The 57443-nt window shown below is 69.2% G+C and carries 52 protein-coding genes and 1 other annotated feature (1 of these 53 running past the window's edge); of the genes, 31 read left to right on the top strand and 21 right to left on the bottom strand.

Annotation, left to right across the window (positions count from 1 at the left end; translation table 11 throughout):
- The 4 genes in view from QM582_RS18395 to QM582_RS18380 are tightly spaced (at most 39 nt apart) and all read left to right on the top strand, a layout consistent with a single transcriptional unit that may run on beyond the window.
- Positions 1–1234, top strand: the 3' portion of a protein-coding gene (locus QM582_RS18395) for an ABC transporter substrate-binding protein (RefSeq protein WP_415086869.1). The gene continues 53 nt to the left of window position 1, outside the view; only the last 1234 of its 1287 coding nucleotides appear in the window; its start codon lies beyond the left edge, outside the window; the stop codon is at positions 1232–1234.
- Positions 1235–1273: 39 nt separating this feature from the next.
- A complete protein-coding gene (locus QM582_RS18390; protein WP_415086867.1) occupies positions 1274–2155 on the top strand; it encodes a carbohydrate ABC transporter permease in 882 nt (293 codons plus the stop codon).
- Position 2156: 1 nt separating this feature from the next.
- Positions 2157–3092 carry a carbohydrate ABC transporter permease gene (locus QM582_RS18385; RefSeq protein ID WP_415086865.1) on the top strand — a complete coding sequence of 312 codons (936 nt, stop codon included), beginning with the start codon at positions 2157–2159 and terminating at the stop codon, positions 3090–3092.
- Positions 3093–3102: 10 nt separating this feature from the next.
- Positions 3103–6450, top strand: coding sequence for a glycoside hydrolase domain-containing protein (locus tag QM582_RS18380; RefSeq protein WP_415086863.1), 3348 nt, complete (start codon positions 3103–3105; stop codon positions 6448–6450).
- Positions 6451–6537: 87 nt separating this feature from the next.
- Here QM582_RS18380 and QM582_RS18375 read toward each other — a convergent pair whose 3' ends face one another.
- On the bottom strand, positions 6538–7458 hold the full coding sequence (locus QM582_RS18375; RefSeq protein ID WP_415086861.1) for an ROK family protein: 921 nt from the start codon (positions 7456–7458) through the stop codon (positions 6538–6540).
- A gap of 43 nt (positions 7459–7501) precedes the next feature.
- Between QM582_RS18375 and manA the strand changes: the two genes are divergently transcribed.
- The 3 genes from manA to QM582_RS18360 all read left to right on the top strand — a co-directional run bounded on the left by manA (position 7502) and on the right by QM582_RS18360 (position 10208).
- Positions 7502–8707 carry a mannose-6-phosphate isomerase, class I gene (gene manA, locus QM582_RS18370; protein ID WP_415086859.1) on the top strand — a complete coding sequence of 402 codons (1206 nt, stop codon included), beginning with the start codon at positions 7502–7504 and terminating at the stop codon, positions 8705–8707.
- 36 nt (positions 8708–8743) lie between these two features.
- Positions 8744–9604 (top strand): EamA family transporter, encoded by an 861-nt coding sequence (locus tag QM582_RS18365; RefSeq protein ID WP_415086857.1) that lies wholly within the window; start codon positions 8744–8746, stop codon positions 9602–9604.
- An 82-nt stretch (positions 9605–9686) separates the two neighbouring features.
- Positions 9687–10208 carry a VOC family protein gene (locus QM582_RS18360; RefSeq protein ID WP_415086855.1) on the top strand — a complete coding sequence of 174 codons (522 nt, stop codon included), beginning with the start codon at positions 9687–9689 and terminating at the stop codon, positions 10206–10208.
- Between the two features lie 11 nt (positions 10209–10219).
- Here QM582_RS18360 and QM582_RS18355 read toward each other — a convergent pair whose 3' ends face one another.
- On the bottom strand, positions 10220–11146 hold the full coding sequence (locus tag QM582_RS18355; RefSeq protein ID WP_415086854.1) for a mechanosensitive ion channel family protein: 927 nt from the start codon (positions 11144–11146) through the stop codon (positions 10220–10222).
- Between QM582_RS18355 and QM582_RS18350 the strand changes: the two genes are divergently transcribed.
- Complete coding sequence (locus QM582_RS18350) at positions 11145–11882, top strand: SDR family NAD(P)-dependent oxidoreductase (RefSeq protein WP_415086853.1); 738 nt, start codon at positions 11145–11147, stop codon at positions 11880–11882. The two genes, QM582_RS18355 and QM582_RS18350, sit on opposite strands and share 2 nt — an antisense overlap.
- Before the next feature lie 195 nt (positions 11883–12077).
- Here QM582_RS18350 and QM582_RS18345 read toward each other — a convergent pair whose 3' ends face one another.
- The 6 genes from QM582_RS18345 to QM582_RS18320 all read right to left on the bottom strand — a co-directional run bounded on the left by QM582_RS18345 (position 12078) and on the right by QM582_RS18320 (position 18667).
- Complete coding sequence (locus QM582_RS18345) at positions 12078–12785, bottom strand: ABC transporter ATP-binding protein (protein WP_415086851.1); 708 nt, start codon at positions 12783–12785, stop codon at positions 12078–12080.
- A complete protein-coding gene (locus tag QM582_RS18340; protein WP_415086875.1) occupies positions 12778–13569 on the bottom strand; it encodes an ABC transporter ATP-binding protein in 792 nt (263 codons plus the stop codon). Before QM582_RS18340 ends, QM582_RS18345 begins: the two co-directional genes overlap by 8 nt.
- Before the next feature lie 65 nt (positions 13570–13634).
- On the bottom strand, positions 13635–15371 hold the full coding sequence (locus QM582_RS18335; RefSeq protein WP_415086849.1) for a branched-chain amino acid ABC transporter permease: 1737 nt from the start codon (positions 15369–15371) through the stop codon (positions 13635–13637).
- Positions 15368–16318: a branched-chain amino acid ABC transporter permease gene (locus QM582_RS18330; protein WP_415086847.1), complete on the bottom strand. Its 951-nt coding sequence runs from the start codon at positions 16316–16318 to the stop codon at positions 15368–15370. The genes QM582_RS18335 and QM582_RS18330 overlap by 4 nt, the downstream gene beginning before the upstream one ends.
- Positions 16319–16387: 69 nt before the next feature.
- Positions 16388–17605 (bottom strand): branched-chain amino acid ABC transporter substrate-binding protein, encoded by a 1218-nt coding sequence (locus QM582_RS18325; protein WP_415086843.1) that lies wholly within the window; start codon positions 17603–17605, stop codon positions 16388–16390.
- Between the two features lie 315 nt (positions 17606–17920).
- Complete coding sequence (locus QM582_RS18320) at positions 17921–18667, bottom strand: SIR2 family NAD-dependent protein deacylase (RefSeq protein ID WP_415086835.1); 747 nt, start codon at positions 18665–18667, stop codon at positions 17921–17923.
- Positions 18668–18854: 187 nt separating this feature from the next.
- Here QM582_RS18320 and QM582_RS18315 point away from each other — a divergent pair, with 187 nt between their 5' ends.
- On the top strand, positions 18855–19991 hold the full coding sequence (locus QM582_RS18315; protein WP_415086833.1) for an LLM class flavin-dependent oxidoreductase: 1137 nt from the start codon (positions 18855–18857) through the stop codon (positions 19989–19991).
- Positions 19988–20596: a CE1759 family FMN reductase gene (locus QM582_RS18310; RefSeq protein ID WP_415086832.1), complete on the top strand. Its 609-nt coding sequence runs from the start codon at positions 19988–19990 to the stop codon at positions 20594–20596. The genes QM582_RS18315 and QM582_RS18310 overlap by 4 nt, the downstream gene beginning before the upstream one ends.
- 102 nt (positions 20597–20698) lie before the next feature.
- Here QM582_RS18310 and QM582_RS18305 read toward each other — a convergent pair whose 3' ends face one another.
- Positions 20699–21955 carry an ATP-binding protein gene (locus tag QM582_RS18305; RefSeq protein ID WP_415086831.1) on the bottom strand — a complete coding sequence of 419 codons (1257 nt, stop codon included), beginning with the start codon at positions 21953–21955 and terminating at the stop codon, positions 20699–20701.
- 263 nt (positions 21956–22218) lie between these two features.
- On the opposite strand from QM582_RS18305, the gene QM582_RS18300 reads away from it, so the two are divergent.
- From QM582_RS18300 to QM582_RS18250, 11 genes are all read left to right on the top strand, one after another.
- Entirely contained in the window at positions 22219–23697 is a 1479-nt protein-coding gene (locus QM582_RS18300; protein WP_415086829.1) for a M1 family metallopeptidase, read from the top strand.
- 54 nt (positions 23698–23751) lie between these two features.
- Complete coding sequence (locus tag QM582_RS18295; protein WP_415086828.1) at positions 23752–23907, top strand: AraC family transcriptional regulator; 156 nt, start codon at positions 23752–23754, stop codon at positions 23905–23907.
- A gap of 70 nt (positions 23908–23977) precedes the next feature.
- Positions 23978–24595: an SAF domain-containing protein gene (locus QM582_RS18290; RefSeq protein ID WP_415086826.1), complete on the top strand. Its 618-nt coding sequence runs from the start codon at positions 23978–23980 to the stop codon at positions 24593–24595.
- A complete protein-coding gene (locus QM582_RS18285) occupies positions 24595–25362 on the top strand; it encodes a hypothetical protein (protein WP_415086824.1) in 768 nt (255 codons plus the stop codon). Before QM582_RS18290 ends, QM582_RS18285 begins: the two co-directional genes overlap by 1 nt.
- A complete protein-coding gene (locus QM582_RS18280) occupies positions 25359–26822 on the top strand; it encodes a CpaF family protein (RefSeq protein ID WP_415086823.1) in 1464 nt (487 codons plus the stop codon). The genes QM582_RS18285 and QM582_RS18280 overlap by 4 nt, the downstream gene beginning before the upstream one ends.
- Positions 26819–27673: a type II secretion system F family protein gene (locus QM582_RS18275; protein WP_415086821.1), complete on the top strand. Its 855-nt coding sequence runs from the start codon at positions 26819–26821 to the stop codon at positions 27671–27673. The genes QM582_RS18280 and QM582_RS18275 overlap by 4 nt, the downstream gene beginning before the upstream one ends.
- Positions 27670–28554: a hypothetical protein gene (locus QM582_RS18270; protein WP_415086820.1), complete on the top strand. Its 885-nt coding sequence runs from the start codon at positions 27670–27672 to the stop codon at positions 28552–28554. The genes QM582_RS18275 and QM582_RS18270 overlap by 4 nt, the downstream gene beginning before the upstream one ends.
- Before the next feature lie 25 nt (positions 28555–28579).
- Positions 28580–28759, top strand: a complete 180-nt coding sequence (locus QM582_RS18265; RefSeq protein ID WP_415086818.1) for a hypothetical protein — start codon at positions 28580–28582, stop codon at positions 28757–28759.
- Positions 28756–29115, top strand: a complete 360-nt coding sequence (locus QM582_RS18260) for a TadE/TadG family type IV pilus assembly protein (RefSeq protein ID WP_415086816.1) — start codon at positions 28756–28758, stop codon at positions 29113–29115. The genes QM582_RS18265 and QM582_RS18260 overlap by 4 nt, the downstream gene beginning before the upstream one ends.
- On the top strand, positions 29112–29540 hold the full coding sequence (locus QM582_RS18255; RefSeq protein WP_415086814.1) for a TadE/TadG family type IV pilus assembly protein: 429 nt from the start codon (positions 29112–29114) through the stop codon (positions 29538–29540). The genes QM582_RS18260 and QM582_RS18255 overlap by 4 nt, the downstream gene beginning before the upstream one ends.
- Position 29541: 1 nt before the next feature.
- The gene (locus QM582_RS18250; RefSeq protein WP_415086812.1) at positions 29542–32361 is read left to right on the top strand and encodes a LysM peptidoglycan-binding domain-containing protein; all 2820 of its coding nucleotides are present in this window, start codon (positions 29542–29544) and stop codon (positions 32359–32361) included.
- 39 nt (positions 32362–32400) lie between these two features.
- On the opposite strand, the gene QM582_RS18245 is transcribed toward QM582_RS18250, so the two are convergent.
- Entirely contained in the window at positions 32401–33063 is a 663-nt protein-coding gene (locus QM582_RS18245) for an RES family NAD+ phosphorylase (RefSeq protein WP_415086811.1), read from the bottom strand.
- Entirely contained in the window at positions 33063–33959 is an 897-nt protein-coding gene (locus tag QM582_RS18240; protein WP_415086810.1) for a hypothetical protein, read from the bottom strand. Before QM582_RS18240 ends, QM582_RS18245 begins: the two co-directional genes overlap by 1 nt.
- Before the next feature lie 19 nt (positions 33960–33978).
- Between QM582_RS18240 and pdxH the strand changes: the two genes are divergently transcribed.
- Positions 33979–34614 (top strand): pyridoxamine 5'-phosphate oxidase, encoded by a 636-nt coding sequence (gene pdxH / locus QM582_RS18235; protein ID WP_415086808.1) that lies wholly within the window; start codon positions 33979–33981, stop codon positions 34612–34614.
- A 27-nt stretch (positions 34615–34641) separates the two neighbouring features.
- Here pdxH and QM582_RS18230 read toward each other — a convergent pair whose 3' ends face one another.
- The 3 genes from QM582_RS18230 to QM582_RS18220 form a co-directional block, all read right to left on the bottom strand.
- Positions 34642–35520, bottom strand: coding sequence for a universal stress protein (locus QM582_RS18230; RefSeq protein WP_415086806.1), 879 nt, complete (start codon positions 35518–35520; stop codon positions 34642–34644).
- Entirely contained in the window at positions 35517–37007 is a 1491-nt protein-coding gene (locus tag QM582_RS18225; protein ID WP_415086805.1) for an APC family permease, read from the bottom strand. Before QM582_RS18225 ends, QM582_RS18230 begins: the two co-directional genes overlap by 4 nt.
- 210 nt (positions 37008–37217) lie before the next feature.
- Positions 37218–39026, bottom strand: a complete 1809-nt coding sequence (locus tag QM582_RS18220; RefSeq protein WP_415086803.1) for an alpha-amylase family glycosyl hydrolase — start codon at positions 39024–39026, stop codon at positions 37218–37220.
- A 61-nt stretch (positions 39027–39087) separates the two neighbouring features.
- Between QM582_RS18220 and QM582_RS18215 the strand changes: the two genes are divergently transcribed.
- Entirely contained in the window at positions 39088–39774 is a 687-nt protein-coding gene (locus tag QM582_RS18215) for a hypothetical protein (RefSeq protein WP_415086801.1), read from the top strand.
- The gene (locus QM582_RS18210) at positions 39775–41229 is read left to right on the top strand and encodes a protein kinase domain-containing protein (protein ID WP_415086799.1); all 1455 of its coding nucleotides are present in this window, start codon (positions 39775–39777) and stop codon (positions 41227–41229) included.
- 14 nt (positions 41230–41243) lie between these two features.
- Here the strand turns inward: QM582_RS18210 and QM582_RS18205 are convergent, their stop codons facing one another.
- The gene (locus QM582_RS18205; protein WP_415086797.1) at positions 41244–42575 is read right to left on the bottom strand and encodes a dipeptidase; all 1332 of its coding nucleotides are present in this window, start codon (positions 42573–42575) and stop codon (positions 41244–41246) included.
- Between the two features lie 132 nt (positions 42576–42707).
- On the opposite strand from QM582_RS18205, the gene QM582_RS18200 reads away from it, so the two are divergent.
- From QM582_RS18200 to QM582_RS18190, 3 genes are read left to right on the top strand one after another with little or no spacing between them, the layout of a single operon-like run.
- Entirely contained in the window at positions 42708–43076 is a 369-nt protein-coding gene (locus QM582_RS18200; protein ID WP_415086796.1) for a hypothetical protein, read from the top strand.
- A 26-nt stretch (positions 43077–43102) separates the two neighbouring features.
- Entirely contained in the window at positions 43103–43426 is a 324-nt protein-coding gene (locus QM582_RS18195; protein WP_415086794.1) for a rhodanese-like domain-containing protein, read from the top strand.
- Positions 43427–43469: 43 nt separating this feature from the next.
- Positions 43470–45578 carry a M3 family metallopeptidase gene (locus QM582_RS18190; protein WP_415086792.1) on the top strand — a complete coding sequence of 703 codons (2109 nt, stop codon included), beginning with the start codon at positions 43470–43472 and terminating at the stop codon, positions 45576–45578.
- A gap of 347 nt (positions 45579–45925) precedes the next feature.
- Here the strand turns inward: QM582_RS18190 and QM582_RS18185 are convergent, their stop codons facing one another.
- Entirely contained in the window at positions 45926–46168 is a 243-nt protein-coding gene (locus QM582_RS18185) for a sigma factor-like helix-turn-helix DNA-binding protein (protein WP_415086790.1), read from the bottom strand.
- Positions 46169–46862: 694 nt separating this feature from the next.
- On the opposite strand from QM582_RS18185, the gene QM582_RS18180 reads away from it, so the two are divergent.
- Complete coding sequence (locus QM582_RS18180) at positions 46863–47060, top strand: transposase (protein ID WP_415086788.1); 198 nt, start codon at positions 46863–46865, stop codon at positions 47058–47060.
- Positions 47019–47146: a sequence feature (AL1L pseudoknot), on the top strand. Its footprint overlaps the gene before it by 42 nt.
- 129 nt (positions 47147–47275) lie before the next feature.
- Positions 47276–47428 (top strand): hypothetical protein, encoded by a 153-nt coding sequence (locus QM582_RS18175; RefSeq protein WP_415086873.1) that lies wholly within the window; start codon positions 47276–47278, stop codon positions 47426–47428.
- Positions 47429–47449: 21 nt separating this feature from the next.
- Here QM582_RS18175 and QM582_RS18170 read toward each other — a convergent pair whose 3' ends face one another.
- The 5 genes from QM582_RS18170 to QM582_RS18150 all read right to left on the bottom strand — a co-directional run bounded on the left by QM582_RS18170 (position 47450) and on the right by QM582_RS18150 (position 55488).
- Positions 47450–49798 carry a protein kinase domain-containing protein gene (locus tag QM582_RS18170; protein ID WP_415086786.1) on the bottom strand — a complete coding sequence of 783 codons (2349 nt, stop codon included), beginning with the start codon at positions 49796–49798 and terminating at the stop codon, positions 47450–47452.
- Positions 49799–50480: 682 nt separating this feature from the next.
- A complete protein-coding gene (locus tag QM582_RS18165; protein ID WP_415086784.1) occupies positions 50481–51749 on the bottom strand; it encodes an ATP-binding protein in 1269 nt (422 codons plus the stop codon).
- A 272-nt stretch (positions 51750–52021) separates the two neighbouring features.
- Entirely contained in the window at positions 52022–53464 is a 1443-nt protein-coding gene (thrC, locus tag QM582_RS18160) for a threonine synthase (protein ID WP_415086782.1), read from the bottom strand.
- A gap of 138 nt (positions 53465–53602) precedes the next feature.
- The gene (locus tag QM582_RS18155) at positions 53603–54262 is read right to left on the bottom strand and encodes a response regulator (RefSeq protein ID WP_415086780.1); all 660 of its coding nucleotides are present in this window, start codon (positions 54260–54262) and stop codon (positions 53603–53605) included.
- On the bottom strand, positions 54259–55488 hold the full coding sequence (locus QM582_RS18150; RefSeq protein WP_415086779.1) for a sensor histidine kinase: 1230 nt from the start codon (positions 55486–55488) through the stop codon (positions 54259–54261). Before QM582_RS18150 ends, QM582_RS18155 begins: the two co-directional genes overlap by 4 nt.
- A gap of 58 nt (positions 55489–55546) precedes the next feature.
- Here QM582_RS18150 and QM582_RS18145 point away from each other — a divergent pair, with 58 nt between their 5' ends.
- Together QM582_RS18145 and QM582_RS18140 are read left to right on the top strand one after the other, a co-directional pair.
- On the top strand, positions 55547–56506 hold the full coding sequence (locus QM582_RS18145; RefSeq protein ID WP_415086777.1) for an LCP family protein: 960 nt from the start codon (positions 55547–55549) through the stop codon (positions 56504–56506).
- 135 nt (positions 56507–56641) lie between these two features.
- Positions 56642–57443, top strand: an 802-nt coding sequence (locus QM582_RS18140) for a PfkB family carbohydrate kinase (protein WP_415086775.1), incomplete at its 3' end; no start/stop codon positions are given.

Below are 57443 nucleotides of genomic sequence, written 5' to 3'. Positions count from 1 at the left end.
GTCCGCCTGCACGGGAGGTACGGGTGCCGCTCCGGCACCCACCCAGTCCAGCAGCGGCGGCGCGCTTTCCGGCACCGTGAAGTTCCAGAGCTGGTCGCTGAAGAACGAGACCTTCAGCCCGTACTTCGAGAAGCTCATCGCTGATTTCGAGAAGGAGACCGGCGTCAAGGTCGAGTGGCTCGACCAGCCCGGCGACGGCTACCAGGACAAGGTGCTCAGCCAGGCCAACTCCGACACCCTGCCCGACGTGGTGAACCTGCCGCCGGACATCGCCTTCCCGCTGGTGCAGGCCAACAAGCTGCTCGACCTGAACGCCGCCGACCCGTCGCTGGCCAGCACCTACGTGCCCGGCGCCTGGGAGGCCTACTCCTACCCGGGCATCACCGGCACCTTCGGGATGCCCTGGTACCTGGGCACCGACCTGAGCTGGTGGAACGGCACCGAGCTGAAGAAGTACGGCGTCGACACCGACAACCTGCCCACCACCAACGAGCAGCTGATCGAGCTGGCCAAGAAGGTCGGCGCGGCGTCCAACGGCAAGATGCCGGTGCTGTCCTCGATGCCCACCCTCGACCTGTTCTCGTCCAGCGGCATCCCGGTGATGGACGACAAGGGCGACTTCGTCTTCAACACCCCGCAGGCCGCGGCCATCGTCGATCAGTTCCGGGACGCCTACAAGGCCGGCGGCGTGCCGGAGGAGGCGCTGACCGGCGACTTCGGCGGCAATGCGGACGGCTTCAAGGCCGGCAAGGTGGCCTACACCACGGCGACCTCGACCTTCGCCGGCGATCTGGAGAAGAACGCGCCCACCATTCGCAAGGGCGTCATCGCCACCCCGCGCATCGGCCTCGCGCCGCTGTTCGTGCAGGGCGTCTCGGTGGCGGCCAACACCAAGAACAAGGACGCCGCGATCGCCTTCGCGAAGTACCTGACCAACACCGCCAACCAGGTGGCCTTCTGCAAGATCGCGGTGGGCTTCATGCCCGGCACCGTCGAGGGCGCCGCCGACACCAAGTCGCTCAGCGCCGGCATCAAGGACGAACTGCAGCTGAAGGCCATCGGGATCGTGGTGGAGTCCATGAAGACCGCGAAGGTGCTCACCCCGGTGCAGTGGACCGGTGCCATGAAGACCTACATGGATCAGCAGCTCGCCCTGGCCCTGAAGGGGCAGGCCGGCTCCCAGGAGGTCCTCGACAAGATCGTCGCCTACGCCAACAAGAACAAGATCAGCTGATCGCGCCCACCGAGCGATCCCGGGAAGGAAGGAGGAGGCATGAGGTCACACAAGTGGTTCACGCCGTGGCTGCTGGTCGCCCCAGGTGTGCTGTGGGTGCTGGTGTTCGGCATCTGGCCGTTCGTCAACACGGTCGTGCTGAGCTTCACCAATGCGCGCCCGTTGCGGGCCGGCCAGTTCGTCGGCATGCAGAACTACGAGCGGATGTTCTCCGACGAGCAGTTCGGCTACGCACTGCTGACCAGCTTCATCTACATGATCGTCTGCATTCCGTTGCTGACGATCCTGCCGTTGCTGCTGGCTCTGCTGGTGGAGAAGACGATCCCCTGGATCACCTTCTTCCGCACCACCTTCTACTTCCCGGTGATCGCGTCGGTGGTCGTGGTGGCCCTGATCTGGACCTGGATGTTCGACAGCAAGGGCCTGATCAACGGGGCGCTGGAGGCGTTCGGCCTGGTCGACAAGCCGATCGCGTTCCTGGTCGACCGGTGGTGGCTGCTGATCTGCGCCATTCTGCTGACGGTCTGGAAGGGCCTCGGCTACTACATGGTGGTCTACCTGGCCGCCCTGGGTAACTCCAACAAGGAGCTGCACGAGGCGGCCGCGCTGGACGGTGCCGGCACCTTCCAGCGGTTCCTGACCGTGACGGTGCCCGCCGTCCGGGGTGCGATGGTGCTGATCATGGCGCTGGTCGCGGTCTCCGCGCTGCGCGTCTTCACCGAGCTGCACGTGCTGTCCAACGGCACCGGCGGCCCGGGTGGTCAGGACATGTCGATCGTCATGCTGATCAAGATGATCGGCTCCGGCCTCAACGGCAACGTGGGGTACGCGTCCGCACTGAGCGTGGCGCTGTTCCTGATCACCGCGTTCCCGCTGCTGGCCATCGCCTGGATGAACCGCGAGGACAAGGGAAAGGCCTGAGATGAGTGCTCCGATCCAAGAAGCCCCGCAGAACATCGAGGTCGCCAAGCGGCGCGACAAGCCGAAGAAGTACAAGGAGCCGGCCTACCGGAAGAAGGGCTCGAGCGATTTCCTCAAGCCCACGCTCGGCGGGCTGATCTTCCGTTACGTGCTGCTGGCGTTCATGACGGTGATCGTGGTCGGCCCGCTGGTGTTCCAGCTGTCCACCTCGTTCAAGGGCATGCAGGACGACATCTACACCTTCCCGCCCAACCTGATCCCCACCGATCCGACCATCCAGAACTACATCCGGGTCACCGACTTCATCCCGGTGTACCTGTACGCCTGGCATTCGCTGCTGGTGGCCATCGGCACGGTCATCACCAATGCCGCGTTCGCCACCTTCGGCGGTTACGCGCTGGGCTGCATGGAGTTCAAGGGCAAGAAGATCGTGATGGGCATCCTGATGTCGACGATGCTGCTGCCCGGTGAGGTCACCATCACCAGCCAGTTCCTGACCATCAAGGCCCTCGGCCTGGCCGACTCCCTGTGGGGCGTCTTCCTGCCGGGTGCGGTCGGGGCGATGAACGTGCTGCTGATCACCACCGCCTGCCGGGCCATTCCCCGGGACATGCTGGCCGCGGCCACCATCGACGGGGCCACCACCTGGCAGCGCATTCAGCACATGGTCTGGCCGAACATCAAGGGCATGGTCAGCGTGGTGGCGATCTTCTCGTTCATCGGCGCCTGGGACGACTTCCTCTGGCCGCTGATCGTGCTGACCGACCCGATGAAGTACACCCTGACGGTGGGCATGGCCTACCTGAGTGGCAACTTCGCCGATCCGCGCCTGGTGGCGGCCGGCACGATGATCGCGTTGATCCCGATCGTGATCCTCTTCTCGGTGATGCAGAAGCACTTCTTCGCCGGTGTCGAGGAGGGCGCGGTCAAGGGGTGATACTCATCCGATGAACGCGACCGTCGTGCCCGATCCGGGCCCGCTGGATCCACCGTCGTCTCGCCCCCGAGCAGGAGTGCTCGGGGGCGAGACGCTGTGCTTCTCGTACCGTCCTGCCGACGGTGTGGCCGTGGTCCGAGTGGATCCGGTCATTCCCGTCATCCCGGCGGAGGCCGGGGTCTCCCCGCTCTCCCCGGCCGCAGCAGCCACGATCGGCCCGCACACCGAACTGCACTGGGCGTTCTACGCCGACGACGAGGCGGCGCTGCGACCGCCGTGGGCGTCCCTGGCGGTGTGCCCGGACGTGGTCTTCGATGACGGATCGCGGCTCAGCGACGGCGTCCCCGGACGCGGCCCGGCGATCGACCGGTACGGCTTCGTGGTCGCCCCGGACGCCCAGTTCGCGGCCGGTTGGAGCATGCCGCAGCAGTGGAACGCCGACGCGGTGTCGCTGGCGCCCTGGGCCGGACGCCGCGTCCAGGCGATCGAGATCGTGCTCGGCGACGAATCGCTGACCGCCGGCGCCGAGCCGGAGGACATCGTCCGGGGCTGGGTGGAGGTGCTCCTGGTCGAGCGCCCCGAGCCGGAGCCGGAGTCGCCGGCCGAGCGGGTGGACACCCGGCGCGGCAGCCATGCCGGGTTTCGCTTCTCCCGTGGCAACACCATTCCGGCGGTGGCGCGGCCGCACGGTTTCGTCTTCCTCACCCCGGCCACCTCCGCCGCCGACACCCGCTGGCCGTACCGCTGGGGCGTCCACGACGAACCGGCCGGACGCCGGCTGGAGGCGATCCAGACCTCGCACCAGCCGAGTCCGTGGATCGGCGACCACGGGGTGCTGCAGTTCGTCCCCGGCGTCGGCGGGCCGGCGGATTCGCCGGTGCGGGGCGGCCACATCGTGCCCGGAAGCGAGATCGCCCAACCGCACCGGTACGCCGCCGAGCTGGCGGAGGGCATCGCCGTGGAGGCCACCGCGGCCCGGTCGGTGGCGGTGGTCCGGCTGCGCGGCGCCGGCGGCGTCCGGCTGGTGCTGGATCAGCCCGACGGTCACGGCTCGCTGCGGTTGACCCGGCTCGCCGACGGCCGGGCGCGGCTGGAGGGCTGGACCGGGGAGCGGCCGCACACCGCCTGGGGCAATGCGCCGCGGATGTACCTGTACGGCGAGACCGCCGGTGCGGTGACGCCGGCCGATTCCGGACGCCCGGACGGCCTGGGTTCCGGCCTGTCCGCCCCCGGCGAGGTGGAGGTGCGGGTCGCGACGTCCTTCCTCTCGGTCGAACAGGCCCGCCGCACGTTCGGGCTGGAGGCGTCCTGGGAGCGGGACTTCGAGACGCTGGTCGCCGACGCCCGGGTTCTCTGGGGCGCCGTCTGCGGCGCGGTCGAGGCGACGCCGCGCCCCGACGACCGGTACGCGCTGGCCGACCGGGAACTGCGGGCGACGCTGGCGCACGCCCTGTACCGGCTGCAGCTGTACCCGAACGCGGCCGCTGAGAACGCCGGCACCGCGGCGACGCCGCAGTGGCGTTTCGCGGACGTCTTCGCCCCGTCCGGTCCGCACGGCGACGCGGTGACCGGGGCACCGGTCACCGCCGGGGAGCTGGTGGTCAACAACGGCTACTGGGACAGCTACCGGACCACCTGGCCGCTGCTCGCGCTGCTGGACGCGGACGCCACCGGCGCCCTGCTGGACGGGCAGCTGGAGCAGGTCCGCCGCGGCGGCTGGACGGCCCGATGGAGCGGACCCGGCTACGTCGACTGCATGGTCGGCACCTCCAGCGACCAGATCTACGCCCAGGCGTCCCGGCTCGGGGTTCCCGGCTTCGACCGGGCGCTGGCCTACGAGTCGGGCTGGCGCAACGCCTGCGAGCCCAGCCCGGACTCCCGCACCGGACGCGCCGGCACCGCGAGCTCCCGGTTCACCGGCTTCGTGCCGCGGGAGATCCACGCCGGGCTGTCCTGGACCATCGAGGCGGCGATCAGCGACGCCGCGCTGGCCCGGTTCGCGGACCTGCTCGCCGATGATCCGGTGGAGGAGACGGACGCGGCCCGGTACCGGGCGCACGCCCGCTACTTCGCGAACCGGTCGCTGAGCTACCGGCAGCTGTTCGATCCGGCCACCGGCTTCTTCCGTGGCCGTTCCGCCGCTGGTCGAGCTTGTCGAGACCTCGGTGTCGGCGAGTGTGGGCAACCGCCGGCGGGGCAGGGCGATCCGGGTGCACCTGACCGCTTCGACCCGGCGATCTGGGGCGGCGACTACGTCGAGACCAATGCCTGGGGCATGTCGGCGTCCGCGGTGCACGACGGCGCCGGGCTGGCCGCGCTGTTCGGCGGGCCCGAGCAGCTGCGCCGGCACCTGGACCGGCTGTTCGCCGAGCCGGAGACGATCGCCGCGCCGTATCACCCCGATCAGGTGATCCACGAGCAGCTGGAGGCCCGGGCGCAGCGCTCCGGCATGTGCGCGCTGTCGAACCAGCCGGCGCATCACCTGCCGTTCATGTACCTGCACACCGACCAGCCGTGGCGGGCGGCGCCGCTGGCGCGGGCGCTGGCCGGCCGGCTGTTCACCGGCGGCCAGATCGGGCAGGGCTTCCCCGGGGACGAGGACAACGGTGAGATGAGCGGCTGGTGGCTGTGGGCGCTGCTCGGCCTCTACCCGCTCGATCCGGGCTCGGCCGAGCTGGTGGTCGGCGTCCCGCTGGTGGACGAGGTGACGCTGCGGCGCGACCGCGGGGAGCTCCGGGTGCGGGTTCGCCCTGAGTCCGCCGGCGGCGAGTACCTGGCCGCTGCCCGGTGGAACGGACAGGAGTTGGCGCGCCCGGTGCTGACCGCGTCCGAGCTGGCCGAGCCGGGGTTGCTGGAGATCGACCTAGTCGACGAGCCGCCGGTGGACGCCCCGCTCTGGCGGACGCCGGCGACGGCCGTCGCACCCTGGCGTCCGGACCTGTGCCGCGGTGGGAACGCGATCGCGAGCCCGGGGGTCGACGGCCGGGTCGTCGTCGATGACGGGGCCGACCCCGACGGCTGCTGCCCGCTGGCGTCCGGGGACTGGGTCGGCCAGGACTTCGGCACCCCGCACCAGGTCACCGACCTGACCGTGACAACGCTGGACGCCGCCGCCGGCGACTGGTTCACCGTCGAGCACAGCGACAACGGGCTGAGTTGGCGTGAGGCGTCCACCACTCACCGGGAGCCGCTCCCGGCCAACCGGACCACCCCGTTCCAGCTGGCCATCCCGACCTCGGCCCGATACTGGCGGCTCCGGGCGGTCACCCCGGTTCGGCTGCGGCAGCTCGAGCTCTTCGACTGGACGCTGGTCGACGAGGTGGTGGATCGCATCGGCGTCACCCTGGTCACCGAGTAGGCACATCGCCTGCCTTAGGACACATCGCCTGTGTTCCTACGCAGGCGATGTGTGTTTACGCAGGCGATGTCATTCGCCGTCCGGTGCCTAGACCAGCAGGTCGGAGCGATGCACCAGGGCGGCGGCGCCGATCAGCGGGGCGTCCCCGGCCAGGGCGGCACGCTCCACCCGGACGCGGCGGGCGAACGCGTTGACCGCCCGGGAATCGATGGCCGCCCGGATGTGGTCGACGTAGTCGTCGGCGACCAGCGAGAACCCGCCGCCGACCACGGCCAGCTCCAGGTCGAGCAGGGTGGCGGCGTTCACCACGCCGGTGCCCACCGCGGTCGCCGACCGCACCACCGCGGCCACCGCGATCGGGTCGCCGGCGGCGTAGCCGGCCGCCAGTTCCTCGCCGTCGGAACCCGTCCAACCCTGGGAGCGGGCCCAGGTCACCGTGTGCGGTCCGGACGCCAGTTCCTCCACCGTCGCGGCGGCCGCGGAGCCCTCCACCCGGTCGACGATGACCTGGCCGAGGTGACCGGCGTTGCCGGAGGCGCCGGCGATCACCCGGCCGTCGGAGATGATGCCGCCGCCGACACCGGTGGAGACCACGAAGACCAGGGCGTTGCGGACGCCCTGCGCCACCCCGAGCCACAGCTCGGCCAGCGCGATGCAGGTGCCGTCCAGCCGGAGCCGGACGTCGTCCAGACCGGTCGCGGAGCGCACCACGTCCACCACCGGGAAGTCGCGCAGCCCGCGCAGGTTGATCGGCGAGGTGGTGCCGGCCGACAGGTTCAGCGGGCCGGCCGAGCCGATGCCCGCGGCGGTCACGTCCGCCCACTGGGGAGACTCCAGTGCGGGCCGCAGCGCCGCCGCTATGCTGGCCGCCGCAGCGTCCGGATCGGAGGCTCCGATGTCACCCATCGGTGCCCGGCCGCGGGTGCCCGCCAGGATGTCCCCGGAGGCGTCCACCAGGGCCGCCTCGACCTTGGTTCCGCCGAGATCGATCGCCAGTGCAGTCGTCATGGCGGCACGTTAGCCTAAATCGATTGAGGAGAATAGGACTTCGTTGTTCATCGAGCTGACCAACACCCCCCGCGACTACGCCTGGGGATCGTTCGACGGCATCGCCGCATTCACCGGACGCCCGGCCAGCGGCGCACCGGAGGCCGAGCTGTGGTTCGGCACCCATCCCGGTTCGCCGAGCCGGACGCCGCGCACCTTCCCGCCCACCGAGCCCGGACACGCCACGCTGCGCGACTGGGTGGCCGCCGAACCGGAACGGCTGGTGGGCGATCCGGACGCCGCCGAGCTGCCGATCCTGCTCAAGGTGCTGGCCGCCCGGACGCCGTTGTCGCTGCAGGTGCACCCCAGCCCGGAGCAGGCCCGGGAGGGCTTCGCCGACGAGGAGGCCCGCGGCATCGCCCCGGACGCGTTCGGCCGCAGCTACAAGGACCCGCATCCGAAGCCGGAGATCATCGTCGCGGTCAGCGAGCGGTTCGAGGCGCTCTGCGGGTTCCGTCCGGCTGCCGAGGTGGCGGCCTTCGCCGACGACCTGGCCGGGCTGGCGCGGCAGGCGCCGGCGCCGGCACCGCTGCTGCGGCTGCTCGGGACGCCGACCGACGTCCGGCCGATCGTCAACTGGCTGCTCTCCGACGACCCGGAGGTGGCTGGCTGCGTGGCCGCGGTGACCGCCCTTGCCCAGAGTGAGGCAGCGTCCCGGACGCCGAGCGCGGCCACCTTCGGCACCATCGCCGAACTGGCGGCGCACTACCCTGGCGACCCCGGCGTGGTGATCGCGGCGCTGATGAACCGGGTGTCGCTGCGCCCCGGCGAGTGCCTGTTCGCGCCGGCCGGTGTCCTGCACGCCTACCTGAGCGGGGTCGGCATCGAACTGATGGTGGCCAGCGACAACGTGTTGCGCGGCGGACTGACCCCGAAGCACATCGACACCGGCGAACTGCTCCGGGTGCTGTCCTTCGACCAAGGCGAGCCGGCCCTGCTGGCGCCGCGGCGTCCGTCCGAGTCGGTGGCGGTGTATGCGCCGCCGGCCGAGTTCACCCTCACCGTGGCCGAGGTGGACACCGAGCCGCTGGCGCTGGGCGGCGGCCCCGCCATCCTGCTGGTCGAGCGCGGCACGGTCACCCTGACCGGTGCGGACGCCGAAGCCACCCTGGACCGCGGTGCGGCGGTGTTCGTGCCGGCGTCCGAGCACCAGGTCAGCGTCACCGGCTCCGGACGGGTCTGGCTGGCGGCGACCGGGCAGGCCGACTGACGGCCGGCGCACCGGCGGGTGTGCGATAGTCCGGTGGTGCGCAACGCCCTGACCCGCGTCGACCCCGTCTGGCTGGTGTTGATCGGCATCGGCTCGGTGCAACTGGGGGCGGCGTTCGCCAAGGACCTGTTCGCGCTCAGCTCGCCGACCGCGACCGCCTGGCTGCGGCTGTGCATGGCCAGCCTGATCTTCCTCACCTTCGCCCGGCCCCGGCTGCGCGGACGGCGTCCGAAGGAGTGGCTGATCGTGGCCGGCTACGGGCTGGCGCTGGCCGGGATGAACTGGGCGATCTACGCCAGCTTCGCGCGGATCCCGATCGGGGTGGCGGTGACGGTGGAGTTCCTCGGGCCGCTCGCGGTCGCGGTGGCCGGCTCACGGCGTCCGCGGGACCTGCTCTGGGTGGGCCTGGCCGGTCTCGGCGTCGCACTGCTCGGGCTGCAGCCGGTGGACGCCGACTGGATCGGGCTGGGCCTGGCGCTGCTGGCCGGCGCGCTGTGGGCCGGCTACATCGTGCTGGCCGGGCCGACCGGACGTCACTTCGAGGGCGTCTCCGGGGTGACCGTGGCCAGCCTGATCGGCGCGGTCCTGCTCGCCGGCCCGGCGCTGGCCTTCGGGGACCCGGTGTTCAGCCCGCACGTGCTGGGCGTGGTGCTGGCGGTCGGGCTGCTCTCGTCGGTGATCCCGTACGGGCTGGAGATGGTGGCGCTGCGCCGGATGCGTCCCGGCCTGTTCGGCATCCTGATGAGCCTGGAACCCGCCGCCGCGGCCCTGTTCGCCCTGCTGCTGCTGGGCGAGGGGCTGAGCCTGCCGGAGTGGATCGCGATGGGTTGCGTGATCGTCGCCAGCGTCGGCGCGGCCCGGTCGCGGACGGCGTCCGAACCCCCGCTGCGGGACTAGGGCTGGCGCCGCCCCACGAGCCGGCCGCTACCCTCGGCGTGCGGATCGTCGGGATCCGCGTCCGGAACGAAGGGAAGCCTCGATGACGAAGCCCACCGCGTTCATCCACCACGCGGCGTTCGTGGTCTCCGATCTGGCGAAGACCCGCGAGTTCTACGTCGACGTGCTGGGCTTCGAGGAGATCCACCGGCCCACCGACTTCGTCTTCCACGGCGCCTACTTCCGGCTCGGTGAGGCCGAGATCCACGTCGTGCAGGAGAAGACGCCCGGCCGGTTGCGGGACAACGCGCCGAACTGGGACGCCGACGAGCTGCGGACCGGGCTGGTCCATCACGTCGCGATCATGGTGGACGACTGGCGTCCGCTGCTGGCGGCGGTGCAGGCCAGGGGAGGGGATCGGGTCGGCGGCTTCCGGGTCCGCGACGACTTCGTCGAGCAGGTCTACCTCGCCGATCCCGACGGCAACATCGTCGAACTGCTGCAACAGCACGACGAAGCAGCCGGACGCCGCCGCCGGCAGCAGATCTACGACGAGGGCATCGCCGTCCCGGTCGCTCCCGGGCACCCGCTGATCGATCCGCGGGAGAAGTACGGCGAGCCGTAGCACTCCGACCGCTACAGCGCCGGCGGCGGGGGCAGCGTCCGGGGCCCCCTGACGCCGGCGTCCTTGAGGGCCTGCAGCCCGCGATCGAGGATGGCGCGCTGGATGCCACCCTGCTCGTTGGGCCGGGTCTTGGCGGTGACGCGGATGGTCATCCGGCCGGCCTCCACCGCCTGGATGCCCACCACCTGCGGGTCGTCGATCAGCACCTTGGCGAACTCCGGATCGTCGCGTATCCCGGCTACCACCGCGTCCAGGATCTCGATCACCCGGGCGGAGCTCTCGGTGCTGTCCACCGGAAGATCGACGGTGGCGGTCGACCAGCCCTGGGACTGGTTGCCGACCCGGGCGATCTCGCCGTTGCGGATGTACCAGATCTGGCCGTTGCCGTCGCGCAGCCGGGTGACCCGCAGCCCGACGTCCTCGACGGTGCCGGTCGCCTCGCCCAGGTCGACCAGATCACCGACGCCGTACTGGTCCTCGATGATCATGAAGATGCCGGCCAGGTAGTCGCGGACCAGGCTCTGGGCGCCGATGCCGAGCGCCACGCCGCCGACGCCCGCGGACGCCAGCACCGGGGTCAGCGGGACGTTCAGGGCGGCCAGGACGGTGAGCACGGTGAGCACCGAGATCACCACATTGGTCAGGCTGCGCAGCAGCGAGCCCATGGTGGCGGCGCGGGCGGCGTACCGGGCCAGGTGCAGCGGCTCGTTCTGGCCCTGTTCGCGGCGCCGCCGGGTGGCCCGGTCGACGGCCAGGTCGGACGCCCGGCGGATCGCCCGCACCAGCAACCACCGTCCGACCAGGGCGATCACCAGGATGGCCAGGATGATCAGCGGCGTCTCCGGCCAGTTCCACTCGAGCGTGTACGGCACCATGGCGTCCATTGTTCCGGGGGACGCCGCCGCCACCAAAGCGCCGGCCGGTAGCGTGCTGGTCATGTCCTTCACCCGCACCGCCCTGGTCACCGGTGCCTCCCGCGGCCTGGGCGCCGTGATCGCCCGCCGGCTGGCCGCCGACGGGTGGGCGGTGGCGGTCAACTACGTCTCGGGTGCCGAGCGGGCCGAACGCGTGGTCGACGAGATCCGCGCCGCCGGCGGTGTGGCGTCCGGCTACGCCGCCGACGTCACCGACGAGGACGCGGTGACCGAGCTGGTTGCCCGGGTCGGCGCCGAGCTGGGCCCGGTGCTCGCCGTGGTGGCCAACGCCACCGGACCGCAGCCGGAGGCGTTCGTCGAGCAGCTGACCTGGCCGGCCTACCTCGACCAACTGCGCTTCTTCGTGAAGAGCCCGACCCTGCTCACCCAGGCGGCGCTGCCGGCGATGAAGCGGCACCGGTTCGGCCGCGTCGTGCTGATCGGCTCCGACATGGTGGACCGGGCCAAGCCCGGCTCGTCCGCCTACGCCGCGGCCAAGGCCGCCGAGGCCGAACTGGTGAAGATCTGGGCCCGCGAACTCGGCCCGCACGGCGTCACCGTCAACCTCGTCGCTCCCGGCTGGATCCCGGTGGAGCGGCACGTCGGCGCCGACACCGCGGCCTACCTCGCCGAGGTGCCGCTGGGCCGGATGGGCACCCCGGACGACGTCGCCGCCCTGGTCGGCTACCTGGCTTCGGACGCCGCCGGCTTCGTCACCGCGCAGCGGATCAGCGTCAACGGCGGCCACACGATCGGCTGAACCATCGGGGACGGTTCTCGAGGTTCGAATCTCGACCATCGGGGACGGTTCTCACGGTGCGAATTTCGACCAGGGAGAACCGTCCCCGCGGTGCGAGTTTCGACCAGGGAGAACCGTCCCCGCGGTGCGAGTTTCGACCAGGGAGAACCGTCCCCGCGGTGCGAGTCTCGACCAAGGAGAACCGTCCCCGATTGGTCAGTCCTCGCCGAGGTAGGCGCGCTTCACCCGGTCGTCGCCGAGCAGTTGCTCGCCGGTGCCGTCCAGGGTGATCTGGCCGACCTCCAGCACGTAGGCCCGGTCGGAGAGCTTCAGCGCCGCGGCGGCGTTCTGCTCCACCAGCAGGATGGTGACGCCCTCGGCCTGCAGGGCCCGGATGGTCGACATGATCCGCTGCATCATCAGCGGCGACAGGCCCATCGACGGCTCGTCCAGCATCAGCAGCCGGGGCCGGCTCATCATCGCCCGGCCGATCGCCAGCATTTGCTGCTCGCCGCCGGAAAAGGTGCCAGCCGGCTGGGTGCGCCGCTCCCGGAGAATCTCGAACAGGTCGTAGACCCGGTCCAGGTCCTTGGCGATGCCGTCGGAGTCCTTGCGGGCGAAGGCGCCGAGCAGCAGGTTGTCCTCGACGGTGAGCCGCGGGAAGATCCGGCGTCCCTCGGGGGAGTGGGCCAACCCTTTCATCACCACCCGGTGCGCCGGGGTGCGGTCGATCCGCTCGCCCTCGAACCAGATCTCACCCGATTCCGGACGCAGCAGCCCCGAGATGGTGCGCAGCGTGGTGGTCTTGCCGGCGCCGTTGGTGCCCAGCAGCGACACCACCTGGCCGGCCTCGACCGCGAAGCTGATCCCCTTGACCGCCTTCACCCTGCCGTAGGCGACCACCAGGTCCTTGACCTCAAGCATTGTCCGTCCCGTCCTCGGCGTCCCCGTTCTCGGTGTCGGGGGAGCCGATGTAGGCCTCGATCACCCGTGGATCGGATTGCACCTGCGCCGCCGTCCCCTCCACCAGGGTCTTGCCGCGCACCAGGCACAGCACCCGGTCGCACAGATTGAAGATGAACCGCATGTCGTGCTCGATCACCACGATCGCCAGGCCCGAGTCGCGGATCTTGAAGATCAGCTCCTCGGCCTGCCGGGTCTCCTGCGGGTTCATCCCGGCGGTCGGTTCGTCGAGCAGCAACAGCTTCGGGTCGGTGGCCAGGGCCCGGGCGATCTCCAGCCGGCGCTGGTCGCCGTAGGGCAGGTTGCGGGCCAGGTGACCGCCCTGGCCCTTCATGCCCACGTACTCCAGCAGCTCGATCGCCCGGTCGCGGGTCTCGGCCTCCTCCCGGCGGAACTTCGGCCCGCGCAGGATCGAGGTGAACGCCTGCGCCGACGTCCGGCAGTAACGCCCCACCATGACGTTCTCCAGCGCGGTCATGTTCGGGAACAGCCGGATGTTCTGGAAGGTCCGGGCCATTCCCGCCATCACCACCTTGCGGGGCTTCGGCGGCAGCACCTCGCCGGCGAACCGGACCTCGCCGCTGGTCGGCCTGTACAGCCCGGTCAGGCAGTTGAAGAAGGTGGTCTTGCCGGCGCCGTTGGGCCCGATCAGACCGACGATCTCGCCGGAGTGGACGGTGAAGTCGACGTCGTCGACGGCCACCAGTCCGCCGAACCGCATGGTGACGTGACGCGCTGACAGCATCTCCTGCTTGCCGACCTGATGCCCCGGCGAGCCGTCGGTCACCACGGTCGGATTGTCGGTGCTCATCAGCGCTCCTCCACGAACTCGTACGGCAGGTCCTCTTCGATCTCGTCGATCAGGTCTTCGTCGTCGGAGTGGAACTCCAGTACCCGGCGCTGGTTGGGCACCATGCCCTCCGGCCGGACCCGCATCATCACCACCATCAGCAGGCCGAACAGCAGCATCCGGTACTCGTTGACGAAGCGCAGCTTCTCGGGCACCAGCTTGAGCAGCACGGCGCCCAGGATGACGCCCATCACGGTGCCCATGCCGCCCAGCACCACCGCGGCCAACAGGAACGCCGACTCCAGGAAGATGTACTGGTCGGGAGTCACCGACTGGTCGACGTGCGCCTTCACCGCGCCGGCCAGGCCGGCCAGGAAGGCGCCGCCGGCGAAGGCCAGCAGCTTCAGCCCGAAGACGTTGACGCCCATCGCCTCGGCAGCCTTCTCGTCCTCGCGGATGGCCACCCAGCCGCGTCCGATCCGGGAGTGGTTGAGCCGGGTGAAGACCAGCACGATCACCGCCATGATCAGCAGCATCAGGAAGAAGTAGTTCGAGAACCTGCCCAGCGGGATGCCCAGCACGGTGTGCACCGCCCCGAAGTCGAAGCCGAACAGGTTCAGGTTGGGAATCGCCGGGATGCCGGACGAGCCGTGCACCAGGTCGGGGCCGTCGCGTCCGTCCAGGTTGTTCATGGTGATCCGGAAGATCTCGCCGAAGGCCAGCGTGACGATGGCCAGGTAGTCGCCGGAGACCCGCAGCGTGGGCGAGCCGATGATCAGGCCCAGCGTCGCCGAGACCAGCCCGGCGATCAGCATCACCACGATGAACGGCGGCTTCCAGCCGATGGTGGCGAAGGCCGACTGGCTCAGCGTCGCCGCGGTGAACGCGCCGGCGCCGAGGAAGGCGATGTAGCCCAGGTCGAGCAGGCCGGCCAGGCCGACCACGATGTTCAGCCCGACCGCGGTGGACGCGAAGATCAGCACCTGGGTGGCGATCGACATATTGGCGTCCGAGCCGTTCTGGGTGAACGGGAACAGGAAGGCCACCGCGAACGCGGCGAACACCAGCACCATGCGATGCCGTTGGCTGACCGCCGAGAGCCAGCCGCCGAGCCCGCTGCGCAGGATGAACGCGGTGAGCACGCCGGCGAAGGCGAGGATCACCACGAAGGTGCCGCCGTCGACCTGGTTGAGGGCATAGGCGGCCAGCAGCAGGCCGGCCAGCAACACCAGCGCGATCGCGATGATGCCGACCCAGCCGGCGGTGCGGACCCGTTCCAGGCTGGGCTGGCGTCCGGCGGTGAGCAGCCGGGTGCCGACGCAGCCCGACAGGGCGGCGACCAGCGCCACCCAGCCGCCCCACTCGACGGTGACCAGGCCGCCGAGTTCCAGTGCGATCGCGATCAGCACCACGGCGATGTAGGCCAGCACGCCGATGCCGGTGGCCTTGGCGCCGCGGGTCCAGCCGACGCGCTTGCTGACCTTCAGCAGCGCCGGGACGAGCTTCCTCGTGTCGGCCCAGGGCTCGATCCAGCTCATCGCGGCGCAGAGCGCCAGGATCAGGCCGAGCGCCAGGCCGAGGAACTGCAGGGTGGACGGGCCACCCAGGTAGGACATGTCGTCCAGCGCGTCGGAGGCGTAGGCCCAGGGCAGGTAGGCGGAGACGGCGAACACCAGCCCGCCGGCCAGCGCCAGGATGCGGCCCAGGCCGTGGTAGCGGCGCTGCAGCGCCGGGGTGAAGACGGTTGGGATTCTCATGCGCGGTCCACCACTCTCGCGCCGACCAGGCCTTGCGGCCGGAAGACCAGGATCAGGATGAGCAGGACGAAGGCCCAGATGTCCTTCCAGGACGGCCCGCCGAACTGGCCCTGGATGTAGGAGGACGCCATGGCTTCGACCACGCCGAGGGTGAGTCCGCCGACCACGGCACCGTTGATGTTGCCGATGCCGCCCAGCACCGCGGCGGTGAACGCCTTGAGGCCGGCCAGGAAGCCCATCTTGAAGTCGATGTTGCCGTAGCGCAGGCCGCTGGCCACACCTGCGACCGCGGCCAGCGCGGCGCCGACGGCGAAGGCGACCACGATGATCCGGTCGACGTCGATGCCCATCAGCCGGGAGGTGTCGGGGTCCTGCGAGACGGCCTGCATGGCGCGTCCGATCGCGGTCCGGTTGACGAACCACCACAGGAACGCCCAGCAGACGGCCAGCGCGACCACGACGAAGATGTTGCCGCGGTGCACCAGCAGGCCGCCGATGTTCACCGGGTCGCCGGTGAAGAACTCGATCTGCGGGAACGGGATGGCCGCCTTGGCGTCCGGGAAGCCGGGGATCCGGCCGTAGAACAGGCGGACCAGTTCCTGCAGGAAGATCGAGATGCCGATGGCGGTGATCAGCGGCGCCAGCCGCGGCGCGTTGCGCAGCGGACGGTACGCGAACCGTTCCATCAGTACGGCGGTGAGCACTGCCACCACCATGCCGCCGATCAACATCAGCGGCAGATTCCACCAGGCCTCGGCGTCACCGCCGAGCCAGCCGAGGACGACCCAGGTGGACATCGCCCCGAAGGCGCCGATCATGAAGATCTCGCCGTGGGCGAAGTTGATCAGCTGGACGATGCCGTACACCACCGTGTAGCCCACTGCGATCAGCGCATAGAGGGCCCCCAGTGACAGGCCGTTCAACAGTTGGTCGAAGAAAAAAGCCATACCGGCCTCCCATCGGCTCTGTGGGGAGCCGCCCGGAAGCGACTCCCCACAGAATCAGTAGTCGATGACCTACTTCAGTTCGCCGGTCTTCTTCGGCGTCCACTTGCCGTTCTCGACCACGTAGACGGTGAGCGTCTTGGTGACCGCATCGCCGTACTGGTCGAAGCCGACCTTGCCGGTGGCGCCGTCGAAGCTCACCGATGCCATGGCGTCGATGGTGGCCTGACGAGCCGACTTGGCGTCCGCCGTGCTCGACAGCGACTTCTTCAGCGCGTCGATGATGGCGTTCGCGGCGTCGTAGGCGTAGGCGCCGTAGGCCGACCAGCCGTCGGAGTAGCCCGCGGCCTTGTACGCCTCGGTGTAGCTCTTGCCGGACGCCAGCGACTCGATCGGGGCGCCCACCGAGGTGGCCAGGTCGCCGTCGGACTTGGCGCCGGCGAGGGTGATGTACTTGGCGTCGTAGATGCCGTCGCCGCCCATCAGCGGAACGTTCAGGCCCTTGTCCTTCATCTGCTTGCTCATCGGGCCGGCCAACTGGAACTCGGTGCCGAAGTAGACGGCCTGCGGGCTCTTCGGCTTGATCAGGTCGATGACGGTGGAGAAGTCCTTGTCGTCCTTGTTGACGGTCTCGTCGGCGACCACGTCACCGCCGAGTTCCTTGAACTTCTTGGCCACTGCCTGGGCCAGGCCCTGGCCGTACGGCTTCTTGTCGTTGACCACGGCGAGCTTCTTCACCCCGGAGTCGTACAGGTACTGGGCTGCGAAGGGGCCCTGGATCGAGTCGGTGGTGCAGACCCGGAAGTAGTTGGCGTAGGTGCGGGAAGGCTTGGTCAGGTCGGCGCCCTGGGTCAGGTTCGGGCTGGTGTTGGCCGGGGACACCATGACGATCTTGGCGTCGTTGAGGATCGGCTGCACCGGCTGGGCGACACCCGAGTTCAGCGTGCCGACCACGCCGACCACCTGGTTGTCGGAGGCCAGCTTGGTGGCGGCGTTCGCGCCTACGTCGGCGGTGGCCTGGTCGTCCTCGGCGGCGAGTTCCAGCTTCCAGCCCGGGATCGCGTTCTTCTCGTTGGCCTGCTTGATCGCCAGGTCGACCGAGTTCTTGATGCCCAGGCCCATCACCGACAGGTCACCGGTGAGCGGCGCGATGACACCGATCTTGGCGACCTTGGTGGTGGTTCCCGGCGCACCGCTGGCGGCCGGCTCGGTGCGGCTGCCACAACCGGCGAACAGCAGAGACGCGCTCAACAGGGCGGCAGCGCCCCCGAGCAGCTTCTTGTTACGCACATTTCCTCCTTGTCGCTCGCGACCCGCCGTCGCGATGATGCGAGAACTATTGCGGGCGGGGACGCGCCAGCGAAGCTCGTTGGCCCGATCGTTGATGGATTGTGACCATGCTGCAACGTTGGGGTAGGCGCGGCTCCGTCCGGTTTGGGTGTTGCAGACCTCGCGTCGCACGGTGAGCGGGTCCGGCGAAGCCGGTGCGCCCAGCTGGGGTCGCGCAGTAGGCGCCAATCGGTGGATTGAGGTGTTGAGAGGTTCCGCCGGAACGACGCCAGCATTGCGGCCGTTTCCTGGGCGTCCCTGCCGGACGGTGTCGGCTCAGCGCAGCAGCGCCGGAACCACCTCGACGATCGGGCCGCGATGGACGCTGTGCGCGAGCCGGTCGTAGTCGGTCGGTTCGGCGTTCACGATCACCACCGCCGCGCCCCGGCGGTGTGCGTAGGGCACCAGCCCGGCCGCCGGGTGGACGGTCAGCGAGGTGCCGATCACCAGCAGCGCGTCGGCCTCCTCCACGGCCCCGACGGCGGCGTCGATGGTGGCCGGGTCGAGGTTCTCCTCGAACAGGATGGTGGTGGCCCGGACGATGCCGCCGTCGTAGGGGCAGCGCGGGTCGGGATCCCCGGCGCGCACCTGCCGGACCATCTCGGTCATCGGCCCGGTCGCCCGGCACCGCTCGCAGCGCCAGGTGCGGCTGTTGCCGTGCAGCTCGATCACCAGTTCGGGGTTCGATCCGGCCAGCTGGTGCAGCCCGTCGGTGTTCTGGGTGACCAGCCCGGTCAGCCGGGCACCCTGCTCCAGGTCGACCAGCGCCCGGTGGGCGGCGTTCGGTTCGGCGTCGTAGACCGGGGACTCGGCCCGAAAGCGCCACGCCTTCGCCCGGACGTCCGGGTCGTTGAGGTACCAGGACAGGGTGGAGACGCGTTCGGCGTCCGGATCGAGGGTCCAGCGACCCTGCGGGCCGCGGAAGTCGCCGATGCCGGACGCGGTGGAGATCCCGGCGCCGGTGAGCACGGCGACCCGGGCGGCGTCGCGCAGCAGGTCGCGGGCCCGGGCCAGTTCGTCCATGACTCAGTGTCACCCCGGGACGCCGGTCGGGTCGAGACCCGGCGTCGCTCGCGGCCGCGGTACGCGGGGACGGACCTCCACGGCTGCCGCTGATCACCATCTAGGGAAGCGATTGCCTGGGGGAACAAGACTCGCTCGGTCCGGCGTTGACGAGTATGGTTGAAACGACAACTACTCGGGAGCAGGCATGCAGTTCGGCATCTTCACCGTCGGCGACATCACCACCGATCCGACCACCGGCCGGACGCCGACCGAGCACGAGCGGATCAAGGCCGCGGTCACCATCGCGACCAAGGCCGAAGAGATCGGCCTGGACGTCTTCGCGCACGGTGAGCACCACAACCCGCCGTTCCACCCGTCCAGTCCGACCACGTTGCTGGGCTACATCGCGGCCCGCACCGAGCGGATCATCCTCTCCACCGCGACCACGCTGATCACCACCAACGACCCGGTGAAGATCGCCGAGGACTACGCGGTGCTGCAGCACCTGGCCGACGGCCGGGTCGACCTGATGCTGGGCCGCGGCAACACCGGACCCGTCTATCCCTGGTTCGGCAAGGACATTCGCGACGGCATCAGCCTCGCCGTGGAGAACTACGCGCTGCTGCGCCGGCTGTGGCGCGAACCGGTGGTCGACTGGGAGGGCCGCTTCCGGACGCCGCTGCAGGGCTTCACGCTGGCGCCCCGGCCGCTGGACGACGTCCCGCCGTTCGTCTGGCACGGCTCGATCCGCAGCCCGGAGATCGCCGAGCAGGCCGCCTTCTACGGCGACGGCTTCTTCCACAACAACATCTTCTGGCCGATGAGCCACACCCGCCAGCTGGTCAACCTGTACCGGCGCCGCTTCGAGTTCCACGGCCACGGCGCGGCGGACACCGCGATCGTCGGGCTGGGCGGGCACTTCTTCATGCGCCGCAACAGCCAGGACGCGGTGCGCGAGTTCCGTCCCTACTTCGACGTGGCGCCGGTCTACGGCCACGGGCCGAGCCTGGAGGAATTCATGGCCCAGACCCCGCTGACCGTCGGGTCGCCGCAGCAGGTGATCGAGCGGACGCTGTCCTTCCGCGACTCCGTCGGCGACTACCAGCGCCAGCTGTTCCTGGTCGACCACGCCGGCCTGCCGCTGAAGACGGTGCTGGAGCAGCTCGACCTGCTCGGCGAGATCCTGCCGGCGCTGCGCGAGGGCTTCGCCCAGGGACGTCCGGCACACGTGCCCGAGGCGCCGACGCACACCTCGCTGGTGGCGGCCGCGCGCGATTCGCTCCCGGTCCCGGTCACTGCCGACGGCATCGGCAGCTACGCCGAGGCGGGGGAGTCCCGGTGACCGCCGGCGAGATCGTGGTGGTCAGCGCCGGGGTCGGGACGCCGTCGTCCAGCCAGCTGCTCGGCGAACGGCTCGGCCAGGCCGCTCAGCGGGCACTTGTCGCCGACGGCGTCCGGGTCGAACTGCGGCATATCGAGTTGCGTACGCTGGCGTCCGACCTGGCCCACCAGCTGGTCACCCAGGTGCCCTCCCCGGCCTTGTCGGACGCCTACGCGGCGCTCGGCCGGGCGGTCGGGGTGATCGTGGTCAGCCCGGTGTTCAACGCCTCGTACTCGGGCCTGTTCAAGCAGTTCTTCGACCTGCTCGACGAGGGCACCATGGCTGGACGCCCGGTGCTGCTGGCCGCCACCGGTGGCACCGCCCGGCACTCGCTGGTGATCGACACCGCCCTGCTGCCGCTGTTCCACTACCTGAAGGCCAGCATCGCCCCGCTCGGGGTGTTCGCCGCCACCGCCGACTGGGGTGAGGCGTCCGGACACCTGGCCGCCCGGATCGAGGCGGCCTCCCGTGCCTTCGCCGAGCTGGTCGCGCAGCGTCCCGGCCTCCCGGTCGCCGACGAGTTCGAACTGGACGCCGGTTTCACCGACCTGCTGCGCGGCAGCTGAGCCGGCCCGACATCGCCTGCGGTAACACACATCGCCTGTGTTGCTACGCAGGCGATGTGCCTTATCGCAGGCGATGTCGTCGGGCTGGCAGGTTCAGCAGGCTCAGGGGTGCTCCCAGAGGACGGAGATCGGCAGCCCCCAGATCCCCTGGGCGAGCTGCAGAGGCTCGGTCGACAGACCCAGCACCGCGCCACCGATGAACCGGTCGCCCAGTCGATCGGCGAGTTGCCGGATGCCGCGGACGTGATCGCTCCGGTAGGTGGAGGACGCCTTCACCTCGATGAGGAAGACGCGACCGTCGTCGTACTCGATGACGAGGTCGACTTCGAGGCCGTTCCGATCCCGGAAGTGGTAGAGGTCATACTCCGCGGCCGACCAACCGCGTTGCTTGGTCAGTTCAGCGGCCACGAACGCTTCCAGTTGGGCGCCGAAGGCGGTGGCCGCGGTCAGCGACTCGAGTGCGGCGGGACGAAGCCGGGCCAGCCGTGTTGCGAGCCCGGAGTCGGCTACAGCGACCTTGTGGCGTCCGATCTCGCGTTTGGTGAGATTGGGACCCCAGGGCGGCAGATCATTGGTCAGGTAAAGCGTCGACAACGCTGCCAGATAGGTGCTGATGACCGACTTGGGTATCGACAGGGCGTCGGCGAGCCGGGTGGGGACGAGTTCGCCGCCCTGGTTCGCTGCTACGAGCCGCAACACGGCACTCAGCCGATCGCTGGACAACCCGCGCGACACGTCGTAGGCGTCACGGGTGAGCAGGCGGTCGACATAGCTGTCGAACCAAACCGCGCGCAGCCGGTCGGATAGGTCGCGTACGTCGGGGTATCCGCCGCGCGTCAGGGCGCTGACGTAATGGCTGCGCGACCAGGACGAGCGGACCGTCGCTGGCTCGGTTCCCCAGGCACGTTCTACCCAGGCGCCGAAGTCCTCCGGCCGCCCGGCGAGTTCTCCTTGGCTCAGGCCGTGCAGATCGACGGTGACGGCTCGGCCGGCAAGGGAGTCGGGGGTTCGCGACAGGCGGAGCAGATCGGATGACCCGGTCATCACGAATCGCCCCGGTCTGCGATCGGCGTCGATCGCAGACTTGACGGCCAGCAACAGGGCCGGGTCGCGTTGCACCTCATCGATCACGAGGGTGCCGGAGCCGGCTTGGCTGACGAAGGCGCGAGGGTCGAGGCGCGCGGCTTCGGCGATGTCGACGTCATCCAGGCTGACGCTGAGATGCGGACGATCCGCGAGCAGCATCTGGGCGAATGTGCTCTTCCCGACCTGACGTGCTCCCTGGACGACCAGCGCCGGGAACACTCCGAGCAGTTCGTCGGCGTGTGGCAGGAGGTGCCGGCGGATGAGGGTTTTCACGACTGCCAGCGTAGCGCTGCCCGAACGTTTGCTGGACCTTGGGCGAACTTTTGCTGGATCCAACTCGAACGTTTGCTGACTCTGTGTCGAACTTTTGCTGAGCGAGCGGACGCCGCCCCGACAACGCCTGCGGTAACGCAACATCGCCTGTGTTCCTACGCAGGCGATGTGCCTTATCGCAGGCGATGTCGTCCGGGTTGGCGTCCGGGGTCGTTCGGGTTGGCGTCCGGGGTGGTGCTTGGCGCGTCTGGCAGGCTGGCGGCGTGTCGCTCACCCAACGGTTCTGGCTGGTCCTCACCGCCGTGCTGGTGGTCACCGTGCTGGTGCTGGCGACGCTGGGCGACCGGCTGTCGGGGGTCCGGACGCCGTCGCCGGCGTCCACCACGACGCCCGACGGGTTGGTCCGCGGGGCGCCCGGGATGGGCGACCCGTACCTGCCGGAGGCGGGCGGGGGCGGCTACGACGTCCAGCACTACGACGTCACCGTGGATGCCACGCTGCTGGCCCGGGAGCTGCGCGGCAGCGCCACGGTCACCGCGGTGGCCCGGCAGGACCTGGACGAGTTCCACCTCGACCTGTTGCTGCGGGTCGGCCGGGTCAGCGTGAACGGAGTTCCGGCCCGGTTCACCCAGAGCAGGGACGACCTGGCGATCACCGCGACCCGGACAGACCCGGGACGGCCCGCGATCGCGTCCGGGGCCGCCTTCACCGTCGCGGTGGACTACGAGGGCAGCCCGGAAGGCGCCTCGCTGCCCGGCACGCCGGCGTACTACCGCACCGGCGAGGACTTCCTGATCGCCGGGGAGCCCAGGGCCGCGTCGTTGTGGTTCCCGGTCAACGACCATCCCCGGGACGCCGCGACGATGCGGTTCGCCGTCCGGGTGCCGCGCGGCGTCGAGGCGATCTGCGCCGGCCGGCTGACCGGGCGCGGACCCGATCCCGACCACCCCGGCGCCGACCGCTGGGTCTGGCAGGTGGACGCGCCCACCGTCAGCTACGCCACCTTCCTGGCCGTCGGGCAGTACCGGGTCGAGCAGGGCCGCACCGACGGGCGTCCGTTCGTCTACTCCGTCAGTACCCGGCTGACGGCCGCTGAGCAGACCCGCGCCCTGCGTTGGCTACGGAAGACGCCGGCGGCGATCCGGAAGCTGGAGACGCATCTGGGGCCCTACCCGTTCAGCGGCATGGGTGGTTTCGTGCCCTCCGCGGAGCTCAACTGGGGTGGCCTGGAGGTCGCGATGAACCCGGTCTACGACCCGCGCGCGGTGGGCACCGAGTCGTTGCTGAACCACGAGCTGGCGCACATGTGGTTCGGGGACACGGTCACCCTCGCCGAGTGGAACGACATGTTCAACAACGAGAGCCTGACCAGCTACGCCGAGTGGCTGGTCACCACCGGCAGCAGCCCGGCGGTTAACTTCGACGAGTACTACTTCGGCAGTGCCCGATCGGACCGTTTCTGGCGCCCGGCGCTGTCCGATCCGGGATTGAACGAGCTGTTCGTCCGCGTCTACGACAGGGGCCCGACGGTGGTGCACGCGCTGCGGAACCGGATGGGCGACTCCACCTTCTTCCCCTTCTTCCGGTCCTGGGCGCAGCAGCACGGGCCGCGCAGCCTGGAGGACTTCCGCCGCGCCGCCGACGAAGCGACCCCGGAGGACCTCACCGGGTTCTTCGCGGAATGGCTGGATCAGACCGACCGGCCCGAACCGACCGCGGAGAACGGCGTACCCAAACGCTGAGCGGCGATCGACCACCGGACGTCGATCGGTCCTCAGGCCTGCAGGACCGCAGCGATGCCCACCCTGGAGTCGGTGGCGCGGCAGGTCGGCTATGCGAGCGGGTTCAGTTTCAGCGCGGCGTTCAAGCGGCGTTTCGGGACGAGTCCGCGGGATTTCCGGAGCCGATCCGACCTGTGGACAAATACCCCCAGTTATCCACAGATTTCCTGAGACCTCCTAGGAACACCCTTCGGTGCCCTTACGCTCATCGCACGCATCATCAAGTAAGAGGTACCCGACGATGACCGACTCGAGCACGTCACCGGCCACCGCCACTGTCAGGCCACGACGCAACCTGCGCTGGATCCTGATCGGGGTGCTCGCGATCTGCCTCGGTGGGCTGGGCTCGGCGGTGCTGTATCTCAACATGGCCGAGGCGACTTCGGTGCTCAAGGTCAATCGCACCGTGTACCGCGGCGAGGTGATCGGCCCGGCCGATCTGGGCCCGGTCAGCCTGGGTAGCCATCTCGGCGTCGAGACGGTCCCCGCGGAACGAGCGGACGAACTGGTCGGCAAGACCGCGCTGGTCGACCTGGCCAACGGATCGCTGCTCACCCCGTCCTCCGTCGGCGAACCGGAGGTGCGGCGCGGCTTCTCCCGGCTCGGGCTCAAGCTGAACCCGGGCCAGGTGCCGGTGTCGCCGCTTCCGTCCGGGACGCCGGTGATGCTGGTGCCGACCACCGCCGCCAACGACGGCGGACAGGGCGGCGCGGCCCTCAGCGCGACCGTGGCGGTGGCGCCGGTGGTGCTGGCCGACGGCAGCACCTCGCTGGAGGTGATGGTCGCCGACGCGGTGAGCGACCAGGTGGCCCGGTTGGCGGCGGCCGGCCGCATCGTCGTCGTGAAGCGGAGCAACTGATGGCCCTCGTGGTGCTGGCCTCGGCAGGTCACGCACCGGGAACCACCACGACCGCCCTGGGCCTGGCGCTGACCTGGCCGCGCCCGGTGCTGCTGGTGGACGCCGACCGGACGCCGACCCAGAACGTCCTTGCCGGCTACCTGCGTGGCGAACGCCCTGGTCAGCAGGGTTTGGGACGGCTGCTGCCGGCGCTGCGCGAGCGACGCCGGCTCGACGACGTGCTCGACCACGAGATCATCACGCTGCCGCCGCTGTCGGACGTCGCCGAGCCGGCCGGCTTCCTGCCCGGCTTTCCGCATCCCGGCATGGTTCGGCTGTTCGGATCGGCCTGGCCGGACCTGACGGCCACCCTGGCCGCCCGCGACGAGGACGTCCTGGTCGACGCCGGACGCATCGGTGCCGACGGGCTGCCCCCGGCGCTGACCCGGCAGGCCGACCTGGTGCTGCTGGTGACCCGGACGTCGCTGGTGGCGTTGGCGGGTCTGCGGCTCTATCTGCCGGCTCTCGCCGAGGAGGCCAAGCACACCGCGCTGCTGCTGATCGGGCCGGGCATGCCGTACGGACGCGCCGAGGTGCAGGAGCAGTTCGCCACCACGGTCGCAGCCGAACTGCCGCACGCCGCCGCGCCGGCCGCGGTGCTCAGCGACGGCGCGCCGCGCCCGCGCCGGTTCGCCGACTCGGGTTACGTCCGGGCGCTGCGCAAGGCGTCCGCCTCGATCGCCGGACGCCTGGACGCCACCCGGGAACTGATCGGGGCCCGCCGATGACCAAGCTGACCGCGGTCCCGCTGCTGCGTGACCTGCCGTTCGAGACCACCGTCTCGGCCGACCGGCTGCCCGGACGCCGTCCGCGCAACGCCGAGGCACCCGACTGGGCCGACACCCAGCCCTGCTCGGAGGCCACCGCCGACGAGGTGGCGGTCGACTGGAGCCTGGTGGTGGTGCTGCGGCGCAAGGCGTCCGAGCTGATCACCCGGGCGCTGGCCGAACATGCCGAGGCCAACGGTGTGGCGATGCCCGAGGTGGACCGGCGGCTGCTGGGCCGCTCGATCGTGCGGCAGGTGGTCCGCGACCACGTCGAAGAGCTGTCCAGCAACGGGCAGGCGCTGTGGTCGATCGCGCTGGAACGTGCCTACGCCGACAGCGTGGAGAGCGCCATCTTCGGCTACGGCCGGCTGCAGCCGCTGTTCGAGATCCCGGCCGCGGAGAACATCGAGATCCACGGCCACGACTCGGTGATGGTGCAGTTCGGCGACGGCCGGCGCGAGCAGCGTCCACCGGTGGCCGATTCCGACCAGGAGCTGGTCGAGGCGATCCGCTTCCTCGGCGAATCGGTGACCCCGGCCCGTCCGTTCGACGACGCGCACCCGACCATGACGCTGGCGCTGGGTGATCGTTTCCGGCTGCATGCGATCGGCTTCGGGCTGTCCTACCGGCCCTCCATCACCATCCGGCAGCACATTCTTACCGACGTGTCGCTGAAGGACCTGGTCGGCACCGGAATGCTGCCTGACCAGGTGGGACGCTTCCTGCACGCGGCGGTGATGGCGCGGAAATCGGTGGTGATCGCCGGCGACCAAGGTGCCGGGAAGACCACCCTGCTGCGGGCGCTGATCGAGGCGATTCCCGACAACGAACGGTTCGGCACGCTGGAGACCGACTACGAACTGCTCACCCACCTGCGACCCAACCGGCGCAACATGCTCGCGCTGCAGGCCAAGGTCGGGCTGGGCGAGCATCAGGACGGACGCCGGCTCGGCGAGTACACCGTCGCCGACCTGATTCCCGAGGCGCTGCGGCAGAACCTCTCCCGGCTGGTGGTCGGTGAGGTGCGCGGCACCGAGGCCGGGGCGATGTTCGAGGCGATGCAGTCCGGAGCCGGAACGTTGAGCACCACCCACTCGCATTCGGCGTCCTCCACCATGGACCGGCTGGCTTCCCGGGTGGCCCAGGGCGGGGTGTTGAGCGTCGACGAGGCCTACCGGCAGATCGCCCACCACATCCACCTGCTGGTCTACGTGAAGCTGGTCGACGACACCTGGCGAGGCGGACGCCGGACCCGGCTGGTGGCCGAGATCCGCCAGCTCACCGGCGCCATCGAGGCCGGACGTCCGGTGACCCACCTGGTCTACTCGGCTGCCACCGCGACCCAGCCGGAGGTCTTCCATCCGGAGCCCGCCTTCGCCGACGAACTGGCCGAGTTCCACCACGCCTGGGACCAGCCGTGACCGCGGCACTGGCGGCCCTGCTCGGCGCCCTGCTGGTCGGCGGGGTGGTGCTGGTCGTGTTGGGCTTCCGGCCGCGGACCGATCAGCCGGCGCTGCGCCGACGGTCCGGGACGGATGCCCGGCGGCGGATGCTCGCCCTGCTCCGGGCACAGGGTCCGCGGCTGGCGATCGGTGTGGTGGCCGGCGTCGGCTTCGCCGCGTTGACCGGGATGGGTGTGATGGTGGTCGTGGTGCCGATCGCGGTCGTCGGCCTGCCGATGCTGCTCAGCGCCCCGCCGAACCGCGACATCGACCTGCTGGAATCCCTCGACCGGTGGGTGCGCGGCCTGGCCGCCACCCTGCCGACCGGACGATCCATCACCGACGCCATCCGGGTCTCGGTGCGCAACGCTCCCGACCTACTGGCCCCGCCGCTGGCCCTGCTGGTGGCCCGGCTCGACGAGCGGTGGACGGCGCAGGAGGCGCTCCGAGCGATGGCCGACGAGCTCGATTCGCCGGACGCCGACGCCGTGCTGGCCTCGTTGGCGCTGGCCTCCGAACGCGGCGGCACCGGTGCCACCGCGACCCTGAACGCCTTGGCGGACTCGATCCAGGATCGGCTCAAGGCGCAGCGGGAGATCGAGACCGAGCGGGCCAAGCCGCGGATCGTGGTCCGGCAGGTCACCGTCATCACCCTGGTCGTGCTGGCCGTGGCGCTGCTCTTCGGCCGAGAGTTCTTCGCTCCCTACGGCACCCCGCTCGGCCAGGTCATCCTGCTGTCCCTGCTCACCCTGTACGTGGCGGCGTTGCTGGTGATGCGTCGGATGACCCTGCCGCGTCGCCGGGACCGGATCCTGCGGAGCCTGCGATGAGCGGGCTGTGGGTGGCGATGGCGTCCGGGGTGCTGCTGGCGGCCGGGCTGTGGGCGCTGAGCGGCTACTTCGTTCCGGCCCATCCTCGGCTCGCCGACGCGTTGCGGGTGCTGGACGGACGAGTCGATCCGGTGGTCGGGGCCGCGGCTCCCGTCGCCGGCCCGGATCGGGTGGGCGCCTGGGTACGCCGCCGAGCCCCGCGTGCGGTGGATCAGAAGGTCACCCATCAACTGCAGTTGCGTGGGATCGGCCTCGACCGGTTCTACAGCTACAAGGTGCTGGCCGCGCTGGCCGGTTTCGCGCTGCCGACGGTGGCGGGCGCCGTCCTGTTGCTGGTCAGCGGCGAATCGTTGATGGTCCCCATGCTGGTCGCCGTGCTGCTGGGCGTGATCGGGTTCTTCCTGCCTGACATCGTGATCGGACGCCAGGCCCGCAGCGTGTCCGCCGACGCGACCGAGGCGCTGCTCACCTTCATCGATCTGGTCACCCTGGAACGGCTGGCCAACTCCAGCGCTACCCAGTCGCTGCACGCCGCCGCCGGGGTGTCCGAGCAGGCGGTCTTCGTGGCGATCCGGAATTCGCTGCAACGCTCCCGTCTGGAGCAGCGGGCGCCGTTCACCGACCTGAAGCAGTTGGGCGAGCAACTCGAACTGCCCGCCCTGTCCGATATCGCCGACGTGATGAAACTGGACGATTCGGGCGCCTCACTGTCCGACGCGCTGCGCGCCCGGGTCAAGGAGCTGCGCGACGCGCACCTGACCAAGGCCAAGATCGAGGCCGCAGCCGTCTCCGAACGGATGACCTTCCTGATGGTCGTCCCCAGCCTGATCTTCGGGCTGATTTTCCTGGTCCCGCCCCTGCTCAGACTGCTGAGCACCTGATTTCCAACCGTTGAGGAGTACCGCCATGACCAGCTTGCTGCACACCCTGATCGGGTTCCTGCTCAGCCCGCCGAAGCGGAGCGAGAAGGGGCTCTCCCAGTCCACCGAGAACGCTCTACTGTTGGCTGGCGCCGTTGCGGTGGCGGTCGTGATCGTTGGTCTTGTCAAAGGCTTCGTCGACAAGAACCTCGGTCCGCTCAAGTGAGTGAGCGCGGGGTCTCGGAATCGACCCAGTGGGCGATGCTGGTCCCCGTGCTGATGCTCACCGTGTTGGGCACCATCCAGGCCGGCGTCTGGCTGCACGGCCGCAACGTCGCCAGCCAGGCGGCCACCGCGGCAGCCGAGCACGTCGCCTGGGACCGGGGCTCCGATTCCGATGCGGCCGCGATGGGCCGCCGGATCGCCGGCGCCGGCGGCCTGGTCGGCGCCGACGTCCGGATCGAGCGGTCGTCCGGCACCGTCCGGGTGGTGGTCACCGGGCACGCGCCGCTGATCATCGATCTCGGCCTGGGCAATGTCACCGAGCATGCGGTGATGCCGGTGGAGAGGACCGGACCGTGAACCGGCGAGGCTCCGAACGCGGCGCGGCCGCGGTGGAGTTCGTGGTGATCGTTCCGGCGCTGGGACTGCTCATCGCGATGACCATCGGAGCCGCCCGGATCTGGCACGGTCACACCATCGTGGAACAGATCGCCGGCACCTCGGCCCGGGCCGCGTCCCTGGCCCGGACGCCGGCACAGGCACGTTCGGACGGCGAACGGATCGCCCGCGACCAGGCGTCCACCCGGGGCTTGAACTGCACGGCGTTGAACGTCGAGGTGGACGTCACCGGCTTCCAGGTGCCGGTCGGGCAGCCGGCGCAGGTGCGGACCCGGGTGTCCTGCACGGTGCCGCTGTCCGATCTGATCGTGCCGGGCTGGCCCGGAAGCTGGCAGGTGCAGGCCGAGGCCGGCTCCGTGTTGGATCGCTATCGAAGGAGAGGGTGAGATGGCTCGCCGTGTGCGTGCCGCTGCGGCGGCGTTGTTGTTGCTGGTCATCGTCGGTGCCGTCCCGGCAGCGTTGCTGTCCTGGGGGGTGGCGCCGGCGGCGCTGGCCAACCTGACCAGGCCGGACGACGGGTCGGCCGTGCTGGCCCTGCTCACCGTGATCGGTTGGCTGGCCTGGCTGGCGTTCACCGTCTCGGTGCTGGTCGAGGCGGTCAACCTGATCGGACGCCGGGCGGTGCCGTTGCGGCTCCCGCTGCTCGGCGGGCTGCAGTCGATCGCCGGGGCGCTGCTGGTCACCGCGCTGTCCGCCGGCGTGCTGCCCGCCCAGGCAGCGCCGCAGCAACCGGCGACCGCGCCGACCGCGACCGTCGCGGCGACCAGCGACGATCAGCCGCAGGAAGCCCGCTCGTCCGAGCACCAGGGCCACTCCGACAAGGGAGGTTATCTGGTCCGGCCGGGGGACGACCTGTGGAGCATCGCCGAGCAAGTGTTGGGCGACGGCAGCCGGTGGCGGCTGATCGCCGACGCGAATCCGGAGCTGCTGGCCAACCCCACCGTCGATCTCGCCCCCGGCGTCCGGCTGGCGATTCCCGAAACGGGCTGGCCGAAGGCGGAGCCGCGCACCGTCACCGTGCGCCGCGGCGACACCTTGAGCGGCCTCGCCGAGAAGCACCTGGGGGATTCGGCCAAATGGACCCGCATCTTCCAGGCCAACCGGGACCGGATCGAGGATCCCGACCAGATCGACATCGGCTGGAAGCTGGTCATTCCGGCTGGCCCGGCCGACTCATCGAAGCCGGTACAGGCCCGTCCGGTGCGCAAGCCGGCGACGGTGCCGCAGCAGCAGGCCCCCGAGATCCAGCAACCGGCCCCCGAGATCCAGCAACCGGCGCCGGAACCCGCACCGCAACAGCAACAGCCGGCCCAGCAACAACCGGCCGAGCAGCAGCCGGTCGAGGCCGGCACCCCCGCGTCCGACCCGGCCTGGCCGCTGATCGGCGGACTGTCCGGTGCCGCCGCCGCGATGATCCTGGCCGGCGTGGGCGTGAATCGCCTCGGCCAACTGCGGGCGCGTCCGATCGGACGCCGGATCAACCACCCGCCGGTGGATGTCCGGCGCTACGAGACCGCGCTCGGTCACCGGGAACGACCCGAGAGCACCGAACTGCTGGAACAGGCCCTGCGGACGCTCGGCGCGCACGCCCACGCCACCGGTTCGCCGTTGCCGCGGCTCCAGCTGATCAGGCTGGACGAGGCGAGCGTGCGTTTCGAGTGGTCCCGACCGCCCGCAGTCGGCGCGCCCGAGGGCTTCGACGAGACCGACGGGTGCTGGCGGCTGACCACGGCCGCGGCCTCGGCGCTGCCGCCGTCGACGCACCCGGTGCCGTTCCCGGCGCTGGTGACCCTGGGTCGTGACGACCAGGACGCCTGGATCATGGTCGACCTGGAGGCCCGCTCGCCGCTGGCGCTGGACGGGCCGCGCGCCCTGCGCCACGCCGCCGCCGCGGCCATGGCGGTCGAACTGTCCTGTTCGCCGTGGGCGTCCGAGCTCAGCCTGACGGTGGTCGGCGGCGACGAGATGTTCGTCCGCGCCGCCTGCCCCGAACTGGTCAGCTTCCACGCCCGGGCCGAGCCGGCCCTGGACGCACTCGAGGCGCTGCTGGTCGAGCGGGGCGCCGACGAGTCGGCCATTGCGTTGCTGCGGGTGGATCCCGACCGGGCCGAGGCCGGCGCCGCGCAGGTCCTGCTGGTCGCCGACGAACTGGACGACGCGGAGGCGTCCCGGCTGGCGCGGCTGCTCGCCGACCGCGATCTCGGCGTCGGTGGCGTGGTGGCCGGCAGCGGCGACGCGGTGCTGCGGCTGTCCGGAACCGAGAGCGATCCGCAGGCCAGCCTGGAGCCCGACGGGCTGTCGCTGCGTCCGCAACTGATCGCCGCCCATACCCGGGCCGCCATCGGCACCATCTTCGCCGCCACCGACGAAGCCACCGACACCGACGCACCCTGGTGGTCGGACGCCGACAACGTCCGGCCGCTGGTGCAGCGCCGCGAATCGGTCCAGGTCGGCGAGCCTGAACCGGAGACGGTCAACCATCCCTACCTGAAGCTGATCGGACCGATCGAGTTGGTCGGCACCGCCGGCCCGCAGCCGGCCCGGGCTCGCCGGCAGTGCGAGGAGTACTGCGCCTGGCTGCTGCAGAACCCGCGCAGCACCGCGACCCGGATGGCGAACGAACTGGTGGTCGCCGAGACCACCCGGCGCTCGAATATGTCCCGGCTGCGGGCCTGGCTCGGGTCGGACGCCGACGGCCAGCCGTACCTGCGGCAGGCCTACTCCGGCCGGATCGAGCTGCACCCGGCGGTCGAGTCGGACTGGCAGCGGGTCCAGGTGCTGACCGCGTCCGGCCTGAACCGGCTGGCGCCGGACACCCTGGTGCGGGTGCTGGAGTTCGTCCGCGGGGCACCGCTGGCGGACGCGGCTCCCGGGCAGTGGCGCTGGGCGGAGGAGCTGCGCACCGACATCGCCTCGTTGATCCGGGACGCCGGGGTGCTGCTCACCCGCTGGGCGCTGGAGCACCACGACCTGGACGTCGCCCGCTGGGCGGCCGCGCGGGCCCTGCTGGCCGCGCCCGAGGACGAGTTGCTGCTGGTGGAGCGGATCAACACCGAAGCGCTGGCCGGCAACGCCGCCGAGGTGCAGCGGCTGGTGCGCTGGGTGACCGGTCAGGCGCGGGTGCTCGGCGTCGACTTGGCTCCCGAGACGGTGGACGCCTGCCAGCGGGCGATGGAGGGCCGGACCCGGCCCCGCGCCGCCCGCTGACAGGCGCAGGGCCGAGGGCGCGGGGGCTGGGAACCTCGGCTACGAGATGATCGTTGCCCGGCTCCGCTTGACCGTATCGCGCACCTTGGATCGGAGTTGCGTGCGCCAGTCGGGCACCTCAGCCGCCGGACGAGGGGGTTCCGGCCGGCCCGCGGCGCCGAACAAGGCCAGCGCGGCCGGATCGCCAGGCGTCGATCGGGGCCGGTAACGGAGGGCGCGAAACCCGGCCTTGTCGAAAGCATCCGCGTGCCGCTGAGTGAGCTTGTATCGGGCGCCGCCGTACAGCTCGCGGGTGACGTAGCCGACGGCGTCCCGGTGATCGACGTCTGCGACGTGGTGTCCGTCCGTGTAGGGACGCAGGTCGACGTGCGACACGGTTGTGCCCGCGAGGGCGGCGGGTGGGAGGAACCTACCGGTGCCCCAGCGCCGCCCGGCACGCTCGCGGACCGCTGCCTCGATGTCGTCGGCGAAGTAGCAGGTGCCGCGAGGCTCGGGGAGATCGAACCTTCCTTCGCCCACGGCAGGCGGAGTGAATGACGCGAACCACCAGCAGCCGCGGTCCGGTTCGGCCGGCCGCCCGTCCCAATGGGCCCGGAACCACTGATCGAGCGGGAGACCGTCGGCGCGCGGGAAGTTCTTCGCCAGCGCCCGAGGCTTCTTGGGCGGGCCGAGGAAGACCGCATCCCGCCGTTTCCGGCCCACTACCGCAACATCCGCTCGACGTCGGTGTGCGCCAGCGAAAGGACCACAGCCGCATCCCTGCCTTCGGCCAGCCACTGCGCCGCGGAAACTCCACCGAGTTCCGGGGAAGGCTCGACCAACCAGACCGCCTTCGAGAAACCGTCCTCGGCCACCCGATCCAGTTCCTGGAGCACCGGCGGCAGCCCGTGAAGGACGCGCATGTCCGCGCCGAACTGCCAGACCGGATAGAGCCGTGACCCGTCGTCAGCCTCCACCCCGAGCAAGGTGTTCCGTTCGACGCGGCCGTGCAACGCCTGGCGAGTGACGTTCAGACGGCGCTGCAAACCGGCGCTGTCGTAGTACGGCCCGAGGGCCTGGGTCGGATCGTCGCGGTCGGGTAGCGCGTCCGCCGCCGCGTCGATCACCGCCTGTGCCTCCCCGATCGTGAGGCTGCCTTTTCCGGTCTTGGCGGCGACTGTCTCTGCCACGCGGTCGGAGACGTCGGCCAGCGACAGCCGGCCACTCGCGGTCGCCCCGGGCCCTGCCCGGGTGGTGCCCGGTTCGCCGAACAGGTCGCGCACGGTCTTCCGGAACGCCATCGGCGATATGCGCGCGACTATCGCCAACCGAGCGGGATTCACCGTGAGACCACTGGACTTTACGGCGACGTTGAACTCGGCGTAGCTGACGCCGAGCGGTGCCAGTGCTCGCTTCACATTCTTGAGAGCAGCGCCGGTCGAGCCCTCGTGAGGGGTGGCCCTGCGGTGCTTGGGCGCCTTGCTCTTGCGTTTGTCGGCGGTGAGTCGTCGTTTGGACGACTGCTCCGCGCGCGCCTTGATTACCGAACCGGACATTTCGTCGCCCTCCCTGGCGTCAATGGCGTCAATGGTACACCGATACCCCGACAACTGCGGCACAGATCGTAGGCTCGCCCGCATGGACCCTTCCCAGATGCGGATCAGTTACGAGCGGGACAGCCTGGACGAGAACCGGGCCGCCGACGAGCCGCTGCGGCAGTTCGGACGCTGGTTCGACGAGGCCGTCGCCGCCGGCGTGCCCGAGCCCAACGCGATGACGGTGGCCACCGTGGGCGCCGACGGACGGCCGTCCACCCGGATCGTGCTGATGAAGGGCTTCGACGCCGCCGGGGTGGTGTTCTACACCAACTACGACTCCCGCAAGGGACGCGAGCTGGCCGGCCATCCGGTCGCCGCGCTGCAGTTCTACTGGCCCGGCTTGGAGCGGGTGGTGCGAGTCGAGGGGCGGGTCGAGCGCACCAGCGCCGAGGAGTCGGACGCCTATTTCGCCAGCCGTCCGGTGGATTCCCGGATCGGCGCCTGGGCGTCCCCGCAGAGCGAGGTGATCCCCAATCGCGGCGTGTTGCTGGCGAACGCGGCCAAGGCGTCCGCCCGGTACGGGCTGCACCCGCCGCGTCCCGAGCACTGGGGCGGCTTCCGGGTGGTGCCCGAGGTCTGGGAGTTCTGGCAGGGCCGCAAGTCCCGGCTGCACGACCGGCTGCGCTACCGCTCGCTGCCGAACGGCAACTGGGTCAGGGAGCGGCTCGCTCCCTGACCCAGTCGATTCGATTCGGGTCCCGCCTCAGGGGACGACGATCACCGGCACCGGAGAGTTCCGGACGATCTTGGCGCCGCCGGAGCCCAGGAACACGTTGGCCAGCAGGTGGGTTCGCGACGACCCGACCACCAGCACGTCGCCGTCGGCCCATTCCACCTCGGCCAGGGCCTCGGCCCAGGTGCTGCCGCGGGCCAGATCGACCGTCGCGCTCAGGCCGTCATGCTTCTCGAGGTGCTCCAGCGCCTCCACCTGCGCGCCTTTGACCTGTTCGACCAGCTTGGCGAAAACCAGGTCCTCGTCGCCGCGGACCGGTGAGGTGACCATGGTGCGGTGCTTCAACGCGACGGTCAGCAGCCGCAACTCGGCGCCGACCCGCTTGCAGATCTCCGCCACCTCATCCAGCAGCTTCCAGGTGACGTCGTCATCGCGGAAAGCCAGGGTGACCCGGGTGATCTTCGAGCCCGGCGCCGGACGGTAGCCGCGCGGGGCCAGCACCACCGGCACCGGCGACGAGTGCAGCAGCCGGTCGGTCTTCGAACTGACCGAGATCCGCCCGGGAGTGCCGTCGGTGCCCGACCCGACCACGATCAGGGACGCGCCCAGCTTCTCCGCCTGCTCCATGATGGCCGCCGGCACCGAACGTCCGGTCACCCAGGTGGCCTCGGCGGTGATGTCGGGTTCCGTGGCCAGGATCTCCAGGGCGGCCTTGGCGCTGGCCTCGCCCTCCTCCGCGGCCCAGGTCTCGAACTCGCCGTCCGTCGCGCTGCCGGCCGAGGTCTCCCAGCCCCGCGGCACCACCGTGAGCGCGTGCACCGTGTCGGATTCCGACCGGGCGAACTGGCAGGCCAGGGCCAGTACGCCCGAGTCGTCGGTCTGTGGTCGGTAACTGACCAGGTATGTCATTCCTTGTCGTCCTTGCCCTTGGGTTCAGCGATCTCTTCCAGCGACGTGTAGGTGTTGAGCGTCGCATGACGGCGACCATAGAACCAGTAGTAGGCCCACACGATGATCATCCAGCCGAGGAAGATGAGCCAGGTGAGCGGCGCCAGGCCGGACAGCACGTAGACACAGGCGACGATGGTCAGGATCGGGATCACCGGGTAGAGCGGCACCTTGAACGGGCGCTCCAGGTCGGGGTGTGTCCGCCGCAGCACCATGATCGAGACGGCCACCACCGTGAACGCCATCAGCGTTCCGATCGAGACGGTGTCCCACAGGTAGTCGGCCGGCACGAAACCGGACACGATCGCGACCAGCACCGAAACGAACACGGTGTTGTAGGTCGGGGTCATGGTCTTCTGGTTGACCTCGAGGAACTTCTTCGGGATCAAGCCGTCGCGTCCGACGGCGAACAGGATGCGGGTCTGGCCGTACAAGGTGACCAGGGTCACCGAGAAGATCGAGATCACCGCGCCGGCTGCCAGCACGGTCGACCAGATCTCGTTACCGGTGATGTCGGCCAGGATCTTCGACAGCCCGGCCTCACCGGCGGCCTCGGTGGAGAAGAACTCGACCGGCTTGGCGGCGATGCCTGCGGCGGCGACCATGATGTAGATGGCGGTGACGATGAGCAGTGCGCCGATGATCGCTCGCGGCAGCGCCTTCTGCGGATTCTTCACTTCCTCGCCGGCTGTCGCCACCGCGTCCAGGCCGATGAAGGAGAAGAAGATGGTGCCGGCCGCGCCGCTGATCCCGCTGGCCTGGGCGAAGAAGTTGTTGAAGTGATCGGCCTGGAAGGCGCTGAAGCCGATCGCGGTGAACAGCACCAGGACGCCGAGCTTGATCAGCACCATGATCGCGTTGACGGTGGCCGACTCGGACGCGCCGCGCAGCAGCAGCACCATGCAGAGCAGGATCAGGATCATGGCCGGCAGGTTGATTCCACCCCCGGTCGCCTCGAAGCCGCCGTTGCCGTCGGGGATGGGGACGAACGAGAGCGACAGGAACTTCGGAATGGTGAAGCCGAACAGGTTGTGCAGCAACTCGTTGAAGTAGCCGCTCCAGCCCACCGCGACGGCAGACACGGCGACGCCGTACTCCAGCAGCACACAGCCGGCGATCAGCACCGCCGTCCCCTCGCCCAGGGCGTGGTAGGTGTAGGAGTAGGTCGAGCCGCTGACCGGAATCGCGGACGCCATCTCGGCGTAGCACAGCGCCGACAGGCCGGCGGCCGCGGCGGCGATGACGAACGAGATGAGGACTGCGGCACCGGCCTTCGGGATCGCCTCGCTCAAGACGAAGAAGACGCCGGTGCCGACCGTGGCACCGACGCCGAACATCATCAGCTGGAACGTACCCATGTTTCGGGCGAGCTCTTCGCCCTTGTGGTGCATGTGCTGGAACACGATCGGCTTCCGCCGCCGCAGTTGCTCGCCTATGGACACACTCATCTTGTCTCCCGATACCTTGTCCGACTGGGACTCGGGGACAAGCTAGCGGCTGGTCGGCGCGGTGGGAACAGCCTGGCCGGGTTCTTTCATGACCGACTTGTTACGATTTCCCGCCATCGCGTGGTTTCTCGGCGAAAATGACGGCCGAAGGGGTGGTTTCGCGGCTCAACCACGGGTTGAGCCTGGCTGGCGCGCGAGGTCCGTCGGCGGTCAGTCGCGGCTGTAGATCAGCAGGCTGTACGGCGCGATGTCGACGTCGGTGTGTGCCGGCATGCCGTCCCGTTCGCCCGGCCAGGCGGTCAGGTCGAAGGCGTCGAAGTCGCCGAAGGTGTCGGAATAGATCGACGCGTCGCTGTTGAACCGCAGCTTCCACAGGCCGTCCACCGGCATGCCGATGGTGTAGTCGTGGCGCGCCTCGGCGTCCAGGTTGACCACCACGACCACGTCGTCGCACGGGCCGTGATCCCACCAGCGCTGGAACGCGATCAGGTTGTTGTCGTCGTGGGCGTGGATGATCCGCAGCCCGGAACCCATCAGGCCCTTGGTCAGCCCGGCCAGGTTGCGGCGCAACGCGATCAGGTCCCGGTACATCCGGACGATGCCGTGGTATTCGGCGTCCAGGTTCCAGTCCAGCCCGACGTCGTCGCGGAACCAGCCGCCCTGCAGGAACTCCTGCCCCTGGAAGATCATCGGGATGCCCGGGGAGGTGAAGACCAGCCCTGCACCCAGGGTGGAACGCTTCTGTGCCCAGTAGCCGTCCGGGTCGGCCGGGTCGATCTCCTGCGGCACCCGGGCCTTGCCGTTGGCCACCTCGTCGTGGGACTCGGTGTAGATCACCCGGGCGTAGGTGTCGCCGTAGTTGTTCGCGATCGCCTCGACCACCGCCGGCACCGATCGGTAGGCGTCGTCGGCGACGATGATCGCCTCCCGCACCGGATGCACGAATTTCGCTTCCCACTGGGCGTGATAGCCCGCGCCGTCGGGGCCGGTGCTGGTCACCGCCGAGTTGCCGTGCAGGTCTTCGGCGATGGTGATGGCGTCCGGGAACTCCTGGCGGATGCTGCGGTTCAACCAGCTCTGCAGGCTCCACCCGTCGGGCAGGTCGAAGTCGGCGTCGGCGTCCACCGAGCGCATGTACGGGGTCATGTCGAAGCGCAGCCCGTCCACGTGGTAATCGCGCAGCCACAGGTAGGCGTTGTCCCGGATGAACTGCCGCACCTCGCCGCGTCCGTAGTCGGGACGGGTGTCGCCCCACGGCGTGGTCGAGCGCCAGTCGTTGTAGAAGTAGATGCCGCCCTTGCCGTTCTCCGACCAGCCGTCGAACTGCCACAGGTCGAGGTCGGAGGGGCCGAAATGGTTGTAGACCACGTCCATGATCACCGCGACGCCGACCTTGTGGGCCTCGCGGATCAGGGTCTTCAGGGCGTCCGGGCCGCCGTAGCTGCTCTCGGCGGCGAAGATGTGTGCCGGGTTGTAGCCCCAGGAGAAGTCACCGGCGAACTCCGCGGACGGCATCAGCTGGATGGCGCTGACGTCCAGCCGTTTGAAGTGCTCCAGATTGGCTTGCACCTCTTCGAAGGTGCCGACCCGGCCGTCTCCGGCGGGCGCGAAGGAACCGACGTGGAGTTCATAGATCACCAGATCGTTGTGCGGCGGGCAGACGAACGCGTCCCCCTGCCAGTCGAAGCTCGCGTGGTCGTAGATCACGCCGTTGCCGACCGAGTTGGTGACCTGGAAGGCGTACGGGTCGATCCTGCTGAGCGACTGGTCGCCGTTGCGGATCAGGTACCGGAACTCGTCGCCCGGGGCGGCGTCCGCGACGAAGCCGTACCAGTAGCCGTTGCCCTCCGACGCCAGCGGATCGGCGTCGGGGGACCAGTCGTTGAAGCTGCCGTTCACGGTGACCGTGTCGGCGTGCGGCGCCCAGACCCGGAAGCCGGCGCCGTCGGGCGCGACGATGGCGCCCATCCCGTCCAGCGGCTCGGCGGGGGGCTGACCGGTGCGGGGCGAGGCTGGCATGGGCACAACCTACCGGCGGCGTCTCGCCGGTCCGTACCCCGCGTCCACCTATCTTTGGTGCATGGCCATCTCGTTGCGTGCGCTGAGCGCCGCCGGTGCGGTGCTGGTGCTCACCGCCTGCGGCACCACCCCGCCCCCCGCCGTCAGCGTCAGCCCGACGACCGACTCCGCGAGCCCCGGCGTCAGCGCGTCGCCCTCCGGTTCCGTCTCCGCCCCGGCCTCGACCATGTCCGCCTCGCCCACGGGTTCGGCGTCCGGCACCCCGACGGCGTCCACGGCCCTGGTGCTGGAAGCCAAGGGCCTGCCCGGAGCGAACTTCGGCACCCCCGAGGACGACGTGACGGCGCTGCTCACCGCGCGCGCCGGCAAGCCCGACGACTCCTATTCGGGGCCGGTCTGCGAGCTCGACGACGCCACCCCGTACGGCCGGCAGCTCGCCTACGGCGGTGCCGCCTTCCTGTTCCAGAGCAAGGCCAAGGGCACCAAGAAGTCCCCCCGCAGCTTCACCAGCTGGGTGGTCAACCTCGACGAGGGTGTGAAGTCGTCGATGAAGCTGCCCGACGGCTACCCGGCGGACACCACCTTCGCCAAGCTCAAGACGGTGTTCCCGAAGGGCAAGCAGAGCACGATCGCCCTCGGCGAGTCCGCGGTGTATGTGTTCCGGACGCCGTCGGGCATCTGGTACCGCGGCGACGACAAGAAGACCCCGAACGCCATCGGCTCGGGACCGATGGGCACCTGCGAGTAGATGGCCGAGCAGCTGCTGGCGGGTCGCTACCGCCTGGACAACGAGATCGGAGCCGGCGGCATGGGCCGGGTCTGGCGGGCTCGCGACGTCCGGCTCGATCGCGAGGTCGCGGTCAAGACCGTGGACCTGCACCGGGTCGGGGACGCCTCGGTCGCCGACCGGTTCCAGCGCGAGATCATCCTCACCGCGAAGCTGACCAGCCCCTACACCGTCACCGTGTTCGACGGCGGCGTGGACGGCGCCACCGCCTACCTGGTGATGGAACTGCTGCGGGGTGAGTCGCTGGCGGACGCGATCCGGCGGCAGGGCGCGTTGAACCTCACTCAGACCCTGGACGTGGCCCGCCAGGTGGTCCTCGGGCTGTCCGCCGCGCATGCGGTCGGCCTGGTGCACCGCGACATCAAGCCCGCCAACGTGATGCTCAGCGCCGGTCGGGTGAAGCTGCTCGACTTCGGCATCGCTCAGCTCAGCGGGCAGGCCGATCCGCACCTGACCGCGCCCTCGATGACGATCGGGACGGCCGCCTACATGTCCCCGGAGCAGGCGTCCGGGCACCGGGTGGACGCCGCCACCGACCTGTACGCGCTGGGCTGCCTGATCATGACCATGCTGACCGGACGCCCGCCCTTCGACGGCGATCAGGCCCTGGTGGTGGCGTCCAACCAGATCAACACCGCTCCGCCCCGGCTGCTCAGCCGGCGTCCGGACGCCCCGCCGGCACTGGACGCCCTGGTCGCCCGGCTGCTGTCGAAGAACCCGCTGGAACGCCCGGACACCGCCGCCACGCTGCGGGCCCTGGAGCAGATCCAGGCCGACCCGCGGGCCAGCACCGTGCCGCTGCCACCGCCGGCGGCCCCGCCGACCCAGCCGCCGACGGCCCCGCCGATGCCACGACCGGGAACCGCGCCGATGCCGCAGACCCGGCCCTACACCCAGGTGAATCCGCCGATGCCGGCCGCTACCGCCCAGGCGTTGCGGCACCTGGAGCCGTCCGGGTCCTGGTGGATCGCCGGCATCCTGGTCAGCCTGATGGCGGCGATCCTGGCCGGCAGCATCGCGGCCAACCTGGCCGGCACCGCCGCGACCCAGCTGTTCAGTGGCCAGCCGACCCGCTCGACGTCCCCGTCCGGTAAGTCCTCCTCGACCAAGCCGACGGCGAGCAAGACGCCGACCGCGAGCGCCAAGCCCCGCTCCAACACCCCCGATCCGGCCCGGTCGGTCGGGTTGGCGGTGGCGCTGCAGGGCGTCCGGGCGGCGCTGCTCACCCTGGCCGACAGCGACGCCAAGGCTGCGCTGCTCGATCAGTGGGAGGTCACGGCGGCGCGGATCGCCGCCGGGCAATCCCCCTCGAACGCGCTCACCGGGTTCGACAAGGCCATCAAGGCTTCAGACCTGAAGGGCTGGGAGCAGCAGGTGGTGCTGACCGCCACCGGCGCCGTCCGGGCGCTGCTGTAGCGGTTCGCGGCGGGTCAGATGGTCCGGCCGAGCTTCTCCAGCAGCAGTGCCTCGGCCCGGCAAGCCTTGGCGAAATCGCCCAGGTGCAGCGACTCGTCGATGCCGTGCATCCGGGAATCGGGGTCGCACACCGCGGTGACCACGATCTCGGCGGCCGGGAACGCCTTCTGGAAGTCGGCCACCATCGGGATCGAGCCGCCCTGCCCCATGAACACCGGCTCGACGCCCCAGGCCTGCCGGAACGCCTCCCGTGCCGCCTCGGCCACCGGACCGCGGAACGGCACGGTGGTGCCGGAGCCCTGCGAGCCGTCGGTGACCCGCACCCGGGCGCCCCACGGGGCGTGCGACTCCAGGTGCCGGGTGAGGGCGGCCAGCGCGGCGTCCGGGTCGGCGTCCGGAGCGATCCGGACGCTCACCTTGGCCCGCGCGGACGGTGCCAGCGTGTTCGAGGCGTCCGCGACGGTGGTGGCGTCGATGCCGATCACGGTGGCGGTCGGCTTGGTCCACAGCCGTCCGGCGATCGGCCCCTCGCCGAGCAACCGGACGCCGTCCAGCAGCCCGGCCTCCTCGCGCAACCGCTGCTCGGGGTAGTCCAACTCGGGGTCGGGCATGGCGCCCAGGCCCTCGATCGCGACGTTGCCGTCGGCGTCGTGCAGGGTGGCCAGCAGCCGGCACAGCGCGGTCAGCGCGTCCGGCACGGCACCGCCGTACTGGCCGGAGTGCAGGGCATGGTCGAGGGTGGAGACCTCCACCGTGCAGTCGACCAGGCCGCGCAACGTGGTGGTGAACGCCGGCTCGCCGACGTTCCAGTTGCCCGAGTCGGCGATCACGTAGGCGTCGGCGGTGAGGGCGTCACGATGCCGCTCCATGATGGCGGCCAGCGACGGCGAGCCCACCTCCTCCTCGCCCTCGACGAACAGCGTGACCCCGACCGGCGGCGTGCCGCCGAAGGCCCGCAGCACGGCCAGGTGCACCATCACGCCGGCCTTGTCGTCGACCACGCCGCGACCGAACAGCCGCTCGCCCTCGGCGCGCACCCGGAACGGGTCGGACGTCCACAACGCCACGTCCCCGGTGGGCTGGACGTCGTGGTGCGCGTACAGGCACACCGTCGGCGCGCCCTGCGGTGCCGGGAAGCGGGCGATCACCGCCGGCTGACCGCCCTCGGCGACCACCCGGACGTCGGCGCAGCCGAGTTCCCGAACCTGGTCGACGATCCACTCAGCGCTGGCCCGGACGTCGCCGGCGTGCGCCGGCAGCGCGCTCACCGACGGGATGGCGACCAGCTTGGCCAGGTCGTCGAGCGCGGCGGGAAGGACGGCGTCCACGGCGTCGGTGATGGTCATGCCGGCACCCTACTCGGCGTCCCTGACCGAACCCGGAGCCACCCGGGAGGAGGTTGAACGACGCCGGACGGCGCGTCAGGCTTGAGGTTCGGACGCTACTAATCACGCCACGCAGATCAATCAGGAGCAGCCATGCCCAGCAACACCCGCATCACCTCGGAGAAGGTCGGAAAGGTCGCGGCCAAGGTCGCCACCGAGGCGGCCTACGCGCTCACCGGCCTGGTCGACATCGTCTCCGGCACCGTCCAGGACGTGGTCAAGCAGGGCAGGCAGAGCTTCACCGAACGCCGCACCGCGACCGGCGGCAGCCCGGTCAAGGACTATGCCGGACAGGTTCCCGGCCAGTTGAAGGACTTCGTCGGCGAGCTCAAGGACGCCTACGCCGGACTGTCGGCGCGCGGGCGCCGCGTGCTCAGCGACGGCTTCTCCACCACCGCGCACCGGACGGACGCCGAGCCGCCGGCCGGGTCCGAGACCTTCGAACAGCCGCCGACCAGCTGAGCCGTCCGGCGTGCTTGGATGGGTCCGTGGAGATTGCCGAGATCACTGTCAGCGACCTGCCCGACGACGCCGTCGTCCTGGACGTCCGGGAGCCGGGGGAATGGGCGGCCGGCCACGCCCCCGGCGCGGTACACATCCCGCTCGGCGAGGTTGTCGGACGCCTGTCGGAGCTGCCCGAGACCGACGGCCCGCTGCCGGTGATCTGCCGCTCCGGCGCCCGTTCCGAGCGGGTGGCGGCCTACCTGCTGGCCAACGGCATCGACGCGGTCAACGTGGCCGGCGGCACGCTGGCCTGGGCGCAGGCCGGCAAGCCGCTGGCCGCCGACAGCGGCGATCCGTACGTGCTCTGACGTTCCGTTTGGACGACCCGGTGCGGCTCGGCAAGATGGCGGCATGAGCCTCGACGCAGCCAACCCGTTCGCCCAGCCCTCCACGCTGCCCTACCAGCTGACCCCGTGGCGCGACGTCCGGTCCGAGCACTACCTGCCCGCGGTCGAGGCCGGCATCGCCGAGCAGCTGGCCGAGCTGCAAGCCATCGCCGACGATCCCGAGCCGGCCACCGTGGCGAACGTGATCGACGCCTGGGAGCGGTCCGGCCAGCTGCTGAGCCGGGCGCTGGGGGCGTTCTGGACGGTGCAGCCGGCCGACACCACCGACGAACTGGACGCCATCGACGCCGAGATCTCGCCGACGATGGCCCGCTTCGGCGACGCGATCTACCAGAACCGGGCGCTGTACCAGCGGGTGACGGCACTCGACGAACGGGTCCGGGCCGGCGAGGTGGAGGCCGACGACGCCGCCCGCTACTGGCTGCAGACCCATCTGCGCGACTTCGTCCGGGCCGGAGTGGGGCTGCCGGAGGACGACCAGGCCCGGCTGCGGGAGCTGAACGCCCGGCTGGCCGAGCTGACCTCCGCGTTCGGACGGACGGCGCTGGCCGGCTCCAACGCCGCCGCCGTCCACGTCACCGACGAGGCCGAACTGGCCGGCGTCTCGGAGTCGACCAAGGACGCCGCCCGCGCCGCCGCCCAGGGACGAGGCCTGGACGGCTGGCTGCTGGAACTGGATTCCTGCACTCCACAAGGGGTGTTGGCCGAGGCCGCGGACGCCGCACTGCGGCAGCGGGTGCACACCGCCGCGGTCTCCCGGGGCTGGTCCGGCGAGCACGACACCCGGGCGCTGCTGGTGGAGATCGCCCGGCTGCGCGCCGAGCGGGCGTCGCTGCTCGGCTTCCCGCACCACGCGGAGTACGTCGCGGCGGAGGGTTGCGCCAAGACGTCGGACGCGGTGCGGGAGATGCTCGGACGGCTGGTCCCCGCGGCGGTGCGGAACGCGCGCGCCGAGGCGTCCGACCTGCAGCAGCTGCTGGACGAGATGGACCGCGGGGACAGACCCCACGGACCACTGCAGCCCTGGGACTGGGAGTACCTGGCCGAGAAGCTGAAGGCGCAGCGCTACAGCTTCGACACCGGCCTGTTGCGGCCCTATCTGGAGCTGGAGCGGGTGCTGCACGAGGGCGTCTTCGCGGCCGCCACCGGGCTGTTCGGCATCACCTTCGCCGAGCGTCCCGATCTGGCCGGGTACAACGACGAGGTCCGGACCTTCGAGGTGTTCGACGCCGACGGCACCGGGCTGGGGTTGTTCCTGGCCGACTACTACACCCGGGCCGGCAAGCAGGGCGGGGCCTGGATGAACAACATCGTCGACCAGAACCACCTGCTGCGTCAGCAGCCGGTGGTGGTGAACAACCTGAACATCGCCAAGCCGCCGGCCGGGCAGCCGACGCTGCTCACCTGGGACGAGGTGAACACGCTGTTCCACGAGTTCGGCCACGCCCTGCACGGGCTGCTGTCGGACGTCCGCTACCGCTCCCAGTCGGGCACCGAGACGCCGCGCGACTTCGTCGAGTTCCCGTCCCAGGTCAACGAGATGTGGGCGCTGGATGCCGGACTGCTGCGGCGCTACGCGGTGCACCACGCCACCGGCGAGCCGATCCCGTCCGAATGGATCGAGAACCTGCGTGCCGCCGAGCTGTTCAACCAGGGCTGGGCCACCACCGAGATGCTGGGCGCCTCACTGCTCGACCAGGCCTGGCACTCGACGCCGCTGGACGAGCTGCCCTCCGAGCCGGACGAGGTGGAGCAGTTCGAGGCCGCGGCATTGGCCGCCGCCGGGGTCGACTACCCGCTGGCACCCACCCGGTACCGCAGCACCTACTTCAAACACATCTTCGAGGGCGGCTACGCGGCGGGCTACTACAGCTACCTGTGGTCGGAGGTGCTGGACGCCGACACCGGCGCCTGGTTCCTCGCCAACGGCGGCCTGACCAGGGAGAACGGTCAGCGCTACCGAGAGCGGCTGCTGGCCCGCGGCGGCTCGGCCGAGGCGATGGACAGCTACCGCGACTTCCGCGGTGCCGACCCCGAGATCAGCCACCTGCTGAAGCGGCGCGGGCTGGACGACCCGTTCGACACACTCGAGTGGGACGCTTCGTACGACTAGGGACGATCTGGTCCGAACGGTCCCGGAGCCACGGAAGGGGCGCGTTTTGACTTATCTCTCGACATTGCTTTCATATCCGGCGATGGGCCTTTGTGGGAACAGTCGGTCCACCGCCATCGCCCGGCCATGGGTATTCCAATGAGCGACTGCAACCAGAACTATGGCTGCGATAAGCATAGCGGAAATGCGGAACGACGGCCGTTCCTGCTGAGGGGGTAGTTTCTGTGAGGACGCTACGAAGAACTCTTCCGGCCGTCTCCTGCTCGTCGCACGTCGGTATGGGAGTGACCCAATCGTCGGAGCATCCCGCGGACCTCTAGCAGTTAAACGGCGAACTCGGGTCATGATCATTGTTTGGGATCCGTATCCTCCTGGGCTTTCAACCGACGACGGAGACGTGATAACCGTATCTTCACCGCAGCGGCTGTAGTATCTAGGATCGCCGCGATCTCCTCCGGGTGGTATCCTCCGGCAACGAGCGCGAGCAGGGCCTGCTGATCCTCTGGAAAAGTGTTTAACGACTCTCGTAGTTCCTCCTTAGTGACGAGACTATGTTCGAACTGAGATCCGGTCGGCGTTGACGAATCCACCAACCGCGCGACCAGCCGGGCTTGGCGGGCCTCCGCCTTCGATGGTTGCTCAAGTGTCCCTTCGCTAGACCGTAGATCTCCGTCCTCAATCGTGCTCGATCCGCGAGATCCTCAGAGCCGCCGCAGGGTCGCACCCAGAAGGCAGTGAAGGCTGCGGAACAGATATCTTCCGCGCTTTGCGCATCTGTTACCCTGCTCAGATGGCGACGCAGGCGAGGGGAGGTGTCGCGGAAGAAACTCAGCGAAGTCCAACTCATCCACTAATGATGCCTTCGATCGACACACTGTACGAATGTTCGACCCAGATAGCCTGACATCCCGGGAACCACCATCTTTAGTCGTAGTAGAGGACGGCATCGATGTCTGCAAGAGCATGACCTAGTGGTGTGTCGATGAAGTAGATTTACGTTTGTGCTGGGTAACCGGGTATGGCGAACAGGGTGGCTGCCCAGTTGGTGTTGCGGGATGGGGATCGGGCCGGGTTGGAGCGGATGACCCGGTCGGCGATTGAACCGCCCCGGGTGTCGTGGAGGGTCTGATTCAACGGAAGGATGCAGGGTCAGAGCATGCCAGCACCGAGGAAGTATCCGCAGGAGTTGCGGGAGAGAGCGGTCCGTTTGGTGACGGAGGCTCGTCAGGAGGAGCCGGAGTTGTCGGTGACAGCGGCGGTGAACCGGATCGGGACGAAGGTCGGGTGAATCCGGACACGTTGCGTGGTTGGGTGAAGCAGGCCGATATCGATGCCGGGAGGCGGTCGGGGACGGCCACTGAGGACGGGAAGCGGATCAAGGAGTTGGAGCGGGAGAATCGGGAGTTGAAGCGGGCTAACGAGATTCTGTTGGCGGCGTCGAGTTTCTTCGCGCGGGAGCTCGACCCGCGTTTGCCGTGGTGATCGGGTTCATCGATGCTCAGAAGGCTCGGTTCGGGGTCGAGCCGATCTGCCGGGTGCTCGGTGAGCATGGTGTGCAGGTCGCCCCGTCGGGCTATTAGGCGTTCAAGAAGCGGAAGCCGTCGAAGCGGGCATTGTCGGATGCGGCGTTGTGGGAACGGATCGAGGCGGTCCAGGCCGATCGGGACAAGGGTCGTGGGGTGGCTGGGTATCGCAAGATGTGGCACCTGTTGAAGCGTGACGGGGTCGTGGCAGCTCGTTGCACGGTGGCCCGGCTGATGCGGATCCAACGGCTGGAACATGCGCAAGCACCCGTTCATCTGGACCAAGAACCCCGACCAGATCCTGGCCAGCATCAACCGCAAACGTAAACACGTCTCATCGACAAGCCACTAGTCGAACGTTAGCCCTTCCAGAGCCAAGCTAAGACCTTGTCCCAAGGCGGAGATATTTATGTCGACGCTAACTGGGCATCGTGCGACGATGTCCAGCCCTCCTTTTGCAAGCTTACTTTGATCGAGATACCATCCAGACTTCTTAAGCTCTGCTTTCGCTTTATCAACTCGCATTGGCAGGAACTTGTGCATAGACTTCCTATTGAGTGTCCCTTCGTCTGCCCAGGTTAGGTGTGCAGTGACGTTTAGATCGCTAGCGAGCGCATGGAGCGAGACTGTTGGGCCATTTGCGATGCGATAACTTGCAGTGTCGTCTTCAGATCTCCAGTCGTAGCCATGGGCCATCATCGGGCAGTTGCAGGCGATCTCCTCCGCTACCAGGTCCGAGTCTAGGGCATGGGCCGCGCCGGTATTAGCTTCTTGCAGGCGCTCCAACTCCCTCAAGATTAGTGGGATGCTCCAACGTTCGCGTTGGGCGTCCTTTGCGGCATTTTGAATCAGGCGCGCTATACGGTTTGGCGTTGCTCGATATGAATTCCCGGACGGCGAGCGCACACCGTTCGCCACCTTACTGCGAAACTCTGCGGTCCGGTGCATGTATGCCTCGGGATCGATGCCACTCACTAAGTAGTATAAGGTCATGCCCAAGCCAAAAGAATCAACCAGAGCACTCCGTGAAGATGTTCCCTTGTCGCGAATTAATTGTTCGGGAGCGAGGTAGCCTAGGACACTGCCGTCAGCGAGTACGGAGTCATTGGATGCGTGAAGATACGTAGCCAGGTCGAAATCTAGAACAACTACGTCCCAATTATCTGTATCCGACCAGCCGTTCCGCAACATGATATTGGTCGGTCTCAAGTCTCGATGAAGAACTCGCTCGGGCAGCTGGTGTGCCGATTGGACGATTTTACAAACCTGGACTGCAATATCTAGGATATCCGGCCAATTATCCAACAGTCGGGCACTCTTGGCCGTAGCCAAGTTCGGTCCCTCGATCCACTCCATGGTCACGAACGTGGGAATCTCTGAGGCATCCTTGTGAACTGCCATTCCCTCGACTCTCTTGTCTTCGAGGATCTTCATTGCCTCGACTCCTCTCCGAAAACTGTGCAGAAGAGGTAGGTTGTCGCGTATCTCTCGCTTTAGGAGCTTCAATGCAACATCGTCGCCGGCATCGGTGGATGCCCGGTAGACGGCTCCGAATGCCCCTTTGGCGGGTAGGCTTTGCAGAGTATAGCTGAATAATTTATATCCTATTGGATTCGGCGGTATGTACCAAGCGCGATCAATCAGTTCGTCGTAGCGCAATACGAATTCCTCGTACTCTTCGCGACGGCCTTTCCGAAGGAGGGATCCGGCGTATCTATTCAGTTTCAAACGGATCTCATCTGTTGGCTGCCTTCCTAAAGTCTCCGGGTCGGCAATTTCGTCACCTGAACCGAAGGCGTCGGTCCAGATGGGCGAGGCTTCCGGTTCTGGCTCCACTGCCTTCGCTAGGCGATTAATAATAGCCACGACCTGGTGGTGGGCAGCGTTCTCGTAGAGAATCCTCTCTACTCGCGCTGACTCTGCCCACTCGACTGCCTGGCTGTCTGTCCGATCAGTTATCCAGAAATGTTCGGGCCCCTCCATTCCAAGCATACTAAGACGCTTGAGCGGGCCGCCAATCGCTACATCATCGGCGCTGATTCCGATGAAGATGACTCGGAATTGAGAATAGACGGTGCCGAGGAACTGCTGATAGCCTGGAAGGCTATAGAGATGGTCCAGGTCGGATTTGGTGAATACCCAGGACGCTTCATCATCTAACGTGCCGTGCAGTTCATATAGGAAGGGATGTGGGCTGAGGAGTAGTCGCTGAATTCGGCCAGCATTCACGCCCTGCTCGATCTTAAACTCTTTGCCAACATGCCTCTCCGTGCCAGCACGTCGGGCGTAGGTGTCGATGTTTAGGCTCACAACACCGGCAAGGGGGAGACTCCACAGTGCTTGGTGAACCTCGGGAATGGGGCCGCTTTGGGATGCCCCTAGTTCTGACCGAATAATATTTCGATACTCTGTTGGGATGATTTTGGAGATTACTCCGAATTGCTCCCAGAGGTTATTAGATCGTTCAATTTGATCCAGATGGGGAGCGTATCGATCGAAGGCCTCATCTGATGAGCATGCTTGCTGCTCCAGTTCATCATGAAGCGACTTATAGAGTGCTGACCATCCAGGAATCCTCGGACTGCTCAGGCCAGATCCGATTATCGCGATCAAAGGCCGGTCCCCAACGGCAACTGCTCTGGCAAGTCGCTTGTACGACCCCTGTTCCCCAATGTCCAAGGCGTTGGCCTTCCGCAACCTTCTGTCCTCTCGTGAAACCAATTTTCAAATAGAATTGTCACACGCGGACACTCGCTAGGAGCTCGGCGTAGCCCGAGTCGTGAGCCGTTGCCATGATAGCAGGTGTCGAACGCCTCGGAAAGTACTTTTCTGTAGGATGCCGTGGTTCTTGAGGTGGCCATCGGCTCTGTGTGCCGCGATGGTGAAGGTGCTCCGTCGTTAGAGTCAAGCAGGTAACTTCATCCGTGCTGCGGCCAGATCGAGGCCGAGCGTCTATCAGGCGATTACTTCGATCGTGTCGTTGGGCGAGGCGAGTTTCCGGGATCAGTAGTCGCCGTCTATCCCACACCGACGCCGTCCGGGCCTTTGTGCTGCCAGGGCTTGCGCCACTAGTGGCTTGTCGATGGGACGTGTTTACGTTGTGGTTGATGCTGGCCAGGATCTGGTCGGGGGTTTGGTCCAGATCGACGGGTGCTTGCGTTTGTTGCAGCCGTTGATGAAGGACCGGGTCTTGGTGGTGAGGTCGCGGGGAGGAGGTGAAGGTCGCGCGGTGCCGACCCCGAGATCAGCCACCTGCTGAAGCGGCGCGGGCTGGATGACCCGTTCGGCACACTCGAGTGGGATGCTTCGTACGACTACAAGGCGGATCGCCGGACTCGCGACGTCCGGTCGGGCGCCGTCGACTGAAGGGCCTGCGGTCTCAGGGAGCCTCGCGTCGCCACAGTGCATCAAGCGGGAGCGCGACGATGCGGTCGGCGACCATGCGGGAGGTCTGGCCGGTGTGGAGCACGTACCCGCCCACGAAACGATCGTTCAGCTTGTCGCGAAGCAGCGCCAGGCCGGTGAGATCCTTCGGGTGCACAGTGGCGGCAGCCTTGACCTCAATGCCGACGACTCGGCCGTCGGGGGCCTCGAGCACCACATCCACTTCGACCCCGCGCTGATCGCGGTAGTGGTACAGGTTCGCCCGCTGAGCGCTCCAGCCGAGTTGACGGCGCAACTCACCCACGGCAAGCCCCTCGAGCAGACCGCCGGCAGGGCTGTTGGACACGGTGGGCCCGAGCGCATCCGGCACGACCCCCAGCAGGCTGGCTGCAAGGCCGGTGTCGAGGAGAAATACCTTTGGCTGCTTGACTTCGCGCGTTGTGAAGTTCACCGCCCAGGCCGGCAACACGTGGATCAGAAACAGGGTCTCGAGCAGCCGGACGTAGGGATCGAGGGTCGTCCGAGGGATGCCCGAGTCGCTCGCAAGAGAACTCCAGACCATGCCGCTCCCACTGCGCGCCGCAATGAAGCGCAGTAGCCGGGGGAGGTCGGCGAGACGCTGAAGTCCCGAGATGTCCATCGCATCGCGGTTCACAATCTGTGTCACATAGGTGTCGTACCAATCCCCGCGACGTGCCGAGCTCGACCGCGCCAGCGCCTCCGGATAACCGCCCCGACACGCGCGATCCAGATACTCATGCCGAGTGAGGCTGCTCCGATGCCCGAGGAACCTTCGTCCGCTGAAGGCTGCATCGATGAAGGAGTCCGGCTGCTCCTCAAGCTCTGCCTGGCTCAGGGAGTGGAGCGTGAGCGGCTGTGCGCGTCCGGCGAGTGATTCATGCGTGGCGGCAAGGTCGAGAAGATTGGCGGAGCCGGTGATCAGGTAGCGTCCGGGCCGCTTGTCGCGATCGACCGCGGCCTTGAGCGCAACGATCAGCTCCGGAACGCGTTGTACCTCATCGATCACCAGCAGCCCATCCGGAAACTGGGTGACGAAGCCCACCGGGTCTGCGGACGCGAACCGCCGCACGTCCGAGTCGTCGAGAGTCGTGAGGTAGCTCGTGCGCCGCCCGGCGATCTGCTCGGCCAGCGTCGACTTCCCCACTTGCCGGGCACCCTGCAACACCACGACCCGTGTGTCACTCAGAGCTTCCTCTACTCGTGGGAGAAGCAGTCGCTCGATGACCCCACCGCCAGCCGTCATCGCCCGATGATATCGCAACTCGTCAGTTTCCCACCGAGTGCTCGTCATTTCCCCACCCGACGGTCGTCACCTGCCCACGCTGAGGTCGTCGTTCGCCCAGAGCTGGGGAGATCCCGGCGTGCGCCGGGATGACGTGCGATGTGGGTCATCCCGGGGACGTGATCCGGGATCTCGGTAGTCGGGGTGGCTGTCGGGCTGGGGAGATCCCGGCGTGCGCCGGGATGACGTGGAGACCAGATGACGTGGAGGCCAGATCACGCAGAAGGAAATGGCTACGGGTGTTCCTCGATGATCCGCTTCAGCAGCTCGGCGTCCGCGGGGATGTCGGTGACTTGCCGGGGCAGGTCCTCGATGCCGACGAAGGCCGCCGGGCGTTCGGGCTCGCGTCCCAGCGCTTCGACGATGGTGGCCGAGAACTTCACCGGTAGTGCGGTCTCGGTGACGATGATCGGGCCGGCGACCGCGTCGCGCAGGTCGTGGGCGACCTTGACGGCGTCCGCGGTGTGCGGGTCGATCACCACGCCGTCGGCGGTCTCGACCGCGCGGATGGTGGCCAGCCGGTCGGCGTGGGTCGAGGTGCCCGAGACGAAGCCGTAGCGCCGGCGAGCGTCGGCGAACTCCGGCGTCCCGGAGAGGTCGAAGAAGCCCTGCTCGCGCAGCACCGGTCCGAACAGCTCGGCGGTGCGGACGCCGTCGCGGCCCAGCAGGTCGTAGACGAAGCGCTCGAAGTTGCTGGCCTTGGAGATGTCCATGGACGGGCTGGAGGTCTCCTCGGCGCCGGAGCGCACCCGGTAGACACCGGTGCGGAAGAACTCGTCCAACACGTTGTTCTCGTTGGTGGCCAGGATCAGCGCGTCGATCGGCAGGCCCATCTCGCGGGCCACGTGGGCGGCGCAGATGTTGCCGAAATTGCCGGTCGGGACGGCGAACGACACCCGGGTGACGTCCTCGCCGGCGGCGTCCAGGGCGGTCGTCACGCGCAGGTAGGAAACGACGTAGTAGACGACCTGGGCGACCACCCGTCCCCAGTTGATCGAGTTCACCGCGCCCAGGTTGTGCGCTGCCTTGAACGCGGCGTCGCCCATCACCGCCTTGACCAGGTCCTGGCAGTCGTCGAAGACGCCCTCGACGGCCAGGTTGACGATGTGGGGGTCGTCCAGGCTGAACATCTGGGCCTGCTGGAACGGGCTCATCCGGCCTTGAGGGGAGAGCATGAACACGGTGATGCCACGGCGTCCGCGCATCGCGTACTCGGCGGCCGAGCCGGTGTCGCCCGAGGTGGCGCCGAGAATGGTCAGGGTCTCGTCGCGGCGGGCCAACTCGTACTCGAAGAGCTGGCCGAGCAGCTGCATGGCCATGTCCTTGAACGCCGCGGTCGGGCCCTCGGAGAGCTTCGCCAGCCAGACGCCGTCGGACAGTGGCTGCACCGGCACCACCGGGTCGCCGAACACCTCGGACGCGTAGGCGCGTTCGCAGATCGCCCGCAGGTCGGCGTCCGGAATGTCGTCGACGAACAGGTCGAGCACCTCGAACGCCACCGCGGCGTAGCCCTCGGTGGCCAGCAGCGTCCGCCAGTGCGCCAGGGTCTCGGCAGTCAGGCTCGGGTAGTGCTCCGGCAGGTAGAGGCCGCCGTCCGGGGCCAGGCCGTCGAGCAGGATGTCGCAGAACGGCAGGCCGGGAACGTTCGGGGTCGATCGGGTGGAGACGTAGCGCACCCGCCGAGCCTATCGGGCGCACCCCATCCCACCGCTCGCCTAACTATTTAGCGCTCGCTGAACTCAGCGAGCGCTAAATAGTTAGGCGAGCGATGGGATGGGGTGCGGGGGACTGGGTGGGTCCGCGAGGGGACGGGGCTACCGGCGGACCAGGCCGGTCTCGTAGGCGAGCAGCACCAGGCCGACCCGGTCGCGGCAGTGCAGCTTGGACAGCAGCCGTCCGATGTGGGTCTTCACGGTGCCTTCGGCCATGTACAGCCGGGACGCGATCTCGGAGTTGGTGGCGCCGGCGGCGATCTCGATCAGCACCTCGCGCTCCCGGTCGGTGAGCACGTCCAGCCGGCGGTCGGCACCCGGCGAGGTGGGCAGCGTGGGCACCACCTGGTCCAGCAGCCGGCGGGTCGCGGACGGCGCCATCACCGCCTCGCCGGCGGCCACGTTGCGGATCGCGTTGAGCAGGTCGGCCGGCCGGGCGTCCTTGAGCAGGAAGCCGGACGCCCCCGCCTTCAGCGCCGCGAACACGTACTCGTCCACGTCGAAGGTGGTCAGCACCAGCACCTTGGTGCCCAGCCCGGCGTGGATGATCTGCCGGGTCGCCTCCACCCCGTCCATCACCGGCATCCGGATGTCCATCAGCACCACGTCGGCCGGCTGCGCCAGGAGCCCCTGCACGGCGGCGGCGCCGTCCGGGGCCTCGCCGACCACGGCCAGGTCGTCCTCGGCCTCGATCAGCATGCGGAAGCCGCTGCGGACCAGCGCCTGGTCGTCGGCCAGGAACACCCGGATGGTGGGGCTCATCGATGGACTCCTTGTCGGGGTTGGACGGGCAGGACGGCGCGGACCACGAACCCGCCCAGCGCCAGCGGGTGGGCTTCCAGCCGGCCGTCCATCGAGGTGACCCGTTCGGCCATGCCGCGCAGCCCGTGGCCGGGGGTGGTGGTGACCTGCTCCGGGCCGGGGCCGTTGTCGACGATCTCGACCATGATCTCGGTGGCGCCGTAGGCGATGGTGACCACGGCGGTCGCGGTCGGGCCGGCGTGCTTGAGGAAATTGGTCAGGGCCTCCTGAACCACCCGGTAGATGGTCAGCTCCAGGGCCGGCGACACCCGCGGCGGATCGCCGTGCACCACCAGCGTGGCCCGGTCGGACGCCCGGTGCACCAGGTCGGGAATGTCGGCCAGCGACGGCGCCGGCTCCCAGTCCGCGCCCCGCCGTTCCGGCTCCGACCGCAGCACGCCGACGATCCGGCGCATCTCGCTGAGCGCCTCGCGTCCGGTGTCGGCGATGGTGTCCAGCGCGGCTGCGGCGGCGTCCGGACGCTTGGCGGCCAGGGCCCGACCGCCCTCGGCCTGGACGATCATCACCGACAGCGAATGCGCCACGATGTCGTGCAGTTCCCGGGCGATGGTGGCCCGGGCCCGCGACTCGGCCAGCCGGGCCTGCTGCTCCCGTTCGGCCAGCAGCAGTTGATAGCGTTCCTCGGCGGCCGCGATCCGGTCGGCGTGCGCCGCGGACGACTCCCGCACCCGGCGTCCGATCGCGTACGGGGTGACGATCAGGCCCAGGCAGACGAAGGCGGCCAGCACGAACAGCACGATCACCCGGGCGCTGATCCCGAAGCCCTCGGTCGCGGTCGCCCAGCGCAGCGGTCCGATCACCGACCCGAAGGCGCCGATCGCCACCACCGTCCGGGCCATCGGTCCGGGCACCCAGCGGGCCACCGAATAGGCGACGATCGGCAGCACCACCAGGGTCGGGGTGAAGGTGTTCACCACCACCACCTGGACGATGCCGGCCACGGTGCAGCCGGCCAGCATCAGCAGCGGCGAGTGCCGGCGCAGGATCAGCGGCGCCACCATCAGCGACAGGGTGGCCAGCAGCAGCATCCGGGGGATCGAGTTCCACGCCGAGTAGCTGGCGTAGGGCAGCACGGTGACCAGGAACATCGCCAGCGCGAGCATGCCGTCGAGCACCCAGTCGTGCCGGGTGGCACCGGGTGGGAAGAGCAGCTCGCGCAGGTCCATCGCCCCAAGACTAGGCGTTCGATTCCGCCTGGTTGCCCGGGGAATCTAGCCTGGTCCCATGCGTACCCGGAGCGATCGGCTGGTGGCCGTGGCGACACTGGGTGCTTTCGTCGTGGTGGCCGGGGTGCTCGGCCTGGTCTCGATCTACCTGGGCGCGGTCACCCAGGCCCTGTCCGGGGTGCAGCGCAGCGCGCCGCTGCCGGACTATCCGGGCCGGCCGGTGCTGGCCGCGGCCGAGGGTTCGCTGCCGGTGCGCTACCTGGTGTTGGTCAACGATCCGGACGCGGGCCTGGCCAGCGCCTACCTGGCTCAACTGGCCGGCGGACGCGATTCGCTGCACCTGATCGGGCTGCCCGCGAACCTGCTGGTCTCGGACGCCCGCGGCGCCGAATCGACCCTGGCCGACCGGGCCCGGGTCAGCGGCGCGGACGCCGTCCGCTCGGTGGAGAGCCTGCTCGGGCTGCGGATCGACCACCTGGTCACCGCCGAACTGACCGGCTTCGCCCCGGTGATCGACGTGATCGGCGGGGTCGACGTGGACAACCACACCGAGATGTCGGCGGAGGGATGGCACTTCCCGGCCGGCGAGCTGCGGTTGTCCAGCACCAACGCCGAGGTGTACCTGAGCTCCAGCAAGCAGCCGATGGCCCGGTTGCAGCGCACCGAGTCGGTGCTGGTCCAAGTGCTGCGCGGCATCACCGGCGGCGACTCGCTGACCAACCCGGCCAAGGTGGAGACCATCGGCACCGTGCTGCGCCGCTGCGTCACGGTGGACGCCGGGCTGACCGCCGGGGAGATCCGCCGGACCGCGCTGGACGTCCATCTCGGCTCGGACGCGATCAGCGGATTCCCGGTGCCGCTGGCCGGGGTCAGCGAACTGAACGGGCAGCCGGTGACCGTGGCCGACACCGCGGCTGTCGCCGAGTTGCGGACGGCGATGCAGAACGACGGGCTGGACGACTGGGCCGGCCGGCAGGCCGATCCGTGGAAGCCGCTGGCCACCCTGCCGCCGCGGTAGGGCCTTCTAGACTTCCCTGGTGAAGACTCTGCTGGGCCTCGCCGTGGTGCTGGTGGTGTTCGTGGGCCTGCTCCGGCCGCGCTGGCGGCGCCGGGCGCGGGTGGCGCAGACCTGGGCCGCCGAGACGGACCCGCTGTGACGGCGAACCCGGTGCCCGGGCACTCCTTCGACGTGCTGGTCGCGGGCATGGTGTTCGCCGACGTGGTGTTCACCGAGTTGCCGACCCCGCCGTCCCCCGGCACCGAGGTGTGGGCCGGCGGCATGGGCACCTCGCCGGGCGGCATCGCGAACCTGGCGGTGGCGTTGCGCAGGCTGGGCCTGCAGACCGGCCTGATCGCCGGCTTCGGCGACGACGGCTACGGACAGTGGTGCCGGCAGGTGCTCGCCGAGCAGGAGGGCATCGACACCTCCATGTCGCCCAGCTTCGACGGCTGGCACACCCCGGTGACGGTGTCGATGGCCTACGCCGGCGACCGGGCGATGGTGACCCACGGCCACGAGGCGCCGCTGACCCCGTCGCAGTTGCTGGCGCCCGGGGCGTCCGCCCGCGCGGTGATCGCCGAACTGGACGGCGACCCGTGGTGGCAGGGTTTGCGCAGGTCCGGGGCGCTGGTCTTCGCCGATGTCGGCTGGGACGGCACCGGCGCCTGGGACCCGTGCATTCTGGACCGGCTCGACGGCTGCCACTGCTTCATGCCCAACGACCGCGAGGCGATGGCCTACACCCGCGCCGGCACCTCGGAGGAGGCGCTGGAGCTGCTCGGCGAGCGGGTGCCGCTGGCGGTGGTCACCCTCGGCGCGCACGGCGCGATCGCGCTGGACTCGGGCACCGGGACGTGGGCCCGGGTGCCGGCGCTACCGGTGCGGGCGATCGACCCGACCGGCGCCGGCGACTGCTTCGGGGCGGCGCTGGTGGCCGGCACGCTGGCCGGCTGGC

This window comes from Micropruina sp. (assembly GCF_047607385.1).
Taxonomy (GTDB): Bacteria; Actinomycetota; Actinomycetes; order Propionibacteriales; family Propionibacteriaceae; genus Micropruina.
Note: the sequence above shows the minus strand (reverse complement) of the source record. Positions and strands in the feature narration are given on the sequence as shown.

Coding starts and splice junctions, on each gene's coding strand:
- QM582_RS18390 (WP_415086867.1), top strand. CDS start 1,274: ATGAGGTCACACAAGTGGTTCACGCCGTGGCTGCTGGTCGCCCCAGGT.
- QM582_RS18385 (WP_415086865.1), top strand. CDS start 2,157: ATGAGTGCTCCGATCCAAGAAGCCCCGCAGAACATCGAGGTCGCCAAG.
- QM582_RS18380 (WP_415086863.1), top strand. CDS start 3,103: ATGAACGCGACCGTCGTGCCCGATCCGGGCCCGCTGGATCCACCGTCG.
- QM582_RS18375 (WP_415086861.1), bottom strand. CDS start 7,458: ATGACGACTGCACTGGCGATCGATCTCGGCGGAACCAAGGTCGAGGCG.
- QM582_RS18360 (WP_415086855.1), top strand. CDS start 9,687: ATGACGAAGCCCACCGCGTTCATCCACCACGCGGCGTTCGTGGTCTCC.
- QM582_RS18350 (WP_415086853.1), top strand. CDS start 11,145: ATGTCCTTCACCCGCACCGCCCTGGTCACCGGTGCCTCCCGCGGCCTG.
- QM582_RS18355 (WP_415086854.1), bottom strand. CDS start 11,146: ATGACCAGCACGCTACCGGCCGGCGCTTTGGTGGCGGCGGCGTCCCCC.
- QM582_RS18345 (WP_415086851.1), bottom strand. CDS start 12,785: ATGCTTGAGGTCAAGGACCTGGTGGTCGCCTACGGCAGGGTGAAGGCG.
- QM582_RS18340 (WP_415086875.1), bottom strand. CDS start 13,569: ATGCTGTCAGCGCGTCACGTCACCATGCGGTTCGGCGGACTGGTGGCC.
- QM582_RS18335 (WP_415086849.1), bottom strand. CDS start 15,371: ATGAGAATCCCAACCGTCTTCACCCCGGCGCTGCAGCGCCGCTACCAC.
- QM582_RS18330 (WP_415086847.1), bottom strand. CDS start 16,318: ATGGCTTTTTTCTTCGACCAACTGTTGAACGGCCTGTCACTGGGGGCC.
- QM582_RS18320 (WP_415086835.1), bottom strand. CDS start 18,667: ATGGACGAACTGGCCCGGGCCCGCGACCTGCTGCGCGACGCCGCCCGG.
- QM582_RS18315 (WP_415086833.1), top strand. CDS start 18,855: ATGCAGTTCGGCATCTTCACCGTCGGCGACATCACCACCGATCCGACC.
- QM582_RS18295 (WP_415086828.1), top strand. CDS start 23,752: ATGCCCACCCTGGAGTCGGTGGCGCGGCAGGTCGGCTATGCGAGCGGG.
- QM582_RS18290 (WP_415086826.1), top strand. CDS start 23,978: ATGACCGACTCGAGCACGTCACCGGCCACCGCCACTGTCAGGCCACGA.
- QM582_RS18285 (WP_415086824.1), top strand. CDS start 24,595: ATGGCCCTCGTGGTGCTGGCCTCGGCAGGTCACGCACCGGGAACCACC.
- QM582_RS18280 (WP_415086823.1), top strand. CDS start 25,359: ATGACCAAGCTGACCGCGGTCCCGCTGCTGCGTGACCTGCCGTTCGAG.
- QM582_RS18270 (WP_415086820.1), top strand. CDS start 27,670: ATGAGCGGGCTGTGGGTGGCGATGGCGTCCGGGGTGCTGCTGGCGGCC.
- QM582_RS18265 (WP_415086818.1), top strand. CDS start 28,580: ATGACCAGCTTGCTGCACACCCTGATCGGGTTCCTGCTCAGCCCGCCG.
- QM582_RS18250 (WP_415086812.1), top strand. CDS start 29,542: ATGGCTCGCCGTGTGCGTGCCGCTGCGGCGGCGTTGTTGTTGCTGGTC.
- pdxH (WP_415086808.1), top strand. CDS start 33,979: ATGGACCCTTCCCAGATGCGGATCAGTTACGAGCGGGACAGCCTGGAC.
- QM582_RS18230 (WP_415086806.1), bottom strand. CDS start 35,520: ATGACATACCTGGTCAGTTACCGACCACAGACCGACGACTCGGGCGTA.
- QM582_RS18225 (WP_415086805.1), bottom strand. CDS start 37,007: ATGAGTGTGTCCATAGGCGAGCAACTGCGGCGGCGGAAGCCGATCGTG.
- QM582_RS18220 (WP_415086803.1), bottom strand. CDS start 39,026: ATGCCAGCCTCGCCCCGCACCGGTCAGCCCCCCGCCGAGCCGCTGGAC.
- QM582_RS18215 (WP_415086801.1), top strand. CDS start 39,088: ATGGCCATCTCGTTGCGTGCGCTGAGCGCCGCCGGTGCGGTGCTGGTG.
- QM582_RS18210 (WP_415086799.1), top strand. CDS start 39,775: ATGGCCGAGCAGCTGCTGGCGGGTCGCTACCGCCTGGACAACGAGATC.
- QM582_RS18205 (WP_415086797.1), bottom strand. CDS start 42,575: ATGACCATCACCGACGCCGTGGACGCCGTCCTTCCCGCCGCGCTCGAC.
- QM582_RS18200 (WP_415086796.1), top strand. CDS start 42,708: ATGCCCAGCAACACCCGCATCACCTCGGAGAAGGTCGGAAAGGTCGCG.
- QM582_RS18190 (WP_415086792.1), top strand. CDS start 43,470: ATGAGCCTCGACGCAGCCAACCCGTTCGCCCAGCCCTCCACGCTGCCC.
- QM582_RS18175 (WP_415086873.1), top strand. CDS start 47,276: ATGTGGCACCTGTTGAAGCGTGACGGGGTCGTGGCAGCTCGTTGCACG.
- QM582_RS18165 (WP_415086784.1), bottom strand. CDS start 51,749: ATGACGGCTGGCGGTGGGGTCATCGAGCGACTGCTTCTCCCACGAGTA.
- QM582_RS18155 (WP_415086780.1), bottom strand. CDS start 54,262: ATGAGCCCCACCATCCGGGTGTTCCTGGCCGACGACCAGGCGCTGGTC.
- QM582_RS18150 (WP_415086779.1), bottom strand. CDS start 55,488: ATGGACCTGCGCGAGCTGCTCTTCCCACCCGGTGCCACCCGGCACGAC.
- QM582_RS18145 (WP_415086777.1), top strand. CDS start 55,547: ATGCGTACCCGGAGCGATCGGCTGGTGGCCGTGGCGACACTGGGTGCT.